The sequence below is a fragment of the Paenibacillus uliginis N3/975 genome (genome assembly GCF_900177425.1).
In the GTDB taxonomy this organism is placed as follows: Bacteria; Bacillota; Bacilli; order Paenibacillales; family Paenibacillaceae; genus Paenibacillus_AQ; species Paenibacillus_AQ uliginis.
Map to the genome: position 1 here is coordinate 5697458 of NZ_LT840184.1, position 57671 is coordinate 5755128.

Below are 57671 nucleotides of genomic sequence, written 5' to 3' on the forward strand. Positions count from 1 at the left end.
GCATACGATGCAACCAAACACCTCATTTCCCTCGGCCATGAACGAGTCGGTTTTGTCAGTGGTCCGCCCAATCTGGTCGTATCGCAAGACCGGATGAAGGGATATGCTCAGGCCTTGGCTGATTCGGGACTTGAAATGCGCAATGAATGGATTGTAGAAGGCGAGTTTTTACAGGACAGCGGGTACCGTGCCATGTCCTTCTTTATGAATCTACCGGAACGCCCAACTGCTCTTGTCATTGTGGACGATATCGTATCGTTCGGAGTGCTCCGCGGCTTACACGAATTGGGATACAAAGTACCTGAAGACGTGTCAATTATTAGCTTTAACAACATTTCAATTACTGAATTATCAACGCCACCGCTGAGCAGTGTGGATATTGGTATTTACAATCTGGGATATACCGCCTCACAGGCGCTGATTCAAAGTATCCGCCATGATGGCGAAACCGTGCTGCCGAACCGTTATATTATTCCGCACCGGTTAATGATTCGTGAATCTTCTATGTATTCCAGGCCTAAGTAGGAACAACACGGTAATTAAATAAAAGAAGCATGTCATGTGCTTCCTTTATTTTTTCAGTATAGTACAAACGTTTGCACTTAAATGGGAGGATCCCTTATGACTACGATTAATGCCTGTTTGTTTGATCTGGACGGTGTCCTTGTGGACACTGCCAAATACCACTTTATCGCTTGGAAACAGCTCGCTGAAGAGCTGGGCTTTACGTTCACGGAAGAGGATAATGAGCGTTTGAAAGGCGTCAGCCGCATGGCCTCTCTGGACATCCTGCTTGAAATCGGCGGGGTGAAGCTAGACGAAGAAACCAAGCTTGAGCTAGCCTCGAAGAAAAATGCTTGGTATGTCGATTATATTTCTAAAATGGACGACTCTGAAATTTTGCCAGGCGCCCTTGAATTCGTGAAGGAACTGAAGTCGCAGGGCATCAAGGTTGCGCTTGGGTCCGCCAGCAAAAATGCGATGCTCATTCTGAATAATACGGGTCTCACGCCGTATTTTGATGCCATTATCGATGGTACTAAAACGCAAAGCGCAAAGCCTGATCCGGAGGTATTCCTCCTCGGTGCTCAGGAGCTCGGGTTAACACCAGCCGAGTGCGTTGTATTCGAAGATGCGGAAGCCGGTGTTGAAGCCGCCATCCGTGCCGGAATGCGAAGCGTGGGCATCGGATCAACAACAACGCTGGGTCGTGCCAATCTGGTCGTACCCTCTCTGGCAGATTTCTCGTTTAACCGCCTGAAGGAACTGTAGCGCAGCGGCGATTTACGCGCATAGCCTCCCGTTTCAAAGGGCATAATCCATATTTTTGCAAGCTTTCATACCTAAACAAAAGGAGCCGGTGATTGTGAAGCAATATTTAAAACTTGATGAATGGTCAATTATTGAAGAAGGATTCGATCCGCATAACCATGAAATTTCTGAGAGTGTTTTTAGTATCGGTAATGGCTTTATGGGCCAGCGTGCTAACTTTGAAGAGCAGTACAGCGGAAGTTCCCTGCAAGGTAGCTACATGGCCGGTGTTTATTATCCAGATAAAACACGTGTAGGCTGGTGGAAGAACGGATATCCCGAATATTTTGCCAAGGTGCTTAACAGCACCAACTGGATCGGCATTGATGTTGACGTTAATGGCACATCGCTGGATTTGGCGAAATGTACCGTGAAAGATTTTGTACGCGTACTTAATATGAAAGAAGGCTATTTGTCCCGCAGCTTTACAGCGGTCATGGAAGATGGCAAGGAACTGAAGATTGAATCCGTTCGTTTCGTCAGCATCGTCCGTCATGAGATCGGAAGCATCCGCTACTCTGTAACACCTCTGAATTTCTCAGGTGAGCTTACCTTCACACCATACCTCGACGGCGATGTGAAGAATAAAGACTCTAACTATGACGAGAAGTTTTGGCTGGAAGTGTTCAAAGAAGCGGGTCAAGGTACAGGAGCATTGACGATTAAAACCAAAAAGCTCGACTTCCATGTCACCTCAGCTATGTTCTACGAGATTTTGAAAAACGGTGAGAAGCTGAATCTGGATGCCGAGATCATTGAACGGGAAAAATTCGTTGGAAACCGGGTATCCGTTCAAGCTAACGAAGGCGAAGAAGTATCACTTTATAAATATGTCGCAAACGTTACTTCCCGTAACCATGGCCTTGGTCAATTGGTCGAAGCTGCCCGAGAGGTGTTGAATACAGCCGTACAGGCAGGATTCAATGCACTTCTTAGTGAACAAGCGACTGCTTGGTGTGACAAATGGAAAGAAAGCGACATCGTCATCGAAGGTGACGTTGCCGCACAACAGGCGATCCGCTTTAATATTTTCCAGCTGAACCAAACGTACAGCGGTGAGGACGACCGCCTGAACATCGGGCCTAAAGGATTCACAGGTGAGAAATACGGCGGCAGCACCTACTGGGATACAGAAGCTTATTGCCTCCCATTCTACTTGAGCACAGCGGACTCCAGCATCTCCCGCAACCTGCTCATTTACCGTTACAAGCATCTGGAGAAGGCAAAGGAAAACGCGAAAAAGCTCGGGTTCACTAAAGGCGCACTGTATCCGATGGTGACGATGAATGGTGAGGAATGCCACAACGAGTGGGAAATCACGTTTGAAGAAATTCACCGTAACGGGGCCATTGCTTATGCCATCTATAACTATGTTAATTACACCGGTGACTTCGCTTACCTCGGTCAATACGGTCTTGAAGTGCTTGCAGAAATTTCCCGCTTCTGGGAACAGCGTGTCAACTACGTTCCTGCCAAGGACCAATATGTAATGCTTGGTGTGACTGGCCCGAACGAGTACGAGAACAACGTCAACAACAACTGGTACACGAACCGGATCGCTTGCTGGACGATGGAATATACACTGGATGTGCTGAACTATCTGGAGCAGAACGAGCCAGAGCGTTATACGGAGCTGGTTGGCAAATTGAATCTTCAGGAAGAAGAAACGACGAAATGGCAGGACATTATTAATAAAATGTACTATCCAGTAGACACTGAGCGCGACATCTTCCTGCAGCAGGACGGCTTCCTTGACAAAGAGCTTGTACAGGTTAAAGACTTGGATCCGAAGCATCTCCCACTGAACCAAAACTGGTCATGGGACCGCATCCTACGTTCGGTTTACATTAAACAAGCAGACGTGCTACAAGGATTGTTCTTCCTGGGTGACCGTTATGATCTGGACACCAAGAAACGCAACTTTGATTTCTACGAGCCGTTCACCGTGCACGAGTCCTCTCTCTCCCCTTGCGTGCATTCCATTCTCGCATGCGAGCTGGGATACCAGGAGAAAGCGTATGAAATGTACCTTCGGACCTCACGTCTCGATCTGGACAACTACAACAATGATACGGAAGACGGCTGCCATACGACCAGCATGGCGGGCACCTGGATGTCTGTTGTTCACGGTTTCGGCGGTCTGCGCGTCAAAGACGGTGTGCTACACCTGAATCCGTTTGTTCCTGGACACTGGACTTCTTTCTCCTTTAAGGTTATGTTCCGCGGCTCCCGCCTGAAGGTGAACGTTACAGACAAGGAAATTATCGTCTTGAACGAGACTGATATTCCAGCTGCTATCAGTCTGAACGGCAAAGAGCACACCATCAGCGGTATGGGTGACGTAAAAGTGGCCAGATAATTAGCTATACAGAATGAAGTCTGACGGGTATAAGAATAAGGGTACTGTCTCAAAGACGGTACCCTTTTTATTTTTGTAGAATATACGTGCCTCACGTCTTACGAGCATATCAAACTGCGTTCATAGTCACGCGGCGGGCGGCTGTCCGGCTTTCCGAACAAATAACCCTGGGCCAGCTCCATGCCGATTCCGCAGCAAAATTCAAATTCTTCTCGTCGTTCAATGCCTTCAGCCAGCACCTTCGCACCAAAATCATGGGCGATGTCCGTAATGGTCAACAGCTGTTTTTGCTGTGCCGGGTTCACATCACAATGGTCAATTAGACTCCGGTCGATCTTCACATAATCCGGCTTCAGCCTGATCATCTGTTCGAGCGTGGAATAGCCGGCTCCAACATCATCCATCGCTACGGAGATCCCATTTCGTCGGTACACCTCAAATATAGATTGAAGATGTTTCACATCATCCATACGCTCTGTCTCAACCACCTCAAAGACAAAATCCGTCGGTTCAAGCGACAGCCGTTCAATCGTATCAAAGGTATGAGTGAGACAAAATTCCGGATTATATATGGAAGAGGGCAAAAAGTTCACAAAGCGCTTAACACCCTTCGGTAGCCAAAGAGCACTCGTCTCAATTGCCGATATTCTGGCTGCACGATCTAAGAACGAATGCAGCCCTGTCTTGCGCGCAGTTTCAAACAGCTCGTAGGGCTGAAACGGCACGCCGTTCTCGCTTGAACGCAACAAAAACTCATAAGCTACAATCTGTTCAGAACCGTCCACAATCGGCTGCATAAAACTCGTAAACTGCTTTTCCAAAATCATGTTAACAACATCAAAATGCTTCATGCGTTCCTCAAATTCACGTAGTGGTATCCACTTATGCTGAACATCCGGTACAGCTCCTCCAGTCACGCAAAAGTTCAATTGCTGCCGGATGAACGGGGGAAGATCTTGCATAAGCTGCATTAAGAAGAGCATTTCCTCACGATCACTGTAATGGACGGCACAGCTTTCCGGTGTCTCTTCCACAGCACAGCCGTTCTCACGGAACATCAAAATCAGCTCGGCAAATACCGGACGTATATGAATGGTTCCCTGGTCCTCAATCGGTTCAATGGTGCTGCAGTTATTGCAAAACATGATTGTCCTCCTCGGCAAGCTCACTCACTATCTATACTTCTTATCGGCATATAGCTTACAAAATCTTTGCAATTTTTAACATTTTTATGATGAAACTGTAGGTGAAGATTGGGCATAAAATTGCCAGTTTCTCCCATTCTCCTTAGCTGCATACATCGCAGAATCAGCTCGTCCGATCAACTCCTGATCATTCGCGGCATGATCAGGATATACCGCGAGTCCAATGCTAGCCCCCGTCTGGATCTCGACTCCCTCCAGCTCATAGGGCTTACTCAAGTGCGCGCTAATCTGGTCAGCTAGTTCCGCCAGTTCTCTATCGTCCACGGCAGGATAGACCATAACGGTAAATTCGTCCCCGCCCAGACGGGAAACAATCATTCGTTCACTGTCCAAGGAACACAGTCTTCGTGCTACCATTTGGATAAGCAGATCACCGGTCCGGTGACCGTAGCTGTCATTCACGGATTTAAACTGGTTCAGGTCCATATACAGCAGACCCAGCCTACTCCCCTTTTGGTCAGCATCCTCAATGCCCTCCATCAGACGGGCATTGAAATAACGACGGTTGTACAAGCCTGTGAGATCGTCATGATGGGCGAGATACTCACTTTGCTTCAAGCTGACGTGCAGACGCTCCATCAGCCGGTCATTTTCCAATTGGATGAGCACCTGACGAACCAGAATAAACAATACGCTAAGCGACAAGCCTGTAAACAGTCCGCTCCATCCCTCGAATCGCTCCGTGATCAAATAAAAAAGCCACCCGAGAACACCGTACGGCAGCAGATACTTTACCAAAAACGTCCCAAATGCAGGCTGCTTGTCCTTCACGATGTCCTTTTCCCGCATTCCAGAAACCGAACGTACGCCCGCCATTCCGATAAGGAACACAGCCGTTGTCCAGAGCAGGTCCAAATAAGGGTTCGGAACAGCCCCCACCAAATCGACAGTAACTAAATAAAATAGGTTCCCGATTACAAAAGCCAAGCCACCAAAACAAAGATACACTGCAACCATTGCCTGAACTTGCTTGGCATTAGCATACAAGACAAGTGTGAAAAATATCAGTATAATGCCGCACACTGGATACATCAGGTTTACCCAGAGCGAGGTCCCTTCTCCTTCTAGGAGGTAACCCTGCAGTTGAGGCTTCAAGAGATATTCCCAACTTACCGTAATAAAGACGATAAATATAATAACGATATCAAACATAAACCGCAGACCTCTAAGCAGTCCTTGTTCGTATCCGAACAAATAGACTAGCCCTGTGGTAAACAACACCATCTCCATGGTCCAGAGCCAATCCGCGGTGCTCAGTTCAGCCAGATATTCTCCCTTGGTCCATATCGGATATGCCCATACGAACTGGGCTAATCCTTCGCAGATCAGTCCCAGCATGACCAACAGCCAAAAAATCCGCAGCGATCCCATATGCCGCAAGGCAGCTAAAGCGAGGTATCCTGAAGCGGCGAGCGGCGCGATAACTGTCAGGACCCTCTGAACAGCCTCGGCTTCCGGAACCCAAAGCACAACCATAAATTGAACAAACAAATATATAACCGCCAGCCTCAGCGGTGCCATTCGTGCTATATTCCAGTTCATAAGCGTTCCCCCTGTAAAAGGTTAGCTTGTGTAGACATGATGTATGTAGTAGGCCTAAAGAATTATGGCATTTATCTATTGTAATGATACTTTTTACCCACCAAGAAGTAAAGAATAGAACGCAAAAGTGTAAGATTTGAACCTACCTGTGGAAGATCTTCTCCCTTATAAAATTCGTCTATCCCTACTTGACAACTAGGAATTAAATGCTATGATTCTTTTAATTTCTTAAACTTTCATATATAAGGAGTGCTTGGAAAATGACACGAAGACGACTGGATCATGTGGGTATTGTGGTGCGGGACCTGGATAAGACGCTTGCATTTTATACGGAGGTTGTCGGACTTGAGCTGAAAGGACGACTGACACATACGAACGGAGTCATAGAGCTGGCATTCCTCGGCTTTCACGGTGAGGACGAGACCGAAGTCGAGCTTATTCAAGGATACAGTGACTCCCTTCCCGCAGAGGGGACTGTCCATCACTTTGCGGTGAGTACAGATAACATTGAAGAAGAATACGCCCGGGTAAAGTCTCTGAATGTACCGCATTTAGATGAAGAAATCGTTACTCTGCCGAACGGACACCGTTACTTCTTTATTCATGGGCCCGAAGGGGAGAACATTGAATTTTTCCAGCGCTGAGGATATCCATAGCTTCCAGTCCTTACTGGACAGATGTTGAACGCCGGACTATAATACACGTAGTTAATCATAAATTATGTGAACAACTTCATAAGAACCGGGGTGCTGGAATTGGCCGGCTGAGATTGTATACCTTAACATACTGACCCTTATACCTGATCTGGGTAATGCCAGCGTAGGAATGTGTATTTAGTGGTCTCTTTATACCGCTATCAACCTTTGCGCTCGTATGCGTCCCGAATATCGGGACGCTTTTTTTGTGATTAGGTAAGTAGAAGTAAGTGTTCAGAAGGAGAGAGAACATGGTACGGAATAAAAGATGGATGTCCTTGGTGATAATCTGCGCGGTGCTGCTTGTCGTTGCCGGATGCGGAAACAAAGAAAAGCCGAACAACGAAGGGGCCAGTGATTCGAACAAACCTGCTGCTGAGCTGCGGGACGTTCAGGTTATGCTGGACTGGTCGGCAAACACGAACCATACAGGGCTTTACGCTGCAAAAGATCTTGGATATTACGAGGAGGAAGGGCTCAACGTCAAGATTGTACAGCCGGGTGCTGGCGGCAGTGATGCTCTGGTCGCCTCAGGCAAGGCTGACTTCGGTGTCAGCTACCAGGAAAGTGTCACTCTCGCGAGAACTCAAGGCGTGCCACTCGTTTCGATCGCAGCTGTGATCCAGCATAATACGTCCGGGTTTGCCGCTCCGGTTGACCGGAATATTAAAAAAGCAGCCGATTTTGAAGGCAAATCTTACGGCGGTTGGGGTTCCCCTGTAGAAGAGGCTGTGATGAAATCGATCATGGAGAAGGATAACGCCGACGTAAGCAAGGTAAAAATGATTAATATGGGAGATGCGGATTATTTCACTGCCGTGAAGCGCGATATTGATTTTGCCTGGATCTTTTACGCTTGGACAGGTATTGAAGCCGAGCTGCGTGAAGAGAAACTGGACATGATTTATGTGAAAGACTATTCAGAAGCGCTGGACTATTATACCCCTGTACTGGTAACGAGCGAGAAAATGATCAATGAAGATCCGGAACTGGTCAAAGCGTTCATGCGCGCTACAGCTAAAGGCTATGACTACGCCATTAAACAGCCGGAAGAAGCAGCTGCTCTCCTCTCCAAGGCAGTACCCGAGCTGGACAAAGATCTGGTGCTGGCTAGCCAGAAATGGCTTAGCCCGCTCTATCAAGACGATGCTCCTCGCTGGGGAGAACAGAAAGAAAGCGTATGGAAGGGTTATGCTGATTGGATGTTTGAACGTAAACTGCTGGATAAGCCACTCGAGGCAGGCAGCGCGTTCACGAATGATTTTTTACCGGATAGCCCATAAATCGCAGAACAATAGATCCGATATAACGAAAGGATGGAATGGACCATGGCAAGTACACTGCTCAGCATTCAAGTGATTCCCAAGACGCCCGACGGTCGGGACAGCATACCTTATGTAGACGTAGCTATCAAAGTCATTCAGGAATCAGGTGTCAAATATCAGGTGAACGCGCTGGAAACGACACTGGAAGGAGAACTGCCAGAGCTGCTGAAGATTGTGAATGATATGCACGAGGCACTTTTCCAGGCGGGCTGCCCGAGCGTCATATCCCAAGTGAAAATCGCGCAAAATCCTGAAGGAATCAGCATGGACCGGCTGACTGAGAAATATCGTCCATGAGGATTTGGTGGAATCGTCTATGGCCGCCCTTTGTGGCGGTCCTCTTCTTTTTAACAGTGTGGCAGTTGGCTGTCTCCTTGTTCCATGTGGAAGACTGGATCCTACCACCGCCTTCGGACATCGTCAGGGAAGCCGCTGCTGGAGCCGAAGATCTGCTCGGACATACACTTGCCACCCTGCAGCTGACACTAGTTGGCTTCGCCATCGGAACGGCTGTCGGTCTGGTCATCGCGCTGCTTCTCCATCTGGTCCCTTGGATGAAAACCGCACTGTACCCGCTTCTCGTCGTAAGCCAAAATGTGCCGACAATTGCGCTGGCTCCACTGCTCATGATCTGGTTCGGGTTTGGAATCTTACCAAAGGTTATTGTCATTACACTCGTGTGCTTCTTTCCGGTCGCCGTCTCAGCCATGGATGGTCTTGCTCGTACTGACCGGACGATGATGAATTACATGGAGATGGCTGGTGCAAGCAAATGGCAGACGTTCAGCAAGCTGGAGCTGCCTCATGCTCTCCCCTCCATCTTCTCTGGCGTCCGGATTGCGGCTACATATTCGGTCATGGGTGCGGTGATTGGGGAGTGGATCGGCTCGGACAAAGGAATCGGATATTTCATGATGCTGCAGAAATCCGCGTACCGTACGGACCGCGTATTTGTCGCTATTTTTATCATTGTCTTGTTAAGCCTGCTCATGGTTGCGCTCATAACTCTGCTGGAGCGACGGCTCATCCGCTGGAATCCGAAGCAGGAAAAGTCATCATGATACCAATCTACAATAAGGGAGGTGTTTTCGGGTGAAGACAGATCTGAACCCTGCGTACCAACAACACGAGATGGATCATCCGGACAACTCGGAACAGATCTCCTCTCCTGCGTTGGAAGCACGTGGTATCTATAAGTCATTCCGGGATCGTAAAAAGGAAGTTCAGGTACTGGATGGTCTTTCACTAGCCGTACAACCTGGACAATTCGTCTCCATCATCGGACCGTCCGGCAGCGGGAAGAGCACGCTGTTTCACATTATAGGCGGGCTAACTGCACCGGACGCCGGTAACATCTGGATGAACGGCGTAGATGTAACTGGGCAAAAGGGCTTGATCGCCTATATGCCACAGCAACCTGCCCTCTTCCCATGGCGCACAGTCGAGGACAACGTGCTCCTTCCACGTGAACTCGCCGGCATGTCCAGGGTTCAAGCACTGGAGGAAACGCGCCTCTGGATTGAACGGGCGGGACTTACCGGATTTGAGAAAGCTTATCCGCACACGCTATCCGGCGGCATGCAGCAGCGGACCGCTTTTCTGCGAGCGATGATGAGCCCGCAGGAGGTGATGTGCCTGGATGAGCCGTTCAGCGCACTCGACGCGCTGACCCGCAGCGACATGCAGCGCTGGCTGCTCGATATATGGGAGGAGCACCGCCGCTCCGTTCTAATGATTACACACCATATTGAAGAAGCGCTGCTTCTGTCCGATACGGTGTACGTCATGTCAAGCCGTCCCTCCTCCATTCTGCAAAAAATCGAGGTGCCTTTCCCTCGTCCCCGTCGGGAAAATATCCTGTCAGATCCGGCTTTTCTGGCCTTGAAACACGACATCTCCACAATGATGCGTGAAGAGCTGCGAAAGCGCTGAGCTTTTGTACCGCGCGCAGCTCTCACCGTGCGTGTGGCGTTGCATGACAGAGGTCTACCACAGCGGGAATACGGCTGTATAAGATAAGGAGATGAAAAAATGGCATCTGTTCATACAAAACCGGATATGGATTCTTTGAATTATCCCCTGATCGATGCTCACATCCATCTGGATACATATCCAATAGATCAGCAGCTTTCCATTCTTGAAAGCCTGCCCGGATACGGCGTGGAATCCGTTATCTCCGTATCCATGCATCTGGAATCTTGCCAGCGCAATCTCGAACTGGCACGCCGATTTGTTGACCGCGTGAAACCCGCCTTTGGCTATCACCCTGAACAACAAATGCCGTCTCCAGCCGATATTGACTCCCTGTTCGCCTTTATGGAAAGCCATCTGGATGAGATGATCGCCGTGGGAGAAGTCGGGCTTCCTTACTATTCCCGGCTCGAAGCGCAATCCAGCGGTAAGGATTGGGACAACCGCCCTTACGAGGACTTGCTGGAGCGGTTCATTATATTTGCCAAAAAGCATGACAAGCCGGTCATCCTTCATGCCGTCTACGAGGACGCTGATATCGCCTGTGACCTGCTGGAGAAACATAGCGTAACATCAGCTCACTTTCACTGGTTCAAAGGGTCGCCGGGAACGATCCAGCGGATGGCTGATGCGGGCTACTGCATTTCGTTCACCCCGGACCTGCTCTACGAGCAGGAAATTCGTGAACTGGCGCGCCTGTACCCCGCCGGTCAGGTTATGTCCGAAACGGATGGGCCGTGGCCGTTTGAAGGACCGTTTCAAGGCCAGGTAACACACCCTCGCATGACTGCCGACGTCGCATCAGCCTGGGCCGATATTCAAGGTATCAGTCTGATGGAGGCACGCCGTATTTTGTATGACAATGCCCGGCGGTTTTATCGCATGAGGTAGATCTAAAGAGCTGGGGCTGAACCAAAAGTTACACTTGGCAGCCCCTTTATCATGGAGTGAATAAAACCTAAGCTATTTTGTTAGCTGGTTATTGACCATTCGTCCCTTTTTCACCGGATTTCCCCAATACGTAAACAGACGCCAAATATATTCAAAGGGTCCTAACGGAAGACGTTTTAGCCATATTTTACTGAATACAATCTGTAGTGCAAAGATGATAATGACCAGCAGCATCTGCCAAATTGGCTCGATCGTTCCATACCATCCGAGACCATAGCTGTAGAAGAGTAAGCCACAAAGAATCGATTGAAGAAGATAGTTAGTAAAGGCCATTTTTCCCGGGTAAGAAAAAATGTGCAGCACGTTCCGCCAAGCTCTCTTCTGATAAACCACAGCAAATATGCCGATATAAGCTAAAGTCAGCATAGGTGCACCAACAAACAATGCTACAGCTTCACCCCAAGATGGCAGTCCCTCTATTAATACCATGATGAGTTGTAGAGCAAGACCCACGCTACCTCCCAAAATGATCAGCATCATGGTGATCCTACGTACCTCGTGCAGTATTCGACGTTTACAGAAATAGGCCCCCATTAAAAACATCCCTAATATTTGCGGGTAGAAGACCAGCATATTAAAGAAAGACGATATATAATCATTTAGCCGTTGAACGATAATCTGCTGATAAGTGCCCTCTCCATAGATCGCGGCATCCCGTTCTTGAAAATAAACGCCCATCTGATGAGCATCCGCTTTACTTAAAGGCTCAAATTCGTTCGTATCTGTAGAAGAAATCAGGCTAGCTCCAGTAAGAAGAACCGGAACTATCAATAACAGAGACAGTGACCAGATCAAAAGCGTTTTCGGTTTACAGCGCTGAAAGATTAATAGCAGAAAGCCTAAAATTGCGTAATGTGTCAGAATATCTCCATACCAAATAAAGATTCCATGAATGATACCAAACACAAGTAAGGCAATCAGTCTCCGGACATAGATAGGGGTGAATTTCCTGCCTTTTGCCAGGCTGCTCTCCTGTAACAACACCATACCAAAACCAAATAAAAAGGAAAAAATCAACATGAATTTCCCATCAATAACAATGCCGCGAAACAGTAAAAAGATCTCATTGTACCACCCTGACCATAACTCGGCCCCAAAAGAAATCGTTTGTAACGACGTCGTGAAAAAACTGATATTCGCTAAAAATATACCGAATAAAGCAAAGCCTCTTAAACTATCAATGAGTGTAATTCTTTGATGCTGAACGGTTGCCATGTTCGTTCCTCCTTATCATTGTGCCTTCAGGTTAAGGTACAATAATAAAGAAAGTATAAAGTTAAATGCGGATTATTTCCGTTCAACTGTTGTCCCCGGATTTCTTTATCCTTTCTTTAGAATTTACGTGTATGCTAGTTGGATACTATTTATTGATCGCTATGTTTTGGAGGATTTATATGTCGAAGGAAACGATTCTGTTGGTTGATGATGAAGAAGAAATTATTAGTTTTATAAAAGATGCCCTTGAGCTTGAAGGCTATGAAGTATTAACCGCAGGAAGCGGACAAGAGGCTCTTATACAGAGCAGGCTTATGCCTACACTTATTATTCTTGATGTCATGATGCCTGAAATGAATGGCATTGAGGTTTGTGAGCGGCTGCGGGAATTCACCGATTGTCCCATTGTATTTTTAAGTGCCTGCCAAAGTGAAACGGATCGAATTCAGGGCCTGGCGGCTGGCGGTGATGACTATTTGTTAAAGCCCTTCAGTCTGGCCGAATTAAAAGCTAGAATTCATGCCCATCTGCGGCGGGAAAAGCGAGTGCACACGCAAAGGGAGCAAGGAATGTTGCGTCTTCAGTCCCTGTTGATCGATTGTAAAGGCCATTCTGTAAGCTATAACGGGCAGAACATTGCCCTTACGAACAAGGAATTTATGATTGTAGAGCTGCTGTCCTTGCATCAAGGACAGGTTTTTTCACGGGAACAAATTTACGAAAAAATCTGGGGTTTTGACGCAGAAGGAGACGACTCCACCGTAACAGAACATATCAAAAAAATACGGGCTAAGCTGGCTGCGTATGCTCAAGACAAGAACTATATTCAGACGGTTTGGGGTATTGGTTACAAATGGGACGTGAAATGATTAGACCGCGTTCGATCAAAAGCACGTTTGCCCGCCACTTCTCCTGGGTAATCGTGTGCAGCCTACTGACGACACTTGTCACTTGGGGACTACTCTTTCTGTTATTCAATTACTTCTTTAACCATGATATCATTCTTCCGGCCAATCATTATGAAGGGCAGATTCCCGTAATTTCAGAGTATGTGCGAACGGAGGGAGATTCCGTCATCAGCAAGCAGGGACAACCGGCATTGGAAAGGCTCATTCCTTCTGAAGGAATGTCCTATCGTGTAGTCTCTTTATCCGGTGATTTCCTGTATGGAGATCTGGAATTCCATGAGCCGTTGAACAAAAGCGATATCCTTGACCGCTTAAATCAAACATTCTCAGGAATAAATCAAGTCATTAAATATATTCCTGTTCAATCCGATCAGGGAGATCTGTTAGGGGCTCTTTTGCTAGGATATTCTCTTAAGGTAAAAACAGCAAATCCAGTGTTCTCTCCCTTGGTCACCTTCGGATTTCTAACCTTTTTTCTGTCGCCTTTTCTGTATGTCATCATCTTCACTTACATTTTCGGAAGGCGGTTTAGTCGAAAGATAAATAATCCTTTACAGCAATTATTACATGGGGCAGAGCGTATTAAGGAACGGGACTTACATTTTTCCATAACCGAGAATTGCTCCATAACTGAAGTTAATCAGCTTACGATTGCTTTTGAAGAAATGCGCCAGGAGCTTGAACAATCCATTGAAAGGGAATGGAAGCTGGAGCAAGAAAGAAGCACGATGTTTGCCGCACTAGCTCACGATTTACGCACACCGCTAACGATTATTCAGGGGCATGTGGAGGGCCTTATGCAGATGAACGGGGACATTCGTGAGGAACGACTCCCTCAATACCTTCAAGTGATCAAACGCAACACAAATCGGGCATCTAATCTTCTTCAGGATATGAATACGATTGCGGAAATCGAAAAAGTATCATTTCAACTAAATCCCATCCCTATGGATATAGATGAATTCATTGATGATAAAGAGGCTGAATATGTGGCCTTATGCAGAGAAAAAAATATTACCTTTCAAACGGAACTAACAGATAAGCGCGGTGTCAAACCCCTCATCTCCTTCGATCCCTATCGAATCATTCAGGTCTTGGACAACCTTGTTGCTAATAGCATCCGATATACCCCGCATTCAGGGAAAATCCTCTGGAGTGTAGAGTTAACCGAACAGCAGGTCTCCATGGCCATAACCGATAACGGAACCGGATTTCATAATCAAGATCTGGAGCAAGTGTTTGAGCAATTCTATCAGGGGCATGCCCGATCTGTAAGACAAAAAGGTCATTCCGGACTTGGATTGTATATCGCAAAATTGTTGGTTCAGCATCACAGCGGGCATATTATCGCAGAAAACAACCTTCATGTCGGGGCCACCGTACGATTTACATTTCCTATTAAAAAATAATCAAAAAAATCCATGGCATGATCGCCATGGATTTTGGTGTATTAACTTAGGCTCAGCGAAACCGGACAGTGATCACTTCCCATCACCTGGCAGTCGATTTCTGCATCCTTCACCTTCTCTTCCAAACGGGCGGACACCAGAAAATAATCGATACGCCAGCCGATATTCCGCTCTCTCACTTTCGGCATATAAGACCACCAGCTGTACACGTCGGTACGATCTGGGTATAGAAACCGGAAGGTGTCGATAAATCCGGCTGCCAACAGATCTGTCATCTTCCCCCGCTCTTCCAGCGTAAAGCCGGAGTTGCCCAGATTGGACTTCGCATTTTTCAGATCGATCTCCTGATGCGCGACATTTAAATCCCCGCATACGATAACCGGTTTGAGTTCATCCAGCTGCAGCAAATAGCAGCGGAACCGTTCCTCCCATTCGATTCTGTAATCCAATCGGCTAAGATCTCGTTTCGCGTTAGGTGTATATACATTCACGAGATAAAAGTTCTCAAATTCCAGTGTGATAATTCTTCCTTCCGATTCGCTATCCTCTTCAATGCCGTACCTAACAGACAAAGGCGGTATTTTGGTAAACACAGCGGTTCCAGAATAACCTTTCTTTAAAGCATAGTTCCAGTATTGATCATATTCAGGGCCCAGATCAAGCTCAATCTGCCCTTCCTGCAACTTCGTTTCTTGAACGCAAAAAATATCGGCATCAGCTTGTTTAAAATAATCAATAAAGCCTTTGGTTACACAGGCCCGCAAACCGTTGACATTCCAGGATACCAGCTTCAAAATCTTAACCTCCAATCGAATATATATATAGAAGAAATTCTATGATTCTATGAGTCTCACAAATTCTATTATCTTATCATGGGTGCTCAATGCTGACAATCTCACCTGTCTTGACCTAAAAATACATATTTATATGAATAGTCAGGCGTGAACAGTAACAACATAAAGGTTGGCGGTATTTCCGCTGTAAGCTTCAATATAAGCAAACAGCCCACCGAAGGAGGACCTTGATCATGACAGGAAGAAATAACAAACCGAAAAATGACGGACCATCCAGCAGCCCGGATAGATTGGATCAGTACGGAGACAAACTCGCATCCCATAACGAAGAGGAATTCACTTCTGCTACCGAGGAGCACTGCCGGGAGGAAAAGTAACCGGAACAGATGCCTACAACAAAACGGGGCTGTCCCAAAAGGTTCATGAACCTGGGACGCCCCTATGTTTGTTGTAAGACGCTACGAATACGAATCATTCCGCCAGTCGAGCGGACACAAGGAATAATCGATACACCAGAATCGGTCGCGGTTATCTCTACCGCTTCATGAATCCCTTGTCCTGCAAATATTCCTTCATATGAAGGCGCACCGGTTCCGACAGACGCTTCGCCATAAACTGCGACCAGGCCGCTGTGGATTTACCTCCGCTCCGGGCACGCATGTATTCGGCATACGTGTTGTCGTAGGTTTTAACTTCCTCCACGGTTTTCGTTGCATCGTATGTTCCATGGTGAAGTACTCCCTCTAGAGGCAGACGGGGGCGAATACCGGGATCCTGATCCGGATAGCCGACACACATGCCGAACACCGGATACACGAGCTCCGGCAATTTCAGTTGTTCTGCAAATTCCGCAATTTGGTTCCGTACCCCGCCGATATATACGATCCCGAGGCCCATGGATTCCGCAGCAACCGCAGCATTTTGTGCAGCCAGCGCGGCATCTACTGTCGCCACGATTAAATTTTCAGTCGAATCCACATAACTCGGTTGATCGCCCAAATGCGCCTCACTCACTTTTTGCAAACGATATAAATCTGCACACCATACGAGAAATACCGGACACTCTACAATATAAGCCTGATTACCGGCTAGAGCTGATAAAGCCCGCTTCTGCTCCGGATCTGTTACGGCAATGACGCTGTATGCCTGCACACTGCTAGAACTGGAAGCCATCTGCCCCGCCGCGATGATCATCTCCAGCTGTTCCTCGGTAACCATCCTGTCCGTATATTTACGGATGGATCGGTGATTCATCAACAGAGATAATGTTTCATTCACTTGGTATCCTCAACTCCCAGTCCTTTGAATATAAATTGTATCGCTTGCTGTGAAATAAGCTCCGGATCGGCATCTTTAAACCCTAGCAAAGGCTCGTTATTAATCATCAATTTATGAGATAAACACACCCCCATCACCATGAGCAATGCCTCTCCTGACGATTCAAAATGAAACTTACCCTGGGACTTTCCACGATCCAGCAGCTGCTTTACCGCACTCCATACGGGACGTAAAAAAGACAGTACGACCTCTTTGCGTGGCGTGCGCATCGTCAGCTCTTGCTGAACGATATCGCTTAGCTCTGTATCAATTAGCGTATACTTTACGATCTCATGGATAGCAAAAGCAAGACCGCTCACCGGCTCATCCATCCGTTCCTTATATTGATCCATATCATAGCCCGGAAATAACTGTTCAAAAATCGCTGTAAACATCTTGTCTTTGCCACCAAAATGATAGGATACAAGCGCGATATTGACGGAGGCATCATCGCATATTTGCCGAACGGAAGTCCCTTCAAACCCTTGCTTGGCAAACAGCTTTTTGGCAGACATTAATATACGCGTTTTCACATCCAGCTCAGGCTGTTCCTGTTCCATCCGACTGTCCCCTTTAAACGTTCTTCCATCTATTATGGAACTTCAGCCTGGACAGCGCAAGGTGCGGAAAACAGCAATAAGTGAAAGGTTACGTTCAAGCAGAGGTCAGCGTTGGGATATGCTGTGTGGATTCACCGCTTCGACTAGAGTGTCGGTTTTTTCTTAGAGCTGTAACTGCTGCTGAAATGACGAGAGAGATAATAGCTGTCACTGCAAGCCCAAGTAAGTCTTTCCCCAGATGGACGCCGCCGAATAAAATGTTCATCAGACCTTCAACAGCATAGGTGGCAGGAAGCAAATCTCCCGTAGTCTGAAAGCCTGCACCAAGCATCTGTCTTGGAATCATCGCCCCCGAGGTAACTAGCTGCAAGGATAAAAGCGTAATATTAAACAACATGCCCCCTATTCCAAAAACTATAAGGAACATCTGGGAAAACACAAGAAACACCCATACGATCAGACTCTGGAACAACCAAAGGGGCATAAATCCTTCAGCAGACTGTCCGCCCAATGCCATAACCAGCGATGAGCCCAGCAAGGAGATCACAAGAGCAGAGACGATATTGATCATCGTCCGTGCCGTAAAAGCCTGCCATTTGGTGATGCCGTTACCAAGTGTCAAAGATGCCTGCTGCATATTCATTCCCATAATCATGGCCCCGACAAAAGAAGCAAGGACCATCATCATCGGAACCATCTGATTATTCAATCCGTCCACAGAGTAGATGTAGCTGATTTCAGACTTTACCCGTTCCGCCAAGCTTGCTGCTGCAACCGAAGCCTGTTCTGAAGGAATCGATGAACGCTCTAGCACATTTTGGATACCTGCAGCCGATGCCTCACGGTCGACGGTTCCAGTGATCGCTACTGCCGCACTATCCATTACACTCTTCACAAGCGCAGGATTGGATTCATTGATCTCATACAGCAGATTAGCTTGCGCTGCTGGATTTTGCAGATCTGCCGTGAAATCGGCAGGAATGGTCATCACCATTTGCACCTCACGGTTTATGAGTTGCTGTCTTGCTGTATTCTGATTAGCATTACTGATTTGAAATGGAAGACTGTTCTGCAATTTCTGAAGAACCTGAACTCCCATAATCTTGTCTTCATTAACAATCGCAATGCGAAAACCCCCTATCCGTTCATTTGCCCCCTGATACCCCGTCATCCAAATGACACTAAATATAATCTGAAATGCTAGAGCTGTAGCGATGCCCAACATCATTTGCGGAGACTTTTCAATAAAATGAATACACCTTTGAACACATTCCATCTCTCCCCTACAATTAAATCTTTTTAAACAAACGTTTAATTAAACGATCGTTTAAATCATAGGTCGGTTTCCGGTAATTGTCAATAGATATTGAAAAAGCCGAATTAATACGACAAAAAACCGCCAGGCTGTATTATGCAGCCTGACGGTCTTTGATAAATATTTAATAGTTAAACGACATCATATCCTTGTTCTTCGATTGTTTCTTTAATTTGTTCCACAGTTGCCTTCGTTTCGTCATATTCCACGGTCACCGTGTTGGAAGCCAGATCCACTTTACCGGACAAACCCGCGTTTTTCAAAGCACCTTCAATTGAATTCACACAGTGGTTGCAAGACATGCCTTCGACGTTCATCGTAACTTGTTTCATTCGTAATTCCTCCTTGGCTGTTGTGCCGGCTGATATGCCGGTTATTTAATGGGTATATTTACAGTAAATATACCCGCATTGTACTATACCCCCCATAAGTATGTAAAGATTGTTTTCTTTTAGTAGCTATAATGGAATTTTCTCAAAAATATTTTGTTGCAGCTCCCCGAATTGTGATACAAAACCTCTAATTTTGCTGGTATAATAATCTATAATTGTTGAGATAGACCAATAAAATTCCTTGTTATACAACTTTTTCTTTTTTTCGAGAAGTAGAGAAGGAATTTCCAGTTTTACATCGAATATGTAATTTAAAGGAATTGACGAAACAGGAAAGTAGGAAACAGCTATGGTTTTTGACGGCATTATCATTGGTCTGATTGTCGGGCTGATTCGGGGAGGCATTCGTCACGGCTTGCTTCAGTTCAGTAAAATTCGGCTGAAGGGCGGCTGGATCTTTCCGGTGCTGCTGATCATCCAGCTGATCATCTTCAGATTCCAGGAGAACTCCGACATACTGGCAGCGGCAAGCAGTTATGTGTTTATGACCATCTATATAGTAGGCATGCTGTTCCTATGGATGAACCGAGATCAGAGAGGTTTTGGCAGTATCTTAGCAGGTGTGTTTCTTAACTTCCTTGTTATGGCCGTCAATGGTGGCAGAATGCCGGTATCGCTTCAGGCAGCTTCGGTGCTTGATCCTTATTATGTAGACATGCTTAAAGAAGGAGCTATCATAACCAAGCACTTCTTGCTTGATGACTTAACCGTGCTTCCATTCCTTGGTGATATTATCCCACTGTCTGCACCTTATCCGAGAACCCAAGCCATCAGCATCGGCGATATCGTGATGAACATAGGCATTTTTATGTATATTGTACATTTGATGAGTAATGGCCACAGGAAAGCCTCTAAATCTAGTGATGAACAATTAGAAACTTCTGACCATGTAGAACCACAAAAAGTTTAAATACATCAAATGCCTTGAAAGGGGGGGAAATACATGAAAAGAACAGAAAAAGTTAAATATTCCCGTATTGTTTTCAACGCTGTAATCGTAGCGTCCGTTCTCGTAGCACTGACCTCTGGTTTCAAATTCGTTTAATTGTGATATAAAAGAACTGGCTATTCATAGCCAGTTCTTTTATATATCCTCGTTGTTTTGTGCTGTATTATACCTTAAAATGTGGAGATACCATCATTGTTAGCCAAGGAGAAAATAATTTATGTCCATGTTGAAACGGGCTCGTACCATGAAGTTAAATGCACGCCATTGGTACTTCTTAATCGTATCTATCATTGGAATCACCGTCTTTATCTTTATCAATCAGGCGGACTTCCTAAACTATTCCCTAAATAATTGGATTTGGTTATATGCTCTCGTCGGCGCCACATTAATTTTAGATCACTTTACCTTTCGCCTTCCTCCACAAGGAAATGGACAATCTATGGACTCATCGGTCTATTTAGCTTGTGTCTTCATCTATGGTGCCCCGTTTGCTTTATCCGTCTGTCTGTTGACTTTAATCATCCTATCACTTTATAACCGTAAAACTCCATTTTGGAAAAACCTTGTCAACTTTTCTATATACGTCTTGATGATTACCGGCTCTTCAATCGTATTCTCTGCATCAGGAGGAGAAATCGGGCCTATCCAAAACGAAAACATCATTTCATATGTGATAGCTCTGTCTGTTTATTTTTCAATAAACGTGTTATTGATTGGTTTCTACTACGTTATTCTGATGAAAAGTACGCTATTTGAAGCTTTGAAAGAATTTTTCAAGGATATTATCGTTGTATATCTTAGTACCCTTATCCTTTCTCTTGCCTTGTCTATCCTCATTTCCAGCAATGGCGTATTTGGCTTAGCACTGTTCATTGCGCTTAGTACAATGCTCTCCTATTCGTTTAAGCAGCTGTTCACGATGTACAACGAAATTCAGGAAAAAGCGATCAAGGATCAGCGTACCGGGTTATTCAACCACAGTTATTTCGAGAACTTATTGGATACAGAAATTAAAAAATCGAAGGCAGCGGAAACCTCGCTGTCCCTAGCGATGATTGACATAGACGATTTCAAGAAATACAACGATCAGTTCGGTCACCTGAAAGGAGACATGCTGCTCGCATTTCTGGGCAATTTTCTGAAAACTGAATGTGATCCTGCAGAGGTTATCGCCTCTCGTTTTGGGGGTGAGGAATTTACAATCCTGATGCCGGGTTATGATGAGAATGAAGCTCGCCATTTTATAAACCGCCTCCGTAAAAAGCTGAATGATACTTATTTTGAAGGGGTCGAAATTTTTCCTGCCGGTTGTCTCTCCTTCTCAGCGGGAATTGCCAACTACCGGGATGACATCCATGATAAAGCACAGATGGTCGACCTCGCGGACCAGGCACTTTATTACGCCAAGAAGCAGGGAAAGAACAACGTACATGTATACGGCAGCGGCTCAGTCCAGGAATATGAAATTGATTTTGCAGAAGATGTACGCGATATTGAGCAGCAGTTGAAGTTGTTTCTTTATAAAGATGTGGACACCTTCAAGCATTCCAAGCGCGTCTTCCGGTACGCCGTTGATATGAGCGAAGTACTCGGTCTGGAATGCACAGAAAGACGTACTTTTGTGCTCGGTGCACTCATTCATGACATTGGAAAGCTGGAAATTCCTTGGGGAATATTAAATAAGAAGGATAAGCTCACTCCTGGCGAATGGGAAACGGTAAAACGCCACGTCAGCTGGGGAAAACGGATTGCCGAAACGAATGAAAGACTTAAAGAGCTGGTACCGTATATCGAGCTTCATCACGAACGGTATGACGGGGGTGGATATCCGCACGGATTCAAGGGCAGCCAAATTCCAAGATTGTGCCGTATGCTCACGATTATTGATTCTTTTGATGCGATGACAACGGAACGGCCTTACCAAAAAACCAAAACCTACGAAGAAGGCATTGCCGAGTTGAGAAGATGTGCCGGAAGCCAGTTCGATCCTGAGCTGGTTGAGCTGTTTATTGGCTACATGCAGCAGCGTATGCTGGAGCAACAACAGCCTGCCGCTGGATTCGAGACATGAATCTTTCTCCACTGATCTCCTCCCTACGTTTGATACGTACCAAAAACAGGTATAAAGAGAGTATCCGCTGTAAGGCTCCGGTTACAACGGAGTCTTTTTATTTGATTCGGTTTTATTTAAAATAGATAATGAGATATTAGATTAAAACACATAGAGTGGAGTGGACAATTTGTTTTCCATCTGGTCCTTGAGTCGTATGAATCGAAAACTGCTGCTCGCGATAATTGCCGGGGTATTCCTCATGTCGTGTCTGTTAATCATTGCCGGCGGCAAGAACGGGCCGCAGGGCGCCATTATCGAAATGGAGCAAAAATATATAACGAGTGCGGAAATGATCGGCCATCCTGATGATGTGGACGGTTCATCTGTCGTTATGCCGGGTGTACCGCTTATGATTGCCGGACTGACAAAGCTGTTTGGGAATGAAGGACATGCTTTCACGGCATACCGCCTCATCCAATCGCTTTTCCACGCCCTCTCCGTCTATCTGGTGTTCGTTCTGTCCAGATATATGTTTAATACATCAACAGCACTATTAGCATGTCTCATATATGCTCTTTATTGGCCAGCCTATGGCATTGTTCGCCTCATACTACCGGATACGACAATGCAGATGCTTATGTTGATGCTCGTGTGCGCCGTGATCGGAGCGCTCGAGTTCAAGCAGGCAGGCTGGTATACTGCCGCAGGTGTGCTTACAGCCCTCGTGGCCTACTTCAACCTGCAAGCTCTGCTATATCCGATTGTCTTTGTCATCCTCTGGTGGAAATACCACAGTCCGTGGCGAGTCATCATCAGCGGAACTCTGCTGATAACAATCGGATATCTTCTGGTCATGTCGCCTTGGTGGCTCAGCATACCGATCTTTGAGAAGCTAATGTACCTTCCAGGCCCATGGAATATCGCACCGCTCTGGCTGGATGCCCGCTTCATCGAAGGAAATCCATTGGTCCACTTGTACCGTAGTATATTCGGAGGACTCTCTACGAAATATGCCGGACGTTTTGGTAATGAAGAAGCCCGGAGGGTCGTTCAATCTGCTTTGGATTTTGTGCGTCTGATTTTGCTGTATGCTGGCGTCGTTGGCCTTGTCTGGTCCGTCTGGAAATACCGGTTAAAGAGACAGCTTCCTGCACTGCTAACTCTTCTGTATTTCATAGCGGCTGACTGGCTCGTCCCCAGCCTGGATGGAACGGGCTTTCCATACGGGGTTTTTCTTCTTCTATACACTGCATTTCTAACAAATAAGGCCGTTATATACGCCCATAAATCCAGTCTCCACAGAGGGGCGTCCCGCCAGCGGAAATATGTAAGGTAAAAATATATTTCACAAAGACAACGTGCTACAATGAAATCACATCATATTGCATTTATTACATATAGGAGGGATTTCATCCAATGTCAATTATGCCATTAAGCCGCCGGAACATACCGGCTAGCCGACTTGTGCTGGGATGTATGGGACTCGGCGGAGGTTGGGATGATAGTCCGATTACCGAAGAACATGTCCGCCAAGCTCACGATGCGGTAGATGCCGCCCTGGCGATTGGAATCAATATGTTTGATCACGCGGATATCTACACCCGGGGCAAGGCTGAGAGTGTCTTCGGACAAGTTCTAAAAGAACGTCCAGACCTTCGGGAGCAGATCATTATCCAATCCAAGTGTGGGATACGGTTTGCAGAGCCTAACGGAATACCCGGTCGATATGACTTTTCCAGAGAACATATTTTGTCCAGCGTAGACGGATCGCTTCAGCGGTTGGGTGTAGAATATCTGGATATTCTGTTGCTGCACCGTCCGGATCCATTGATGGACCCCGAAGAAGTGGCTGCTGCGCTAGAAACGCTGAAGGCATCAGGCAAAGTTCGGAATTTCGGAGTGTCCAACATGACAGCCGGACAGATTGCTCTGCTTCAGGCTTATACCAATGAGCCGTTTATCGTGAACCAGCTGCAGATGAGCCTGCAGCATATCGGATGGCTCGATGCTGGCGTTCATGTGAACCGCGATGACGCCAAAGAGAACATGTTCCCTGAGGGAACGCTTGAGTACTGCCAGATGAACCGGATTCAAATCCAGGCTTGGAGTCCGCTTGCCCAGGGCGTGTACACGGGCCGTCCGGTTCAGGACTTGCCGGAATCCATTCAGGAGACAGCTGCGTTGGTGAAGCGATTAGCCAATGAGAAAGAGACAACTGCTGAAGCCATCTTGCTTGCCTGGCTCATGAAACATCCAGCAGGAATTCAGCCGGTCATCGGTACCAAGAATCCGGATCGTATCCGTGCTTGCAGCGGTGCCGAGCTTGTGGAGCTCACCCGTGAAGAATGGTATTCGCTGTATGTCAGCTCCCGTGGAGTCGCACTACCTTAAATTCTCACCGCGCGAAGCTCTCAGTACACGAGTACGGCTCGTATGACATCGGTCGACCACATGCGTTTTCTGCACTTCAGTCCGGTCGAATATAGCACAGAAAAGAGAACTTCCATAAAGATGGAGGTTCTCTTGTTTTTTAATAATGGCGTTAATATCGATCCGATTTATCACGTAATATTTTTGACATTTAACATTCTAATCGCATTAAGTATAGCTAGGACGGATACACCAACGTCTGCGAATACGGCTGACCACATGCTTGCGATCCCAAATGCGCCTAGAATAAGAACAGCAAATTTTACGGTTAAAGCAAAAATGATATTTTGTTTGACGATTCTTAATGTTTTGCGTGATATTTTTACGACTGTGGCGATTTTTGAAGGCTCATCCGTCATGATGACAACATCTGCCGCTTCAATTGCGGCATCAGAACCTAGACCACCCATGGCAATACCGATATCAGCTCTTGCTAGCACAGGGGCATCGTTAATACCGTCACCGACAAAGGCAAGTGTGCCTTTTGCTGATTTTTCACTGAGCAATTGTTCCAATTTATCAACTTTGTCACCCGGAAGTAGTTCTGTATATGCTGCATCCAATCCAAGCTGATTCGCTACTTTAAGACCTACCGCTTTACTATCACCTGTCAGCATTACTGTTTTTCGAACTTTATTTGCTTTCAAATCTCTGATGGCTTGCTGTGAATCTTCTTTGATCTCATCGGAAATTGTAATATATCCTGCATAGGCTCCATTTACAGCGACATGAACTACAGTTCCTATAATATCACCTTTATAGTACTGTATGTTTTCTCGTTGCATCAGCTTAGCATTACCCGCCATAACGGGTCGACCATCAAAAAATGCCTTAACACCATGTCCTGAAATTTCCTCGGCATCGGCTAATCTTGAGTTATCAATCGGTCGTCCGTAAGCTTGCTTAAGCGACATTGAAATAGGGTGATTGGAGTAGCTTTCGGCATAAGCAGTAATTTCCAACAATTCGTCTTTTGACATTCCATTAGGTTGAATATCGGTTACGTTGAATGTTCCTTTAGTTAAGGTACCTGTTTTGTCAAATACAATAATTTCGGTATCAGCTAATGCTTGCAGATAATTCCCGCCCTTAACTAACACACCAACTTTTGAGGCACCACCGATACCTCCGAAGAAGCTTAATGGAACGGAAATAACTAATGCACATGGACAGGAAATAACTAAGAATACTAATGCTCTGTATACCCAGTCACTAAATGTAGCTCCGCTAATAACGAGTGGTGGAATAACGGCGAGCAGTGCTGCAACTATGACTACAATCGGAGTGTAGTATTTAGCAAATTTAGTAATAAAGTTTTCAGTGGTTGCTTTTTCGTTGCTGGCATTTTCCACCAAATCAAGAATTTTGGCAACCGTAGATTCTCCGTATTCTTTAGTCACTTCTATCGTTAATACACCGTTTAAATTAATAAAACCACTTAAAATATCATTGTCTATGGATACCTCACGTGGTACAGATTCGCCTGTTAAAGCAGATGTGTCTACCATCGAAACACCGTCAATGATTTTACCATCGAGTGGAACTTTCTCACCGGCTTTTACTACAATAATATCGCCTATGACCACTTCTTCTGGGTCGACTTTTACCAGTTTTCCGTTTCGTTGTACATTGGCATAATCAGGACGAATATCCATTAACCCAGCGATCGATTTACGTGATTTATCAACAGCGTATGATTGGAACAATTCACCTACTTGGTAGAACAACATGACTGCAACGCCTTCAGGATATTCTCCAATAATAAATGCACCAATTGTTGCAATACTCATTAAGAAGTTTTCATCAAATACTTTCCCGCGCAAAATATTCTTAAGAGCTTTCAGTACAACATCACCACCTGCGATCAGGTAGATGACGAGGTACACCCAAAGTTTCCACGAATCATTAATAGGAATTATCATTGTAGCAAAAAATAAAATTAAGGCTGTAATGGTACGGATTAACCGTTTTTTCTCTCTCATAATTTAACCTCCACTCCATCTACTTGCATAATATCAGTGGCCGTGGTTAAACCCACAGCCACTGATATTACTGCTTATGACTAAGCTTTTATTACAACACCTGGTTCGATTTTTCTGATCGTAGCTTTAGCTTGTTCCACAACACTATCAAATTTGTCGTCAGCTGCTTCAAGCACTAGCTTACTGCTCATGAAGTTTACGCTTGCTTTGCTAACATCATCGATTTTTGCGACCGCTCTTTCCAACTTAGCAGCACAGTTTGCGCAATCCAGCCCATCTAATTTAAAAGCTTTTTTCATAATAATTACCTCCAAATTACATTATATTTATATATGAGAAACTGTTCATATACTAATATATTGTAAAGTCTCGTTTTATGCAAGTGTAAAATTAACATAGTTAGAACTTGACGTCATATACCATAGATGGGTATAGTTTATTTTTCGTAAAAAAGAAGACTTCGGATTATTTCCGAAGCCCCTGTTAAAGGATTCTCTTACCACCTTTAGCCTCCCGCTCCTCTCTCGCTTTCCGGTCCCTTTCGAGCGCTTCTTCTACCCAATCCCTCGGGGATCGCGAAGGGATTTTGCTATTGATGTGCAACAGTAAAAATATAATAATAATCTGCAAAATAATAATAATCGCGACTATATCCTGTTCCTCCCTTCTCTCCTGAGTTTTTACTTTCTTATCTCTTAAATAAGAACACTTCTTTTCATACTGAGGTTTGGTTACAAAGGGAGGCAGCCCCGCGGGAGTGTATTTCCTTTGCCACGGCGCCAGTAATCCGGTAAACTGGGTAGGCACTATTATTTCAATTGCGATTGGTGAGTTATATGACATCCATACCTTTTTATAAACGCCCTTTCGGAAGTGACCGCAAGGATCTCCCGTTCGCCGAGCTCGCTTCTTCCAGAAGTAGCCGGGAGCTGGTGGGCGATCAAGCCGCAGATGCGGCTTTTTTCCGCAGTTTGGAGTCGCAGGGGTTATATCTGAACCGGGCTCAAATCGAGGCCGTTAGGCACACAGACGGCCCCCTTCTGACCTTGGCGGGGGCAGGGTCCGGTAAAACGTCCGTCCTCGTTAGCCGTGCAGGATACTTGATGGCCGTCGGCAAAGCCGATCCCGCCTCCATCCTGCTTGTTACGTTTTCTTCAAAGGCAGCAGCGGAGATGAAAGAGCGGATTATGAGTCTCCCAGACCTCCACCCTAAGGAAAGTGCGAAGGTGACTGCCAGGACGTTTCACTCCTTTTTCCTATACTTGCTACGGACGCGCGGATTCCGGCAGGAAATTCTGAGCAATTCAAGACATCAGCAGTTCATTATAAAGCGAATCCTGAGGGAGATGGGGCTTCAGGACGGCTACGAAGCGGAGACGCTGCTGTCGCTATGGTCCGCCTACCGCATGAATATGACCGGTCTGGATGAGCTTCCGGTTCGCACGCCGGCAGAAATTGAACAGAGACAGATTTTTGCCCGTTATGAAGCGTGGAAGGAAGAGAACGGCCAGATGGATTTTGACGATATTCTCGTGCTGTCCTACCGCCTGCTGACTTCGGACGACAGACTGCTCTCGTCTCTGCAGCGGCGCTACCGCTATGTCATGGTGGACGAGTTCCAGGATACCGGACTTCTTCCTTATGAGCTGCTGAAAATGATCGTGCGTCCTCACGCCAACCTGATGGTTGTCGGAGATGACGACCAGACAATCTACAGCTTTAATGGAGCGCGAAATGAGTTTATTTTGGAGTTCGATCAGACGTTTCCTGGCGCCAAAGTCGTGACGCTCGACGTCAATTATCGTTCCCTCTCCAGCATCGTCGGACTGGGCAACGAGATCATACGCGAGAACAAACGGCGGCGCATCAAAAAACTTCAGTCCACCCGCAAGAGCGGAAACGTTCCGCTGTATCTGCGGCCCGGTGATCCTGATGAGGAGGCCGAGCTGCTGCTGAAGCATATCTCCGGAGAAGTAAGCGAGGGCAAGAAGAGTTACAGCGATTATGCAATTCTTTACCGTACGTCCAACAATAGCAGGGCTGTGTTCGAGCAGCTTGTTATGAAGGAAATTCCGTTTATTCACTATGAGCAAGGAGACCTGTTCTACGAACAGTGGATGGTCAAACCGGTTATGGACCACCTTCGTCTTTCACTCGACCGCCGGGACTTCAAGGCGATGGAAGGCATGCTGAATACGCTGTACATTAACCGGGACAAAGGCATTGCCTTTATCCGTGAAAAAGACGCCCCGCGGCCCAAGAAAGGACCTCTTTCCCACCTGCTCTCCTATCCCGGACTTAAAGATTTTCAGATCGAGCAAATCCGGGAACGGTCTAAAATGATTAAATCACTGAAAGCCCTGGAACCGGAAGATGCCGTCCGCGAAATCCGGCTGCGTTTCTACGACAAATACTTAGAAGCTGATAACACACAAGATCTGACGATGCACAAGGAGTTCATTCAAGAAGGGCTCGACGAACTAGAGGCTTCGGCTAAACGGTTTAAGGATCTGGCGTCCTTTATTGGCTTCGTGGACCGTCTGATTGAAGTCCACCGGGAAATGGCTGCACGGAAAAAGGATGACTCCACCGATGCCGTGAAACTGATGACGATTCATAAAGCGAAAGGACTGGAATTCCCGTCGGTCTGCCTGATCGGAGCTTCCGAGGGCATTCTGCCGCATACGTCTTCTCTCGAGGCCGAGCATATGGACGATAACCATCCGCTTACCTCCAGGCAGGAAAAAGGGGCCGATGCGCTGGAAGAGGAACGGAGATTGGCATACGTCGCCGTCACCCGCGCCAGAGACGAGCTGATCATCAGCTCTCCGGCTTACTACCGTGGCCGGAAGGTGGAGGTGTCCCGCTTCCTTCAGAGCGTGTTCCAGTCCTCAAGCCAAGGCCCGAATGAGAAGAAACACAAAGATGGAACCCTTGACTCCCGTAAAGATTGGAGACGAACGAACAGAGAAAGCTCTGCTCGCAGTACTGGCTCGCGCAGTTCCACTGGAACAGCCGCTGGGCCTGGTTCATCCCGCAGATCTGGCGACCGTTCAGCCCGTTCAGCGAATGAGCGTCTTCGTGTAACGGTTCAATCCGGCCCCTCTGGCAATAAGGAAGCACAGGTATCAGCCGTCCGTACCGAGTCCGTGCGCGCATGGCTCTGCACCGGCACAGGCTGTAAGGGCTGGCAGCGCTTGGAATCCGGCAAATCCGGAACGAAGAATGGTAAGAAATGTCCGTTATGTGGATCTCCTATGAAAACGGGGATGAAAGAGGCCGCTGTTCCTGCAGGTAGGCGGTAAGATGTTAAGACGGTAAGTTGATTACGTCTCTTGTTATGATGAGCCTCAAGCGATTATATTCATTTCTGAAAATCCCAAAAAGAAGCGGTCCTCAAATCTGAGAACCGCTTCTTCTTATATATCCGGTTTTAATCCCAATCCGAAACTCTTCAGTCCGGAATCTTCGCTCTCTTCCATCATCCCCAGCCTAGGCTCCTGTCAGCTTCCAGCATTCTGCTAATATAGGCCTCTAACTCCCGAATACGCTGCTCTAGCTCACTGATTTTTGCGTTGGCTCCTTGTACGAAACGTTCCATCTTCATGCGGAGCTCTTCTGCAGATTTCCCTTTCCATTCCTGTAGGCGGGCAGAGATGCCTTTTACCGTTGCGACCTGCTGCAGCAATCGTTGCCGAAGCTGTTCACACTGCTGGATGGCCCTTCTTAAATCTTCAACCTGTACCGAAATTCGACTCATTAGCGCTCAACTCCCGCCTGCTCGTTTATGATCACGACTCATCGGCCAGTATGAAATCCTGTGCCTTCCGGTCGATATAGTCCGCAATTTCCAGCATGGCCGCTTCGTACCACTGCTGAATACCGTGTAGACTTACACTTGTATTCTCAGCAATAGGCGTCAAGGAACGACTCTCACTGGTACGGATGTTGTTTTCAATAAATTGAACCGCACTGCGGCTGTCACTGGAAAAACCTTCGGCACTCTGACGCATCTGTTTCGCAGCCTCAAGCAATTCGGCTGGTGTCAGCTGAATCAAACCGTGTGCCCCGCCGCTTCCAGGCAATCCGCTAGCCAACATCGCTTTCAGACTATTACCCCCGAAGTTTATCAGACTCGCCAAAGCGGCCATTGTTGCAGCATACGCCGCTCCACGCGGAGATCCATCCAATGTCTCTCCACTCAGCCGGTCGACGAGCGGCCCTCTCAGATTTCCATTCTCATCAAACTTATACTGGGAGGGGGAATGGTAATTGGTTTCACCGTTTAAGACGGAGTCGTAAAAACGCCGAAGATCGCCGATATAATATTTTCCGGTATCAATCTCCAGATTGTAATAAGGCATGACCACTCCCAAAAGACCCGTTCCGTGCAGCGGAATCGGAACGTTCAAAATCTGATCGTATTTTGCATTGGCCGTATCAAAGTCGCTTCCCAGATAATAAGTCGATCCGATGTGCCGGTCATATTCTTCCAGACCACCGGCACCAACAGAATCACTGGGATGAACATAGTTAATAATTTGATTGTCAAAATCTCCATTCTCCACCTTGGCCACAAGCTCATCCGACAGCGAATTCAGTGTACTCGGCGCACTGTAGGTTACCGCCGGCAGATCCTGCCGCGCCGCAACATACTGTGCCAGACCTCCGCCCAAGGAATGTCCGGTTAAAGAGATATCCGAATTGGGATAAGCTTTTTTGACCGCATCATACAGCTCTTCTGCTTGATGAAATTGGTTGTTCTCGTATTGAATTTTATCGCTGACCAACTTGACAGGCCCGTCATTCCACAGCGTTTTCCAAGGATGATCCAGACTATTCTCCAAGTCCTTCGGCCGGCCGCCAACAACATCCACGGCATCCGTATAAATATCCTTCACTTTCGCTACATTCATGCCGCCTGCTTCTGTTCCACGGTAAGCAATAATCACCTGATCTGTCGTATCATTGCGCAGCACCATAGCATCAAAGCCGGAAAAGCGGTGCAGATCGGCACCGTCAGGCTCTACCACACTCCATCCTTCCAGACCGTCTTCGGTAAGCTTTCCGGGAGGTACCTCATTGTAAGCGATCTGGGAGGCTTTGTTGTATATTTTATCCGAGATATAATTGTCGCCCATAATTCCACCCTTTTTACCATAGTAAGGAATCGTTATTATCAATTATAATATGAATGGTAATCATTAGGATATGATAAGGAGAAAAAATGAGAAAAAGGTCTTTGTTTACATATCTGCTGCTAATCGGAATGATCCTGCTCATTTTAGGAGGTTGTAATCGAATGACAGATGAGGAAAAAGAGACGCTGCGCTTAACGCAGGAAGCTGCCGAAGCGTATTTTCATGAGAAATACGGGGTTGAAGTGGAGTTTACGAAGCATAAAATATCACCGCCTGACCTTGCTCACACCGTTGGCTTTAACGGGCATATCAAAGATAATGAAGAAGAAAAGGTCTTTATCCTTGTTAATTATGACGACTACACGATTGAAGCAGCAAGTGTGCCGGAAGACTTACCCTCCAAAAAATAGGCCGGATTTCGCATCCTTTGTCTGAGTCCTGAGCCCCGCCTTCAAGCCAGCTATGCCTATGTCGTTTGACGCAGGCGGCTGGTTTTTTGGTATGAACGGCTAATATGGGGCCAAGGATCCCGACGGCAACCGGATCGAATTCATGCAGCTTCATCCCGATTCACCCCAGATGAATAGTTAATACGCTTTTCAATTCCATATCTCCCCTCATTTCTCTTGCTATTACCGGTCCGTTGAGGCTAAAATAGAACCACTGTTTATACAAAAATATACATAGAAAAGGAGCTCCTATTTCATGAATGCTCAAAAAAGCAACATCAAGCTCGTGGTAGCCGGACTGCTCCTCGGCATTCTCATGTCGGCAATGGATAACACCATTGTTGCTACGGCCATGTACACCATCGTAAAAGACCTCGGCGGTTTCGATCAGATTGTGTGGGTAACCTCGGCGTATATGGTTGCTGTCATGGCAGGCACACCGATCTTCGGCAAGCTTTCAGATATGTATGGCCGCAAACGGTTTTACATATTCGGTCTGGTCGTCTTTCTGGCAGGATCCGTGTTATGCGGTATGGCGGACAACATGCTGCAGCTCATTATTTTCCGGGCTATTCAGGGTATCGGTGGCGGCGCCCTTATGCCAATTGCGTTTACCATCGTATTCGATTTATTTCCACCGGAGAAACGGGGCAAAATGACCGGCCTTCTCGGGGCGGTATTCGGCACTTCCAGCATTATGGGTCCGCTGCTCGGCGCGTTTATTACGGACAATATCGGCTGGGAATGGGTTTTCTACGTCAATCTGCCGATTGGGATTGTTTCCTTTATATTCATCCTTACCGCTTATAAAGAGACGCTGTCTCATGTGAAACAAAAAATCGACTGGATCGGTGCGGCCACCCTTGTCGGTGCCGTCATTTGTCTCATGTTCGGCCTGGAGCTCGGCGGGCAAACTTATGCATGGGATTCGCCACAGATTATTACTCTCTTCGCTGGATTCCTGGTCCTGCTCTTCATTTTCCTCATTACCGAGTCCAAGGTGGAGGAGCCGATTATTTCATTTAAAATGTTCCAAAAACGACTCTTCGCATCCAGTAACGCCGTAGCGTTATGTTATGGTGCAGCTTTCATCGTCGCTACCGTATATATCCCGATTTTTGTGTCTGGTGTTTACGGGGGCACAGCGACGAACTCTGGCCTGATTCTCATGCCAATGATGGTCGGGAGTGTATTCGGGAGCCAGATTGGCGGGATACTGACAACCAAAACGTCCTTCCGCAATATTATGATTGTCTCTTCCGTCTGCTTCATTGCCGGTATTTTCAGCTTAAGCACACTTTCGCCGGAGACGTCCAGAACGATGCTTACCCTATTCATGATTCTCACGGGAGTCGGAGTCGGTTTCTCTTTCTCGGTACTCAGCATGGCTTCCATTCATAATTTCGATGTCCGCCAAAGAGGCGCGGCAACGTCGACGAATTCCTTCCTTCGCTCTCTTGGGATGACCGTCGGTATTACGATTTTCGGTATCATTCAGCGCAACGTGTTCACCGATAAGCTAGCAGCCGGAATGACAGGCGGAAATGCACCGGCAGGTGTTTCGTTCGATACAGACGCCGCTCTTTCATCCGATGTCTTGGACAAAATGCCTCCTGCTGTACGTGAGCATGCCATTTCGTCACTAGCTGACTCCATCTCCCAATCATTTATGTGGGCTCTCGTGCCGGCAGTACTGGCCTTTGTCTTTGTACTCATGATGGGCAATGAACGGGTTGTCGTGAAACCGAAGACTCTGGAGCAAGCCGGTGGACAGTAAGAAGTTACGTTATACAAAAAAAGGCAAGATCCTTCAGCAGAGTGCTGGGATCTTGCCTTTTTAAATAGAGTTAAAACGATCTAGAACAGGAACTCATCCGGGTTCGGGCCAAAGCGCTTGTTCTCGTTCAGACCGTCAATCGCTGACATCTCCTCAGCTGACAGCTCGAAATCGAAAATATCGGCATTTTCACGGATACGGTGCTCCTTCACGGACTTCGGAATTACGATGATACCATTCTGGAGATCCCAGCGGAGCACAACTTGCGCTGCCGATTTGCCGTATTTCTCAGCGATTTTAGCAATAACCGGTTGATCCAGATGGCCTTGCATCAACGGGCTCCATGCTTCCAGAACAATGTTGTTCTCACGCGCGTATTGAAGCAGTTCCTTCTGGTTGTTCAGAGGATGCAATTCCACCTGGTTAACGGTTGGTACCACACCGGAATCTTCAATAATGTCACGCAGGTGGTGAATGTGGAAGTTGCTGACACCGATGGAGCGCACGAGACCTTCTTTTTGTAGATGAATCAGTGCCTTCCACGTTTCTTTATATTTATCTTTACCAGGCCAGTGAACGAGGTACAGATCGAGCATGTCGAGTCCAAGCTTCTTGCGGCTTGTTTCAAACGCCTTAAGCGTTGATTCATAGCCTTGGTCTTCATTCCATACTTTCGTTGTAATAAACAACTCTTCACGGGGCACGCCGCACTCGCTGATGGCTTGTCCCACGCCTTCCTCATTGCCATATATCGCCGCTGTATCGATGCTGCGGTAGCCGGCTGCAATGGCCGATTTTACGGATTGAATGACTTCTTCGCCTTCTTGGGTCTTGTATACGCCGAGGCCCAGCCAAGGCATTCTGATGCCGTCATGCAGCGTAGGCCCATCGGTAAAAGCTTGATTTGCCGGATTTGTCATACGAATCCCTCCTGAACTTATGTAAACTGCTTACGGTTTTTTAGGCCGTAGTTATAGTATAGCAATTCCTTGGAAGAGGCTCAATGTTAGTCAGACCTTCAGATTGACGGCAATATAACAGCGTGTTATTATTATCTTAATTTAGAGATATTTAATATGGAAATAATAAATCCCAGTTGCCAAGCAAACACTTTATAAATAATGGATATGGAGGATTAGCCAATGAATGGATTAAAAGGAATACACCATGTAACAGCAATCACCAGCAGTGCGGAGAAAAACTATGAATTTTTCACCTATGTTCTCGGCATGAGGCTGGTCAAGAAGACCGTAAACCAGGATGATATACAGACGTATCATTTATTCTTCGCTGATGATAAGGGTAGTGCAGGTACAGATATGACGTTTTTTGACTTCCCGGGCATTCCGAAGGGGATGCATGGTACCGATGAGATATCCAAGACTTCGTTCCGTGTGCCAAGTGATGCCGCATTGGATTATTGGGTGAAGCGATTTGACCGACTGAATGTTAAGCACCATGGGATTAAAGAGCTATTTGGGAAAAAGACGCTGTCCTTCGTTGATTTCGATGACCAGCATTACCAGCTCATCTCGGATGAACACAATGAAGGTGTAGCGTCCGGTACGCCATGGCAGAATGGGCCGGTGCCTTTAGAGTATGCGATTACGGGATTAGGCCCAGTCTTCGTACGGGTGTCCAATTTTGAGAACTTCAAAGAAATCATGGAGAAAGTGCTGTTGTTTAACGAGATCGACAAAGCGGGCTCCCTCCATCTGTTCGAGGTAGGTGAAGGGGGCAACGGGGCGCAGGTCATCGTTGAATATAATGCTGTTCTTCCTAGGGCACGGCAGGGCTTTGGTACGGTTCACCATGCAGCCTTCCGCGTGGAAGACCGATCTGTACTGAAGGAGTGGATTAATCGTCTGGACAGCTTCCAGCTTCATAACTCAGGATATGTAGACCGCTATTTCTTCGAATCATTGTATGCAAGAGTTGCGCCGCAAATATTGTTTGAGTTCGCTACCGATGGACCAGGATTTATGGGGGATGAACCCTATGAAACGCTTGGCGAGAAATTATCCCTGCCGCCATTCCTGGAACCGCAGCGGGAGGAGATTGAGAGTATGGTGCGTCCGATTGATACGGTGCGCAGTAAGAAAACATTAGTGAAGGAATAAACAGCACATTCTGGACAAACCAAGCAGGCCAATCTGAAGTGCCCCCTGTCAAGTAGACAGTGTAAAAAACAAAAATGGTTAGATTATTCCCCTCAGTTCAAGTTAACAGAGCTGAGGGTTTATTTTCTTTTCTCATCGTTAAGCAGCTCGTCGATACTCGTTGGGAGACAAGCCATTTAATCGCTCTGTATAGCGGTAATTGTTGTAGTAGCGGATATAATTTCTCACGTCTTCGAGGACGTCATCATAGGTTTCGTGTTTCGTCAGATAAAAGCTTTCTGCCTTCAATGTACCCCAAAATCGTTCAATGGGTTGGTTATCCAGGCATCGGCTCACACGAGACATACTTTTAGTAAAACCGTACTTAACCTGAAGTCGACTGTACTCATGTGAGGTATATTGGAAGCCTCTATCGCTATGGAGAAGTGGAGTCACCCCCGGGTTCCTCCCGTAAGCTTTCTTCACCGTATCCATAACGAGTTTATTATTGTTGGAGTGGCTTAGAACCCATGAAACGATGGAGTTATCGTATACATCAACGATAGCGCTCAGATAGGCTTTACGACCATTCCCATACTTCAATTCTGTTACGTCTGTGCACCACTTCATATTAGGAGCATCTGCTTGAAATTCACGATTCATTACATTTTCAGCTACATGGATTTCAGAGGCTCTCACGTAGTTCGGTCGTTTCTTGCGAATCACCGATTTCAATCCAAGAGCACGCATAATTCGATAATAACGCTTTTTGTTGTAATTCCTTTTGAGTTTACGGTTTAATTGTGTGCGGATTTGACGATAGCCAAGAACCCCCTTTCGCTTGTCATAGCGAAGTTTCACTTCCTTAGCGAGCGAAAGAATTTCAAGTTCCCGGGTGGATGGCTTCCATTTCAGCCATTTATAATAGGCAGATCGAGCGATTCCGGCTATCTCACACAGCTTCGTGATGGCATAACCTTTCTCAGCGTGCAGTTCTTGGATAGCTTGGTACAAGTCCACATGCCGGACTAACGTTAGCGTGAATTTCGTCGCTTGATCTCTGCCAACTTTTTTGCGAGGGCGTTCTCCATTTCTAAATATTCGTTCCGTGCTTCCAGTTCTTTGATCCGAAGCTTGAGTCGTTCATGGTCATCTAGCTCTTCTACAGGCTTTTTGCGACCACGATTGTCCTTGAGAGACTCCTCGCCGCCAGATTTATATTTTTGCACCCATGAGTAGACCTGGGTATAAGAAACATTATATTTTTCCATGGATTTCTGATAATCCAAATCATTGGCGATCGTATACTGCGCGATTTCAATGCGTTCTTCGAAAGTGGTTTTACGTCCTTTATTCATATGAGATAGTCCTTTTCCTTTACGAGTAGGTTTTATTTCTTCCCTACAAGTATACTTGGAAATCCATCCCGTCAAAACACTTTTACTCGAAATATGATACTTCTTTGTCGCCTCTCGTATAGAATGATTTCCGGATAAAACATCCCTGATGGCAGCAAGCTTCAGTTCCTTTGAGTATGCTTTACATCCTCTGGATTTCTTTAATCCTTCATAACCATCTGCTCTATATTTCCTTATCCAATCTTTAACCGTGTTTTTATCTACCCCCAACTGCTTGGCTTCATAACTAGGGGTCGTCTCATGCTGAAGGCATCGCTTTACGATACGTAACTTTACATCAAAAGAAATTGGATTCCTTTTGGACATCATAAAAAACTCCCATCATTAGTAGAGTAGAATTTTGTTTTTTTCTACTGTCTACTATGATGGGAGCATATCAATCCCCTCGGATGGCCTGCTTTTGTTTTTTCTCGAGAAGCTAAGTAGAGGCTACTGTTTCAGATACGACGCGTGATTTCCGCTTCGCAGGAGGAACTTTGCCAAATATGACCCAAGACATCGGCAGCCAGCGCACGGTCAAAGATACGACAATCCAGGACGCTGCAAGGGCAAGCACGAATCCTCCCAAGTACCACAGATGAATGAGAGGTGAGAAGCCTGTCTCCGGCGGGAATCTCCGGTAGATAAACAAAAAATACGGATGAATGAGATAAATACCGAACGACACCTCTCCAAGCCTTGTCATAAATCTCGTTAGCCACGGCCATGCATGCCGGAGCAATATATGAGATAACTGAATGGCCACAAGTCCTGCCGTAATCGTCTGTATATTCCAGAGAAAGTGGTACAACAGAGAATCATACTTCGCACCATACAAGCGGGAAGTATGATAAATGTAAACATGTCCAAGAGATGCCGACAGCCATATCGCCCACAACACAATCCAACCAGTGAGGCGGGATGCCGTCACATTTTCCTTTTGGATCTGGAACCATACCTTCAACTTCGGATAATAGATTCCTAGAACTGCCCCAAGCATAAAGTAAGACATGTAGTGCAATGCCCAACTACTAGGTCTTCCAGTAAATAAGTAATATTTATTCAGAATGATAAAGGCATATTGCATCACAAATCCTGCAGGTATGGCCCATTTTGCAAGATTAGGCTTACGTTTGAATAGCCATAAAAATAACGGAAACATCATATAAAATTGAACACTAATGAATATAAAATACAAGTGCGTATAGGCTTTGCCTGTAAATAGCTGAACCACAAACTTCTCTATGGTCTCTTCCAGTGAACGATCTCGATAATGCGTAAAATGTAATATTAGAAAGTAAAACACCGAAAACAATGCATACGGAACTAAAATAAATTGTAATCTCTTTTTATAAAAGTTACCGATCAACTTCTTGTCGAACGGACGAGAATAATAACTATAGAACAACACGAAGCTGCTCAAGAACAAAAATACCGGTGTACCTATCTTCATGAAAATGTTAAAAAAATTGTACACTAAATAAAAATTCGATTCTTTCATCGCAATCGTTGCGAACGATGTAGCGTGCACAGACAGAACACCGATGATCGCCATTGCCCTAACCAGCTGAATTTCTGACAGATTGTCTCTAATGGTTCCTTTTCTCATTATTGCTTTAATGCTCCTCCTCACCTGTTTCCATCCATCTATATTTATCTATATATGAAGTATAAGAGAGTAATCTTACCAAAAACGCACAGAAATCCTTAACAATTCCTTATCATTTTGTGAAAAATTCACTAGGTATTCAAATAGATTACTATATCTCAAATTGGAAATATACTGTTAAAAATTGTGTTGTAGACATCTATAATACTAGTCTCGATGAAAGCACAAAAAAGCATAGGAACCGATCTCCCGTGAGCTTATCATCAATAAAGATCGCACGAAAAAAAGGCTCATTCCAACTTGTAAGTTGGAATGAGCCTTTTACGCAAAAAATTAAGGATATTTCAAACGGCCTTCAATAATTGTTATGCTGTACTTTCAAATATATTGCTGCTTCGGTCTACTTCAAAGTAATGCCGAATGTTGACCCTGCCGCACCGGCAAATACGATCGTTCCATTCTCAGGCAGCTTCACTTCGTTTTTGCCACTGACGACAGTGTAGTTCACACATACTCCCTGCTCATCATATACCGCAAAGGCACCTTTTGCCGGCATCTCAACGGTCATCGTCTTACCGACAGTCGCTGCAGGAACGGTATACCATTTGGCATGCCCATCACTATTCAGATTGACCGAGGACTGTTTCCCCTTATAAAGGGGCTTTACTTGCTCCTCGCTTACATACAAGCTTCCGGAAGCCTCAAGGTACTCGACTCCATCCTTTGTGTCGAAACGGAGTTCAAACAAATCCCGTCCTCCCATCGCCGGAATTTGAAGCTCGCTCGCTGCTGTAATAGGGCTTGTAATTTTCTTGTCGAGCAGATAACCCGGGAGATCGTCCGTGCGGTCAATCTGCATTGTAGGTTTCATAATGAGATACATGAGAGAAGTATATTTCTCGTTCACAGGATAATACGTTTTGCCTTCCCGCTTCGCCCAAGCTTCAGCAGTCTCTGGAGATAACGTATGTTCTTCCAGCTTCTCGGCCGTATAGTGTGACAAAGCCATTTGTCCGAGACCCGGAACGGTCAAATATTCTCTAGCCCATAAGTAGGTGCGTCCATTCTTCTCCTTCACGAAGCTGAGTTTTGATCCACCATCCTCGTTGACAAAGCTCCCGTCTGAAGTATATACAAACTTCTGTTCCGGAGTGTTTGGTACGAGCGGATTAGATAAGGACAGTTCTCCATTCTTATTGACCACAACCTGGAGCTGTTGATTCGAAGCACCATAATAGCCAGCGTGTTTCATGACGTCTTCAGGCATGGAAGCCTTGACTGGCTTACCGAACGACTTCTCTGCCTTGATCTCTTTTATTGTACCCTTCTCCTTCATTGCTTGAAGCAGCAGCTCGTTCGCAAGCAACTCATTCGTTGAGCTGGAACCGCCCGATGATAGCACGGCAGCAGCCATATCCTGCTCCGGAAGCACGACAAGAGAAGCATGATACAAAATAGTGTCCCCGCCTTTGACGAGACCCTTCATTCCATAGTCATTGAACGGAAACAGTCTCACACTGTCCCACCCAAGCCCGTAATCAAACGAATTATCCGCTTCTTTCGGCCACAAGCCCTTTTTATATTCTTCCTGCTCCATCGCACGTACTGACTTGTCGGAGAGGATACCGTCTACTTGTCCCGTAAATATTTGCGAGAATCGAACCAGATCCTCAGCAGTGGAATAGATTCCACCCGTTCCAATCACGTTGACAGTCTCGTTCGGAAGCTGTCCTTCATAAGTAGGATAATAAAGACCAGCCATCTTGTCTGCTTCCAATACATCCTGCGATGTCTTCGTATGGTTCATTTCTAATGCTTTGGTAAAATATTGATGAATGAATGCAGTAAAATCCTTACCACTTACTCTCTCTACAAGAATCTCAGCCAGCGTAAATCCATCGTTGCAATAGACGGAGAACGCCCCCGGGTCTGCCTTCAAGCTCTGGGTGGACAATTGTTGCAGCAGCGTATCATGCGCACTCTTGTCATTATCATCGAACAAAAAGGCACCTCGAAGGCTGGACCCTTGCAACCCTGAAGAATGGTTCAACAACATGCGTGGGGTAATTTTCTTGTATCGTTCATCTTTCATTTTGAAGTCAGCTATGTACTCGACTACGGGAGTATCCAGATTGATCTTCCCTTCGTCTACCAATTTCATTACGGCAGCGGTCGTAAACACTTTACTCGTCGATCCGATGCCATACATCGTATCTTTGGTAAGCGGCTTCTTCCCTTCCATATCGTTATGGCCAGCCTGACCTGACACCGTTATCTTGCCGTTGTCGATCAGCGCATACTGGACGCTTACCGTACCATATTTTTCGGTAAGCAGCGTCGCTTTCTCTGAAGCAATCTTCTCCAGTCCTTGATTCGAGACTGTAACATTACTGCCAGTGGATGCCATTGCTGCTGTAGGAATGAGTAGCATCAGCACCAGTGTGACAGATAACAACCATGATAACCTTTTCTTCATTGAATTTCCTCCTTATTTTGAATCTACCATATAGTACGATTTACCAACTGATATGGTTCAATATATTAATAGATAGTTTGAAGTATACAAATTCCCCCTGGATTTTGCATGCAAAAAAGCTTATCCCTCCTCAAATTGCAAGTTGGAATAAGCTTTCAACCATTTACTTCCGAAGCTAAACCCTCTCTATATCTCCTTCTACAAAATTTTGATTCAATGCATGAAATGGAAACCTCCTCGTTCCTTTCAGCTTCTTATCGTCAACGACGATCCGATTGTTCCTTCTTATTAGGATTGGAGTGTCTCCATTCGATTCCAATACACAATCCCCTTTAAATTGACTAAGCATATGGCCTGTAAACGACATTAACCGTTCTGCCCAATCCGCATTCTCAGACAGGATTTCAAACCAAAAGCTGTATCTAAGCTCCATTTCATAATCTTCACTCGTAAACCGAAGCCCTTGCCCCCCCTCTTTAATGCTAAGCGTAGCCCAATCCCAAGATATGACGAGTTCCTCTGATGAAGTTCTAAGTATTTCCCCATCCTCAACAGTATGAACAAGATGATCTTCTAGCATTTTTTTGAGTTCATCAAATGCATAATCTGTTCCTATATAAAGAATATAAAACATTGACACCACTCCCTCTTTATCATGGAAACCATCTCGTAATGCTGCCATCTTTTATGATGAACAATTCATCCAGCCCCTCAATGGGCCAGTCGTCAAATTGTTTCACCAGCTTATCCATTGAACCTGTATAATCCTCCAAGTTTAATACGATACCGCTTGCTTGATTCTCGGTTTTCCCCACAACAGTCGACCATATGTTCCTTACATTTAAAGTATCAGGGGAATAGCAATCGAAAACTTTCTCATTGATTAAAAAGTCTGGATTGGATTCTGGCTTGACCCCATATCCATTGCCGCCCTTAACTTCAGGTAACATTTCTATATCGTAACCTTTTTCAGCTAACAAGTCAGCGGTTTCATTTTGTCTGGTGATTGGCCTTGGATCGTTAGGATCTGGTTTCTCATAGTTGCCTTTAGGCTTGCCCCCAGACGTTGTTGGTTCTGTTAACTTGGATTCATTCGGCTCTTCCTCAGGCGGTTCCTTCTTCTGACCATTCGGATCAGGTTCATCCTTCCTGCCCGGCATATCATTCTGCTCTGCATCTGGCTTATGCTTCAAGCCTAGTTTGGATTTTATCGACTCCCAAACTTTCCTTGTTCGGGGACCAAGCCGATCGGACAGCCAATTTAGACCTTTACCTACTGGAATTCGGCTAAGAATAACAGCCGTGGCCACAGCGATTGCATTTTGTGGAGATAACAGCTTCTTCGGATCACGTATGTATCCGGCAATCTCATGTCCGCCTCCAGCAATACCCATTCCCGTCATAACAATACCGAAAGCTGGCCAAAATCCTACAAGCATGAAGGAGAGGGCGAAAGCACCAAGAACGATCCCTGCTTGCTCCCAACCGCTGAGCCCATCCCACCAATTTTGCAAAGAATCGAATAAGCAAGCAAAGCAAGCAGAGTCCGGTTCGAACAGGAGGGTTTGCAGCCCTGTTAATAGACCTGCAGCGAGCAGAAGGACGCCTATGGCTCCAAGCAACATAGCGTACTTATGAACTTTTTCCTGGATCAAGCTGATTCGGCTGTGTGCCTCTTCGTTCCCGTATAAAAGTGAGAACCCAAGTTCCCGGCGTTCCCTGTAAAAGTTAAGTAGATATCCAAGCCTCTTACGGTCCTGTAATAGGGCAACTGCCATATTACAGAGCTCAGAGAACGGGTTGATGATCCGCTCTGACTCCAATCTCGGCAGCCGCTGACTAATTTTATGAAGAGCGAAATAGTCCATAAATAATGCAGCGGCTAGCATAGTTAGGAAAAAGCCTTTAGTTGTGTAACCGTTACCTGTCCATTCATGGATATTCATCACCCAATCGGGAAACTGATTCTGTCCATTCCAAGCCGCGTGATTCAGTATGGACCATAACAATAGAACACCTGGGAACAGGTACACCCAACGGTTTAGCTTATTACGGAAACGGTAGGCTATTCCGATGCCAAGAGCAATCATGGCGGTATGTACGGGATGACTCACGTTCATCATCGTTGGAATAAAGCTCTCTTCAAAATGCCCGGGGAACAAAGTGAATACATCCCAATGAATCGTTTCACCTCCCAGGAATGTCATGCTGTAATTGTTGTTAACCCAGCGCCTGGAGAGCTCTTCGAATAATTGAAATCCTACACCCGGTGCCGCGCCTAACAAGACATAATCACTGAGACTGAGCGAAGTCGCCTTACGGGAGAAGAAAAGATACACACCTAGTGGGAGCAGCTTCCACATTTCCTCGATAATTGGCGTGACAACGGCAATAGACCAGGTATCCGAAGTGTTGCCACCGAAAATCCAATGTAGAAACTGCATGGTCAAATTCGTAAACGGCACAACAAATAACACACCTGCGAGTACAAATAGACTGACTTGCTTCCATGACAGCGTCTTGCTCCTGCACAGCAGCCAAAACTGCAGCAGAACATAAAAGGACCATAGATACTGGACAAGCATAGTACGGGAATCTCTCATAATTAGAAGACTGACGATAAAGAAGATCAAAGAGATCCAGGAAAACAAAAAATAAATTTTTGTAAGTAAAGGATATTTCGCTAACCAACCGCGCCAAAAGCTGTAAACAGACTCGACATAATCCCTGACTCTCGTCCGGATCATCATAATAGACATCGTATGAAGCTCACTCCTCCCAAGAATGACCACAGCATACCGCTATCATTGAAAAAGGTATTTCTATATATTTACTCATTCGGACTCTAAACTAAACCATAAAAAGGAAAATAAGACCGCTACGCAAGATAACCTCTACTTTATTAACAGGTCCATTACACACGAAGTTGGGACCACGCCTCAATTTAAAGATACGGCATTTGCCAGTTTCCGTTGGATGCCTCACGTTGTGTCAACCGGATACAGCCTAATCAACAAAGAAAACTGGAACGATAATGAAGCCGATAACCAAAAAGACTGACCCCGCAGATAATTCTCCACGTCTGGTCAGTCCTTTTTCGGCCTAGTCTATTCAGATGTCTTGTTCTTACAGTCTAGTTTCTGCGTTTGTGTACGCCCAATAACAACAACCCGCAGGCTGCCATAAACAAATATGGACCACTGGAAGCAGCATTGAAGGTTGAGCCGAGGATATCAACACTTTTGGACAGTATATAGATGTATGAAAGTATGATACCTACTATGGCCATGATATATCCAAGCATCTTACTCATCCGCTTCTCACGGATCACCATCAGGAATGGATAAAGAAACAAAAGAATGAAAAACACCGCTCCCTGGCCAAACCCGTTCTCTGAGACGAACCCGACATCCACCCATTTGAAGAAAAACGAAATGATTGCGGCGCATGTCGCAATAAAAATCATCTTACTGCCCATGTCCCATTTTTGAAAGTTCAAGCTAATCTAATCCCCCTATGTATATCCTGGTCGTCGTCCAGAACCGTCATTATTCGACAAACATAGGTCTATTATACTGAAAACTTCAAAAACGAGATAGATGTTCCAGGGAAATAATCGTTTTTACTAGGATTGGTTTGATCCATTCAAACGTTCAACCGGCTCGTTCACCCACACCGTCTTGCTTGCAGCGTCATCCCGTTTACCCGGTTTTGCATCCATATCAGGGAAGCCCAGATAGATAAATCCTAGCATTTTATCTTTCTCCCGAAGGCCGAACGCCTCATTCATCAACGGATGAAAACATGGATCGCCAGTTCTCCATACAGCACCAAGACCAAGGGCATGAGCCTGAAGCAGCATATTTTGAATTGCCGCAAATACAGCGCCATACTCCTCAAGCTCAATGACTTTAGGGTCGTCGGAAGGAACCACAGCTACACCGATGACAACCGGTGAACGCATCGCTTTACTCAGCGCCGATTCCCGCGCGGCAGCCACTTCCTCTTCCGTCTTCTCGCCTGCCTTACTCTGAGCAATATCAGCCAGAGCATTACCCAGCAGTTCACGGCCTCCCTCTCTCATCACGAAAAAACGCCACGGTTCCGTATGTTTGTGGTTGGGCGCCCATGTTCCGGCTTCTAGAATTTGTTCAATGCTTTCCTGCGGTACCGGGTCCTGTTTTACTTTACCCACACTACGACGTGTGCGGATTGCTTCAACTACATTCATCACAATTTCCCTCCTAAAATCTTAAAACTTTCCATCTTCTATGACCCATTGTAGCAAAAAAGCGGTCTGCAAGCACCCGAGAAGCTTTCCAAGTCCTTCGAACGCCTTATATGCCCGCAGGAACGGCAGCTTCGCTCGCATCCGTATGCGAATCGGAGCACTGTGCCATTTCAGCCTTCCGAAGCACTTTCTGACCACGCCAGCGGAAGACCGACAGCACCCCCCGCACATATTCATCTGCAATCATACAGAAGTAGATTCCTACCAAGCCCCAGCCGTAATGAATGCCGAGCACATAAGACATACCTGTGGCGATCAACCACATCGAACCGAGTGAAATGTACATCGTAAATCGGGTATCCCCCAGAGCATTTAGTGAGTTCCCAAGGGTCATGTTCAGCAGTTTGCCTGGCTGCAGAATCAGATTCAATCCAAGCAACGAGACACCGATCGTAATGATTTCGGAATCTTTAGTAAATAATCCGAGAATTTGGGCACCAAATACGTAGATGAGTAAAGCGTTCACCCCGACAAAAATACTTCCGATTCCAAGGGCGCGATATGCTGCTTTGTACGCTTCCCTCGTTCTCCCTGCTCCATACAGATGCGCAATTTGGATCTGAGCGCCCATCGCGATAGACATGCCGAGCAAGAAACACATGGACTCCAATGTGTTCATATATGTGCGTGCTGCCAGCTCCGTTGCCCCGATCGTTGCAATGAACGTATATATAATCAACTGTGAGAATACCCAGCAGGACATATTAATGCCGAGGGGCCAACCTATATTCAATACTTCCTTAAATAACGGTTTATCGAATATACGGAATTCGCTCAGGCGGATCCGGTATTCGAACGAGCGGATGAACATAAACATGAGCAGCAATACAGCGAGCAGTCGGCTTACTACCGTTGAAATCGCCACGCCGGTTAGTCCCCACTGCGGCAGACCGAAAGCACCAAATATAAAGCCATAGTTGAGAAACACGTGAATAATATTCATCCCGATAGCGATATACATTGGTCCCTTCGTGTTGCCTGTGTTCCGGATGACCGTACTCATCGTAGACATCATGGCGATTAGCACCATACCTCCACCAACGATGGAAATATAGGTGCCAGCCAGCGGCAGTAATCGCTCTGGAAGCTGAAGTACCGAAGCGATCTGCGTAGGAAGCATATATAACACGACACTAAGCACCACACCGATCAGCGTGCTGACGCTGAGAGCCATAATTGCGATTTTTCTAGCGTCGTGACTTTTACGAGACCCAAGCTTCTGAGCAATCAAAATGCCGGCACCGCTTGCTACCGTCATGAATAGAGTGGTCATCGCTTGAAACAGCTGATTAGAGAATCCGACCACGGCGACAGCATCATCCGAAATCCGGCTGACCATCAGCGTGTCTACCGCACCAAGAAGAAATTGAAGAAAAACCTCGATAAAAATCGGCCATACCAGAACCCATAATGCAAATTTACTTTTTTCTTTATCCAACATTCAAACCTCCAACTTTATTGACGAGCTGAACAGCCGCTCAGTTACAATCACTTATGACAGCTTCTAATTATAGATGATATACTGATTTTAGAATATCACTTTATGAACTTAAACTTATAAAATTCAAACTTCAAAATTGGAGAGGAAGTCCTCAGATGACTATTCTTCACTTTACCGTTCCTCCACTTCCTGAATACATTATCAGCGGGGTATATGAAGCTACCGAAGGTGATCGGCACCCCAACAGGCGAAACATCGGTGTATTTGATCTGCTTGTCGTGCGAAAAGGTTGCTTATACGTCACAGAGAATGGACGCCCGTTCGATATTGACGCTGGATCATTTCTTATTTTACGGCCGGATACCCACCATTTCCCGACACAAGGCTGTACTGAGAATACGATCCACTATTGGCTGCACTTTCAAACGTCCGGCGGATGGATCTCGGGTGAGGACGGCTCGGTTCCCAAGAAGGACGAGTCACTGGAACTACAGCCCTTTTCCCCTAACTATTTTACGGTCAAGGTCCCTCAGTTTGGCACTTTGCCGCAACCACAGAAAGCTTTTGAACTGCTGGATTCTCTTGCTTCTCTTGTCCAACACGGCCACCGCATTCAGTCACTATGGAGACAACAGCTGCTATTTCAGGAGTTATTTGAGCAGCTTGCCGCAGCTCTCGACACGCCGGTGTCCTCCCCCTCTTCATCATGCGCAGAACAGGCAGCAGCGTTTTTGCGGGAGCATTACCGGGAAGAATTTAAAGCTCAAACGCTCGGGGAAAACATTAACTTCCATCCCGTGTATATCGCACGCTGTATGCAAAAAGAGTTCGGATGCTCTCCTGTGGAGTATTTACTCCGCTACCGAATTGAACAAGCCAAGCTGCTGCTACTTCAGACCGACCAGACAGTGAGCCGGATTGCGGAAGATGTCGGCTTTAACCACGCAGCCTATTTCACCTCCTGTTTCGCCAAGCAGGAAGGACTCTCTCCACGAAAATATCGTCAGCGTTTTTCATAATGCATCTTGCAATCCAACCGAAAGCCATTATAATGAAGATAAGGTATGATAATGATTATCATTACCAATGAAATGAGAACCTGAATCGAAACACCACATATAAAGGAGAACCAGACCCCTATGAAACCTAACCTCCAACGCACCAACCTGCAGGTTGACGATTACCTGGACCTGTTGAATCTTGCCACCCAGCTTGGCGACGTGAGGTGGAAGAAGGAAATCACTCGCAAGCTGGAAATGACGCTGTCTTCAGCAAACAGTTCAATAGAGCCTCAGCATAGAAGAACAGACACTCAACCATTCTCGTCTATCGACGCACCTCAATGAAGACAGACCACACTTAGTGGTAGTTTTTCTTGCGAGATAAGGATGCACTTTATACGAAGTTATACGTTCTTATCTCATAAAATAAGACACCGTATCATTCATCCGGCCAAAGCAGTCTTGGCGGTCTGAATGATACGGTGTCTTTTTAAGGTTACTGAGAACTCACTGTCTTATTAATGCGCCTGCTTAAGCACTCGCTTTTCCTATTTCTTTCACTTGATCTCACCCGTTCCTTCCAAGGTAACATTCACCTTGATGTTAAATTCAACGAGGGGATAAAGCTCCTGCCACTCTTCCCAGTCCTTATCTCCCCCATGTCGTGTCGCGATATATCGAAGTCCGAATCCAAGCGGATCCAGTTGCATTTTTTTCATGCTATTCAATAGCTCAAGGTAAGATTTTTCTATCGAGCGTTCCGCAGCCTGCTCGATTTCTCCCCAGCTTTGATTGAAAAAAATCTCTTCGGACTCTTCTGCTGCCCCTTTGATGTTAACAACGAAATCTATAGAAGGCCGTCCTTGTTCGGAAGTATTGATCTTGTAGCGATAATCATATTTATGTACGGACAGGGAAAATCGCAGATTATCTCCCGTAACATTTACTTCGAATTGAGGATGTTTATACATCAATTGGTTGAAAATTCGGGTTTGATTCGGTTCAAGTATCAATTTGATTTTTTTCTTATCGAATAATGCGACCTGATTAATCTCATACGTATCCTCTCTGATTCTAATGATGGGCATAAAAGGATCTCTTCCTTTTTCCAAGAGTCGTTCAAAAAAATCATACAGATATTCCGTAACAATAAATGAGGATTCCGTTCCTTCACGACCAAAGCTTAGAATTAGGGAATTTCCAGCCAACCGTTCCGACTTCTGACTCAACGAGAGTATTTCTTTGGCAGAAGATTCCGCGACAGCTACATACTCTATCCGTTGAACACCACGACGACGAATAAACCAATCAATATGTTTCGTTATATCCTTTTCTGCAAGATTTTTACCGAAAATCGTGACTTTAGTATGGCCCAGATCTAAATGCTTGTCCACATCGGATCTCATCAGCTCCAATGCTTCTGAGATACTATCCGCCTCCTTGCTTATTAATTGGTATTTAGATTCCCCAGGTTCTGTCAATGTCGTTGGGATAATGAGCTTTATGGTTACGTTATATTTCTTCTCCACTCCTTGATCTACTCCGATCGCTACTACAAGGAATCGCTTATCAATATCTTTGAACCCGCATCCCTGAAGAAGGATTAATGCTGTCATGAGCAACATCATAAATGCTTTATTCACATCTAACCCTCCTTCTAACCCCAAGCATGACCGCTACCAGAAGAAGTTCTGCGATGAAGCGTATCGAGAACCAACTATTCGTAAGAGTCATTACTTGTTTCTCACTTGCATAATAACCGACAACGAACACGATAATGCCGACGATTCCTACCAAAATGCGTTTGACATGAGCCGAGTGATGTTTAATCGCACCGTTCATCCATTCCGCCGCCACATGCCAACTCGTTGAGATAAACAGCAATGACATAATGATATAACTGATCAAATGCAGGAACACTCCACGCTCAATCACCCCATGCTTTATCTGTATCGAATCGGCAGTATTTACCCAAATGTATACATATTTATCTACAGCTTGAGTACCGTGGATGCCAATCGGAATGAAAAATGTAGCGCTGAAAACGACAGTACCGATGAGTGGAATCAACCATAGCCAATGAAAGTTTCTTTTCGGATGATGATTAACCGGGCAAATCGATAATGAGATATATCCAGTAAATAAAAAACTGCTTACGGCAATTAGATCCCATGATGGAGCATTCAGCAAGTAATCGTTCATTGTGAGCACTGCGTCCCAAGAAAACGTTTCGTTACGTATTGTTTTTATCCATATAAACAGGATGAGTGGGATTATAATTATTAACCACAGCTCCAGATTGTACAGAATCGTCATTGTCGTTCTCAAAGCAGCCCAACAACCGGCGATTAGGAAGCATAGAAGCAGCACATAAATATCCATAGTAGGATTAATAAATCCCTTGATGACAAAGGAAATCGAAATTAAAACAGATGCACCTGCTGCAAACCAGGTCAAACCAAAGAGGCTGAAGAGGAAGAATCGAATAGAACTCGGTACGTATTGTTCCAAAATTTCCGTAAGGGATAACTCTTGAAATGGCTGCAAGCTCTTTTTGAACAGGTAGTTTATCAAAATTCCAATCAGAATGGCGATGCCAACCGCAGTCATCGCCCCGCTGTATCGGGCTTCAAGCAGCAATCTTGGTACGTAGAGAATTGGGCTTATTAACGTACACAGCAAAACGAGATAGTACTGATACCGGTGCATAAACATTTCCTTTACTTATATTTAGTGGGAGAATATTCATTTAAATAGAGACGGAAATAAGGTTGTCCAAAGCTCCTAATGCTTGCTAAATAAAGCGTAAAGCAAAACAAACCTACTAAGATTCCTGTAATGCCGGAGAGCATTGCGAGAATGATCAAAGGGTATTTGACAATGCGCATCGCGAAACTCATGGCATTCACTGGGATTACAAAGTTCACAATGGCTACAGTAGAAGTAATAATAATCATAATGCTGCTTACTAATCCGGCTTGGTGCGCAGCTTGGCCAAGAATGAGACCGCCAACAGTCGTGGCTGTTTGCCCTATGTTCTTGGGAAGCCGAATACTGGCCTCGATTAACGTTTCGATAATAAACAACATGATAAAGACCTCGAAAAAAGAAGGGTACGGTACGGTCGCTCGACTTCCCGCAATAGATACGGCTAACTGCACGCGGAAAATTTCCGGATTATAGGAGACAACAGCAATATAACTAGCAGGTAACATGATCGTGATGATAAGCGCCATGTACCGAAGTATTACCAGAGCACGAGTGATCCAGAAGGATTGATAAACATCATCAGCTGCAGACATAAAATCGTAGAATACAACGGGTGCAATTAGGGCAGAGGGTGTTCCTTGCATGAGTAAAATCACCTTGCCTTGAGCAAGATTCATTGCGATTCGATCCGGACGTTCCGTATTCAGCATCACGGGAAATAATCGATACTTTAATGGAGTGATGAGCGCTTCTAGTTGACCTAGATCTTGAACAATCTCAGCTTCAACAGCCTCAATCCTCTTCTGAATGTCTCGTAATATTTCGGTATTCACGCGTGTGGAGTCATACAGGATGGCTAATTTAGTTTGGGAAATACGCCCTGCATAACACTCATCAACAATGAGATGTGATGACGGGTAACGGTTTCGGATGAGATTGATGTTCGTTTGATTGTTCTCTGACAAACCATAAGTTGGACCTTGGATAGTGGCTTCAACGGTTGTTTCACCAGGTTGATTGGCCATGACATTCGCTGCGAATAAGGCCCATAGTCGGTCATTGAAGAAAACAATTACGTAACCTGTAAGCAGTTTACCAGACATTGTGCTTACTTCTCGAATTTCTTCGCATAATAGCTCAGATTGAAGAACCCCTGTGAATGCTCCCCTTAACGTGCATTTGGCAAAAGGCTCAGAAATCCGCTCTCTGATTAATGCCGCGTCACATAACGATTCGAGGTAGTAGATAAAGACTTGCTGTTGTCCATTGTCTAAACGTTGAACTTTGAAATCCTTGGAAAGTGCTACTTCCTTCACGCTGCGAGTAATTTCTTCGATCGTTATCAAGCCTCTACCTCCTCGACTTAAATATTTACAGTATTCAGTATTCAATTATTTCCTTATACCAGTCCGGATATTCAATACGATGTATCCCAGAATAACCTCGGCATAACCAAAAGACACCTCGTTTATCTCCATAACTGTAACAAGTCGGGAGACAACGAGGTGTCTTTTCAGTGATTTATGGTAAAATTTAATTATTCAAGACTACAGGGGGTGTTGATGAATGGTTATGGGCCCTGAAAATCCGGATCAAATCAAAGAAGATGTTTCTGAAAGAAAAGTTAAGGAGAAACAAAAGGGTCTGATGCAAAGAGGATTATTAAGTGATATGTTGACCACACTCGCTGCCGCAGGTGCTTTTATAATTATAGCCGTCATATTTGGATTCATAATACACAATATTAGGTATTAAATGAAGACACCTCGTTCATCTCTACTTACCCGGTCCATTTTTTTGGCGGGTTGAGAGACGACGAGGTGTTCTTTTTACGATTATGCAATTGTGTGGTTATGAGGTAGGCAATTAAGTCCCTTATTCTTGATACTCATCCATAAATGGTTTGTTGACATAATGGTACATAAACGCCATAAACACGCACCCACCGATCATGTTGCCGATGGTTACAGGTACAAGGTTATACCATACACCTGACATCGATATCGTATCGGGATGCTCTACCACCAACGCAATCGCAAATGTGCACATATTCGCGATACTATGCTCGTAGCCGGAAATAAAGAAGCAGAATACAAACAACATCATGGCAAACAGCTTAGCCCCGTCCCCTTTCAGCCCCATCGGAATGAAGAAGGCTAGACAGACTAACCAGTTACACAAAATCGCCCGGAAAAAGAGCTCCGTCACCGGGGCATTCATCTTCTTCTCCACAACACCAAGCAGGAATTCGTTAATGGACGGATCCGCAAACAGGCCCGTCAGATAAATCAACAGAGCGAACGCAGCGGCCCCGATAATGTTACCAATGTAACTTGTCCCCCATAGCTTAAGCACCTGCAGCCATTTCAGTTTTTTCCGAAGAGCCGCATACGAATAATAAAAGGTGTTGCCTGTAAACAGGTCACCGCCTCCGTAGGAAATCAGAATAATGGCTGCACCGAAGGTGAGAGCGGCCATCGGGTACGTCATCGGTGAATGATCATTATAAAAAAAACTTCCTGTCTTGAAGGCCACGATAACACCAAATCCGATGAACATACTAGCCAGCGCCGATCGTGCTAGGTAACGCAGCCTGCTTTGCTTGAATATTTTCATCTTCTTCAGAGCGAGTTGCTCCACCTGGAGCAGAGATTGAACTTCCATGAACACACTTCCTTTGCCAGCAGATCATAATATGATTTATATTGGGTTCATTTTCATAGATTACATGTTTTATCCTCTCATGGGAAGAGCAATATTATATTTGACACAAAAATCGAATCCCCCACCAAAATGAATATCAAAAAAAGGCGCGAACCGCGAATGATCATCCGCTTGTTCACGCCTTTTATATGAAACAGTCATTGGTTACCGGATTTAGTGAAATCCTTACTTGTTATCGTTATCGCCTTCACTGTTCTCTAGCTTGCTCTCATGCTCCAGTTGATATTTCTCCCTCATCAGCTTCTGCATGATGAACTTCTCCTGGTCATTCAAGCCTTCCTGATTCTCTTGAATAATCATGTTGTCAATGTTGCGTTTCAGTACCTCGTTTTGCGTATTCAATACGGTTCACTCCTTTGGAATTTATGCGCTTTCCGCAAATTCTATATGCCCTGAGTCAAAAATGGGAACATATATAACTAACCAAAATTTAACGAATAACGGTTAGGTATTGCGGAAGTTCGTACATTTTCGAAAAGATACCGACCGTACCAATCGCTTTCTCTGGTTCTTAGCCGCTACTTCCGATCGATCAGGATCCCCTTGCTAAGGGATTTTTGCTTCTTATTCGTATTGACGAGCAAGGGCAGCATTTTCGTTTCCTTGACCATAGGAGATTGACACAGCAGACAAACTGGCTCTGTCTCAAATGCGAAATCATCCCGAATCCAACCCTTACAATCATCCTTCGTACATGACCATACTTCGGTCATTTCCTCCGGTATGCTTTCCATAGCGTTTTTACGCGAATACATGAACACTCCTCCTTGTCCTCGTCGCAGAATATAAAACAAAACTGCCCTTAATGTCGCACATTAAGGGCAGCCAGCCTTTTGGTCTTACAGTTTTACAACGTTTTCAGCTTGTGGTCCACGGTTTCCTTCAACGATGTTGAATTCTACGCGTTGTCCTTCGTCCAACGTTTTGAAGCCATCGCCTTGGATCGCGCTGAAGTGAACGAATACATCGTTTCCGCCTTCAACTTCGATAAAACCGAAGCCCTTTTCTGCATTAAACCATTTAACAGTTCCTGTTTGCATGGGGTGTACCTCCTTGAAGATTATTTACATGACCTTTTTTTACTTCGTAGACGAATAAAAAAATTCACATATTGTACAGGGTTACCCTGAAAATACAACCCTCTACAATATGTGAATTCAGGTCGATTTCGATATTCCTATATTATCACATTTAGAGTACGTTGGCAAATGTTGAAATTATGTTTTTTAAGAAATGTTTTTGGAAGAAATCTTTATTATTATACTATGCAAAAAGTGACTAAAATATAACAGACCTCCGAAATTATCCGAAGGCCTGTCATACACCGTAAGGTATCCGTCTGTTATTCCTGCAGTTCGAGAATCGTCTCTCTCCAGCGGTTAAGCACATCAACGGGATCTTTCAATGTAATGGTCACACCAGAGTTAATATCGGCATATTTAGCAGTATCCTCCCGCACCGCGACGACCTTCGCAGTAAAACGTTCACGCGGATGACGGGCAAGGGGAAGCTCTGGTAAACGGGACAGCCTGAGCCGTACGTAATGGGCAACACCGTCATGAATGGCAACAAGCGTGGCCTGTCCACTACGGACGATGTTCCCGGCCGTAATCGTACCTGGCCACAACGCCAGCCGCAGCCTTTTGGTGTCCAGAGCAACAACTTCTCCCACACTAACCATGGCTGTATGAGGCCATTGATCTTCCGTTACTGTTAGGAGCATCATAGCCTCATGCTGCTTGTCTTCTAGATTCAGCCCATTTAAGAGCTCGTACAGTGAAGTTGATATCTCGTTCTGCTTAGTCACCCACCCATCTTCCTTCCCTCATGTTATTATTCGTTCGTCAATCGAATCATTCTCTGACAAAGCATAAACCAAAAAGAATGAGATCAAATAAGTATTGGTGATGCAATAAGAGTTCAGTATACTGAACGTATAGTTAAGGAATAATTCTTTTGTTCTTCCATACTAATGTATACTTTGAGCGCTGCTGGATCGGTAGCGCTCTTATTCTTGTTTAGAATTCGTTTGAAACTGTGAAAGGGATTTAGAGATGCCAAACTCAAGAAAAAATAAATTAAACTATATTTTGATTCTTTTACTTATTATGATCTTTTTGACAACTTTTCGTTTGTTATGGCTTATGTACCATGATCCACTGGCCCATCCGATCGCCCAAAACGGAGTTTTAGATCTTCGGGCACATGAAGTGGATGATCAAGTTATTAACCTTGATGGAGAATGGGAGTTTTATCCCGAAAGACTAGTGAGCCCTCTAGAAATAAATTCTAATATAGAAGAGATCGTTAGAACAATACCTAAGGCAGCTAATGAAGCCTCTACTCGTCGATTTGGAACATATCATTTAAAAATTCTGGTTAATGAAAATTCAGATGATGTATTTTCAATACGTATACCGCCTACGAATACAGCATCCGCACTATATATAAATGGTCATTTGAAGGGTGGATCTGGTGTAGTATCAACCGATATAGATCACCATATAGGTAAAGGAAATCCTTACGTTGTTTCATTTTCGGTAAAAAATAATGAAATCGATATTATTTTACATATTTCCAATTTCGACACTTCATACGGCATTGCAGTGAAGAATCCAATTAAATTTGGTTCATCTGAAGCGATGGTTAAAAAACAAAGATTTGAAGGCGTATTGTTAATCGGTATGGTAGTCATCCTCTTTCTCCATAGCCTCTACTGTATCTTAATATACGTTTTCATTCATCGTGAGAGAATAATCCTTATATTTGCGGTAGGGTTTCTCCTTCCGGCTACGGATGAGTTGATTACTTATAATAGTTCCACCATGGAATGGCTTCATCTTAACTATGAATGGTCATTTAAATTAAAAGAGTTAGTTTACCTTGGGGCTGCCTTATTTCTGGTACTGATCATGAGTGTTTTATTGACGAATTTTAAAGCGTACAAACGTTTTCGTTGGTTCTTTATTTGTTATGGAATAAGTGCACTATTCATTATTCTTCTGCCATTGAATTATTTGTTGGAAGTAAACATCATTTTTTTCATTTTATATACGATTTCCTTTCTTTCCGTTGCTTTTCTAGCTTTAAGAGAATATTTCCAACATAAAGATGAGTCTTTTTTTATTGCTCTAGTCGTTATAAGTTCGACTTCAGGCATTCTATGGGGGCTGATTAAGGAACTTTTTGAATTAGAAATACCTTTCTATCCATTTGACTACTTATGCGCTATTTTAGGATTAGCCGTTTTTTGGTTTAAGCGCTATTATCGGCAAGGCAGGCAAGTTGTAAAGCTCGTTGATGAGCTGAAACAAGCAGATAAATTAAAGGATGAGTTTTTAACTAGTAGTACGAATAAACTTTGGAACCCCTTGAATAAGATGACAACCATCGCACAATCTCTACATGATCAAAACCATAGTTCACTCACGAAGAAAGACAAAAGTGATTTGAAGTGTATAGTTAATATTGGAAAAAGCATGTCTTTCGTACTGAATGATTTGCTTGATTTTACGCGTTTAAAAGAGCAAATGATACAAATTCACCCGAAAAGCACAAATTTACATGCGGCTATCACTAGTGTATTTGATATGTTGAAATATTCAGCTGAGGGGAAACAAATAGAATTAATATCTACTGTTCCAACTAATTTACCTAACGTATTAGCGGATGAAAGTCGACTTATTCAGATTTTTTTCAATATTCTAGGGAACGCTGTTAAGTATACATATACTGGTGAAGTCGTCGTGAATGCAGAAGTTTATAATGACATGGCTATCATTTATGTTCAAGATACGGGTATTGGGATGGATAAAGAAACACAAGAACAGGTGAAGTCTGCTTATAAACAAGGAGTTCCTAATGATGAAGGTTT

General features: G+C 45.3%; 53 protein-coding genes, 1 pseudogene and 1 riboswitch (2 of these 55 running past the window's edge). Of the genes and pseudogenes, 24 read left to right on the top strand and 30 right to left on the bottom strand.

Annotation, left to right across the window (positions count from 1 at the left end; translation table 11 throughout):
* The 3 genes from B9N86_RS26595 to B9N86_RS26605 form a co-directional block, all read left to right on the top strand.
* A protein-coding gene (locus tag B9N86_RS26595; RefSeq protein WP_208916067.1) for a LacI family DNA-binding transcriptional regulator crosses the window boundary here: on the top strand, nt 1–525 show its 3' portion. The gene continues 507 nt to the left of window position 1, outside the view; the window shows 525 of its 1032 coding nt (coding positions 508–1032); its start codon lies beyond the left edge, outside the window; its stop codon occupies nt 523–525.
* Between the two features lie 96 nt (nt 526–621).
* Nucleotides 622–1272 (top strand): beta-phosphoglucomutase, encoded by a 651-nt coding sequence (gene pgmB / locus B9N86_RS26600; protein WP_208916068.1) that lies wholly within the window; start codon nt 622–624, stop codon nt 1270–1272.
* Nucleotides 1273–1366: 94 nt separating this feature from the next.
* Nucleotides 1367–3670 carry a glycoside hydrolase family 65 protein gene (locus B9N86_RS26605; protein ID WP_208916069.1) on the top strand — a complete coding sequence of 768 codons (2304 nt, stop codon included), beginning with the start codon at nt 1367–1369 and terminating at the stop codon, nt 3668–3670.
* A 98-nt stretch (nt 3671–3768) separates the two neighbouring features.
* Here the strand turns inward: B9N86_RS26605 and B9N86_RS26610 are convergent, their stop codons facing one another.
* On the bottom strand, nt 3769–4815 hold the full coding sequence (locus B9N86_RS26610; RefSeq protein WP_208916070.1) for an EAL domain-containing protein: 1047 nt from the start codon (nt 4813–4815) through the stop codon (nt 3769–3771).
* Nucleotides 4816–4899: 84 nt separating this feature from the next.
* Entirely contained in the window at nt 4900–6417 is a 1518-nt protein-coding gene (locus B9N86_RS26615; protein ID WP_208916071.1) for a GGDEF domain-containing protein, read from the bottom strand.
* Nucleotides 6418–6677: 260 nt separating this feature from the next.
* Here B9N86_RS26615 and B9N86_RS26620 point away from each other — a divergent pair, with 260 nt between their 5' ends.
* The 6 genes from B9N86_RS26620 to B9N86_RS26645 all read left to right on the top strand — a co-directional run bounded on the left by B9N86_RS26620 (nt 6678) and on the right by B9N86_RS26645 (nt 11299).
* The gene (locus B9N86_RS26620) at nt 6678–7061 is read left to right on the top strand and encodes a VOC family protein (RefSeq protein ID WP_208916072.1); all 384 of its coding nucleotides are present in this window, start codon (nt 6678–6680) and stop codon (nt 7059–7061) included.
* Nucleotides 7062–7149: 88 nt separating this feature from the next.
* Nucleotides 7150–7260: riboswitch (TPP riboswitch) on the top strand.
* A 103-nt stretch (nt 7261–7363) separates the two neighbouring features.
* The gene (locus tag B9N86_RS26625) at nt 7364–8395 is read left to right on the top strand and encodes an ABC transporter substrate-binding protein (RefSeq protein WP_208916073.1); all 1032 of its coding nucleotides are present in this window, start codon (nt 7364–7366) and stop codon (nt 8393–8395) included.
* A 45-nt stretch (nt 8396–8440) separates the two neighbouring features.
* On the top strand, nt 8441–8734 hold the full coding sequence (locus B9N86_RS26630; RefSeq protein ID WP_208920815.1) for an MTH1187 family thiamine-binding protein: 294 nt from the start codon (nt 8441–8443) through the stop codon (nt 8732–8734).
* Nucleotides 8731–9498, top strand: coding sequence for an ABC transporter permease (locus B9N86_RS26635; RefSeq protein ID WP_208916074.1), 768 nt, complete (start codon nt 8731–8733; stop codon nt 9496–9498). Before B9N86_RS26630 ends, B9N86_RS26635 begins: the two co-directional genes overlap by 4 nt.
* A 70-nt stretch (nt 9499–9568) precedes the next feature.
* Nucleotides 9569–10369, top strand: a complete 801-nt coding sequence (locus B9N86_RS26640) for an ABC transporter ATP-binding protein (protein WP_208920817.1) — start codon at nt 9569–9571, stop codon at nt 10367–10369.
* 99 nt (nt 10370–10468) lie between these two features.
* Nucleotides 10469–11299 carry a TatD family hydrolase gene (locus tag B9N86_RS26645; RefSeq protein ID WP_244562856.1) on the top strand — a complete coding sequence of 277 codons (831 nt, stop codon included), beginning with the start codon at nt 10469–10471 and terminating at the stop codon, nt 11297–11299.
* 72 nt (nt 11300–11371) lie between these two features.
* On the opposite strand, the gene B9N86_RS26650 is transcribed toward B9N86_RS26645, so the two are convergent.
* Complete coding sequence (locus tag B9N86_RS26650; protein WP_208916075.1) at nt 11372–12574, bottom strand: DUF418 domain-containing protein; 1203 nt, start codon at nt 12572–12574, stop codon at nt 11372–11374.
* A 179-nt stretch (nt 12575–12753) separates the two neighbouring features.
* On the opposite strand from B9N86_RS26650, the gene B9N86_RS26655 reads away from it, so the two are divergent.
* Nucleotides 12754–13443: a response regulator transcription factor gene (locus B9N86_RS26655; RefSeq protein WP_208916076.1), complete on the top strand. Its 690-nt coding sequence runs from the start codon at nt 12754–12756 to the stop codon at nt 13441–13443.
* The gene (locus B9N86_RS26660) at nt 13440–14891 is read left to right on the top strand and encodes a sensor histidine kinase (protein WP_208916077.1); all 1452 of its coding nucleotides are present in this window, start codon (nt 13440–13442) and stop codon (nt 14889–14891) included. Before B9N86_RS26655 ends, B9N86_RS26660 begins: the two co-directional genes overlap by 4 nt.
* A gap of 41 nt (nt 14892–14932) precedes the next feature.
* Here the strand turns inward: B9N86_RS26660 and B9N86_RS26665 are convergent, their stop codons facing one another.
* Nucleotides 14933–15685 (bottom strand): exodeoxyribonuclease III, encoded by a 753-nt coding sequence (locus B9N86_RS26665; protein ID WP_208916078.1) that lies wholly within the window; start codon nt 15683–15685, stop codon nt 14933–14935.
* Between the two features lie 233 nt (nt 15686–15918).
* Here B9N86_RS26665 and B9N86_RS26670 point away from each other — a divergent pair, with 233 nt between their 5' ends.
* Entirely contained in the window at nt 15919–16062 is a 144-nt protein-coding gene (locus B9N86_RS26670; RefSeq protein WP_208916079.1) for a hypothetical protein, read from the top strand.
* A gap of 157 nt (nt 16063–16219) precedes the next feature.
* Here B9N86_RS26670 and nfsA read toward each other — a convergent pair whose 3' ends face one another.
* The 4 genes from nfsA to B9N86_RS26690 form a co-directional block, all read right to left on the bottom strand.
* Complete coding sequence (gene nfsA, locus B9N86_RS26675; RefSeq protein ID WP_208916080.1) at nt 16220–16963, bottom strand: oxygen-insensitive NADPH nitroreductase; 744 nt, start codon at nt 16961–16963, stop codon at nt 16220–16222.
* Nucleotides 16960–17562 (bottom strand): TetR family transcriptional regulator, encoded by a 603-nt coding sequence (locus B9N86_RS26680; protein WP_208916081.1) that lies wholly within the window; start codon nt 17560–17562, stop codon nt 16960–16962. The genes nfsA and B9N86_RS26680 overlap by 4 nt, the downstream gene beginning before the upstream one ends.
* A 94-nt stretch (nt 17563–17656) precedes the next feature.
* Nucleotides 17657–18790 (bottom strand): YhgE/Pip domain-containing protein, encoded by a 1134-nt coding sequence (locus tag B9N86_RS26685; RefSeq protein ID WP_208916082.1) that lies wholly within the window; start codon nt 18788–18790, stop codon nt 17657–17659.
* Nucleotides 18791–19008: 218 nt separating this feature from the next.
* Nucleotides 19009–19209, bottom strand: coding sequence for a copper ion binding protein (locus B9N86_RS26690; RefSeq protein WP_208916083.1), 201 nt, complete (start codon nt 19207–19209; stop codon nt 19009–19011).
* A 349-nt stretch (nt 19210–19558) separates the two neighbouring features.
* Between B9N86_RS26690 and B9N86_RS26695 the strand changes: the two genes are divergently transcribed.
* The 4 genes from B9N86_RS26695 to B9N86_RS26710 all read left to right on the top strand — a co-directional run bounded on the left by B9N86_RS26695 (nt 19559) and on the right by B9N86_RS26710 (nt 24662).
* On the top strand, nt 19559–20179 hold the full coding sequence (locus B9N86_RS26695) for a DUF5317 domain-containing protein (RefSeq protein WP_208916084.1): 621 nt from the start codon (nt 19559–19561) through the stop codon (nt 20177–20179).
* Between the two features lie 256 nt (nt 20180–20435).
* A complete protein-coding gene (locus tag B9N86_RS26700) occupies nt 20436–22289 on the top strand; it encodes a bifunctional diguanylate cyclase/phosphohydrolase (RefSeq protein ID WP_208916085.1) in 1854 nt (617 codons plus the stop codon).
* 196 nt (nt 22290–22485) lie between these two features.
* Nucleotides 22486–23607, top strand: a complete 1122-nt coding sequence (locus B9N86_RS26705; protein ID WP_244562857.1) for an ArnT family glycosyltransferase — start codon at nt 22486–22488, stop codon at nt 23605–23607.
* Nucleotides 23608–23687: 80 nt separating this feature from the next.
* A complete protein-coding gene (locus B9N86_RS26710) occupies nt 23688–24662 on the top strand; it encodes an aldo/keto reductase (RefSeq protein ID WP_208916086.1) in 975 nt (324 codons plus the stop codon).
* 170 nt (nt 24663–24832) lie between these two features.
* Here B9N86_RS26710 and B9N86_RS26715 read toward each other — a convergent pair.
* Both B9N86_RS26715 and B9N86_RS26725 read right to left on the bottom strand, forming a co-directional pair.
* A pseudogene (locus B9N86_RS26715) lies at nt 24833–26982 on the bottom strand (heavy metal translocating P-type ATPase).
* Nucleotides 26983–27166: 184 nt separating this feature from the next.
* Nucleotides 27167–27526 carry a hypothetical protein gene (locus B9N86_RS26725; protein WP_208921003.1) on the bottom strand — a complete coding sequence of 120 codons (360 nt, stop codon included), beginning with the start codon at nt 27524–27526 and terminating at the stop codon, nt 27167–27169.
* On the opposite strand from B9N86_RS26725, the gene B9N86_RS26730 reads away from it, so the two are divergent.
* Complete coding sequence (locus B9N86_RS26730) at nt 27520–29988, top strand: UvrD-helicase domain-containing protein (RefSeq protein ID WP_208916089.1); 2469 nt, start codon at nt 27520–27522, stop codon at nt 29986–29988. The genes B9N86_RS26725 and B9N86_RS26730 overlap by 7 nt on opposite strands.
* Before the next feature lie 176 nt (nt 29989–30164).
* On the opposite strand, the gene B9N86_RS26735 is transcribed toward B9N86_RS26730, so the two are convergent.
* Together B9N86_RS26735 and B9N86_RS26740 are read right to left on the bottom strand one after the other, a co-directional pair.
* The gene (locus B9N86_RS26735) at nt 30165–30443 is read right to left on the bottom strand and encodes a WXG100 family type VII secretion target (protein WP_208916090.1); all 279 of its coding nucleotides are present in this window, start codon (nt 30441–30443) and stop codon (nt 30165–30167) included.
* 31 nt (nt 30444–30474) lie between these two features.
* Complete coding sequence (locus B9N86_RS26740) at nt 30475–31824, bottom strand: Tle-like phospholipase domain-containing protein (protein ID WP_208916091.1); 1350 nt, start codon at nt 31822–31824, stop codon at nt 30475–30477.
* Between the two features lie 161 nt (nt 31825–31985).
* Here B9N86_RS26740 and B9N86_RS26745 point away from each other — a divergent pair, with 161 nt between their 5' ends.
* Nucleotides 31986–32234: a hypothetical protein gene (locus tag B9N86_RS26745; RefSeq protein WP_208916092.1), complete on the top strand. Its 249-nt coding sequence runs from the start codon at nt 31986–31988 to the stop codon at nt 32232–32234.
* Between the two features lie 295 nt (nt 32235–32529).
* A complete protein-coding gene (locus B9N86_RS26750; protein ID WP_208916093.1) occupies nt 32530–34050 on the top strand; it encodes an MDR family MFS transporter in 1521 nt (506 codons plus the stop codon).
* An 80-nt stretch (nt 34051–34130) separates the two neighbouring features.
* On the opposite strand, the gene B9N86_RS26755 is transcribed toward B9N86_RS26750, so the two are convergent.
* Nucleotides 34131–34970, bottom strand: a complete 840-nt coding sequence (locus B9N86_RS26755) for an aldo/keto reductase (RefSeq protein ID WP_208916094.1) — start codon at nt 34968–34970, stop codon at nt 34131–34133.
* Nucleotides 34971–35192: 222 nt separating this feature from the next.
* Between B9N86_RS26755 and B9N86_RS26760 the strand changes: the two genes are divergently transcribed.
* Nucleotides 35193–36170: a ring-cleaving dioxygenase gene (locus B9N86_RS26760; RefSeq protein WP_208916095.1), complete on the top strand. Its 978-nt coding sequence runs from the start codon at nt 35193–35195 to the stop codon at nt 36168–36170.
* A 138-nt stretch (nt 36171–36308) separates the two neighbouring features.
* Here B9N86_RS26760 and B9N86_RS26765 read toward each other — a convergent pair whose 3' ends face one another.
* The 9 genes from B9N86_RS26765 to B9N86_RS26805 all read right to left on the bottom strand — a co-directional run bounded on the left by B9N86_RS26765 (nt 36309) and on the right by B9N86_RS26805 (nt 47363).
* Entirely contained in the window at nt 36309–37169 is an 861-nt protein-coding gene (locus tag B9N86_RS26765; RefSeq protein ID WP_210190619.1) for an IS3 family transposase, read from the bottom strand.
* 14 nt (nt 37170–37183) lie between these two features.
* Nucleotides 37184–37876, bottom strand: a complete 693-nt coding sequence (locus tag B9N86_RS26770) for a helix-turn-helix domain-containing protein (protein WP_208914247.1) — start codon at nt 37874–37876, stop codon at nt 37184–37186.
* A gap of 109 nt (nt 37877–37985) precedes the next feature.
* Nucleotides 37986–39155: an acyltransferase gene (locus B9N86_RS26775; protein ID WP_208916097.1), complete on the bottom strand. Its 1170-nt coding sequence runs from the start codon at nt 39153–39155 to the stop codon at nt 37986–37988.
* Between the two features lie 400 nt (nt 39156–39555).
* Complete coding sequence (locus tag B9N86_RS26780) at nt 39556–41631, bottom strand: serine hydrolase domain-containing protein (RefSeq protein WP_208916098.1); 2076 nt, start codon at nt 41629–41631, stop codon at nt 39556–39558.
* A 175-nt stretch (nt 41632–41806) separates the two neighbouring features.
* Nucleotides 41807–42265, bottom strand: coding sequence for a SitI3 family protein (locus B9N86_RS26785; RefSeq protein WP_208916099.1), 459 nt, complete (start codon nt 42263–42265; stop codon nt 41807–41809).
* A 19-nt stretch (nt 42266–42284) separates the two neighbouring features.
* Nucleotides 42285–44390: a CdiA C-terminal domain-containing protein gene (locus tag B9N86_RS26790; protein WP_244562858.1), complete on the bottom strand. Its 2106-nt coding sequence runs from the start codon at nt 44388–44390 to the stop codon at nt 42285–42287.
* A 374-nt stretch (nt 44391–44764) separates the two neighbouring features.
* Nucleotides 44765–45130, bottom strand: a complete 366-nt coding sequence (locus B9N86_RS26795) for a hypothetical protein (protein WP_244562859.1) — start codon at nt 45128–45130, stop codon at nt 44765–44767.
* A 126-nt stretch (nt 45131–45256) separates the two neighbouring features.
* Nucleotides 45257–45862, bottom strand: coding sequence for a nitroreductase family protein (locus B9N86_RS26800; RefSeq protein ID WP_208916100.1), 606 nt, complete (start codon nt 45860–45862; stop codon nt 45257–45259).
* Between the two features lie 106 nt (nt 45863–45968).
* Nucleotides 45969–47363, bottom strand: coding sequence for an MATE family efflux transporter (locus B9N86_RS26805; RefSeq protein ID WP_208916101.1), 1395 nt, complete (start codon nt 47361–47363; stop codon nt 45969–45971).
* Nucleotides 47364–47518: 155 nt separating this feature from the next.
* Between B9N86_RS26805 and B9N86_RS26810 the strand changes: the two genes are divergently transcribed.
* Together B9N86_RS26810 and B9N86_RS26815 are read left to right on the top strand one after the other, a co-directional pair.
* A complete protein-coding gene (locus tag B9N86_RS26810) occupies nt 47519–48382 on the top strand; it encodes a helix-turn-helix transcriptional regulator (protein WP_208916102.1) in 864 nt (287 codons plus the stop codon).
* 120 nt (nt 48383–48502) lie between these two features.
* Nucleotides 48503–48709, top strand: a complete 207-nt coding sequence (locus B9N86_RS26815; RefSeq protein ID WP_208916103.1) for a hypothetical protein — start codon at nt 48503–48505, stop codon at nt 48707–48709.
* Nucleotides 48710–48921: 212 nt separating this feature from the next.
* Here B9N86_RS26815 and B9N86_RS26820 read toward each other — a convergent pair whose 3' ends face one another.
* Genes B9N86_RS26820 through B9N86_RS26830 form a run of 3 tightly spaced genes read right to left on the bottom strand, consistent with a single transcriptional unit; the run spans nt 48922 to nt 52419 of the window.
* Nucleotides 48922–50007: a Ger(x)C family spore germination protein gene (locus tag B9N86_RS26820; RefSeq protein ID WP_208916104.1), complete on the bottom strand. Its 1086-nt coding sequence runs from the start codon at nt 50005–50007 to the stop codon at nt 48922–48924.
* Nucleotides 50000–51073 (bottom strand): GerAB/ArcD/ProY family transporter, encoded by a 1074-nt coding sequence (locus B9N86_RS26825; RefSeq protein WP_208916105.1) that lies wholly within the window; start codon nt 51071–51073, stop codon nt 50000–50002. Before B9N86_RS26825 ends, B9N86_RS26820 begins: the two co-directional genes overlap by 8 nt.
* Before the next feature lie 11 nt (nt 51074–51084).
* Nucleotides 51085–52419, bottom strand: coding sequence for a spore germination protein (locus tag B9N86_RS26830; protein ID WP_208916106.1), 1335 nt, complete (start codon nt 52417–52419; stop codon nt 51085–51087).
* 220 nt (nt 52420–52639) lie between these two features.
* On the opposite strand from B9N86_RS26830, the gene B9N86_RS26835 reads away from it, so the two are divergent.
* Nucleotides 52640–52828 carry a hypothetical protein gene (locus tag B9N86_RS26835; protein ID WP_208916107.1) on the top strand — a complete coding sequence of 63 codons (189 nt, stop codon included), beginning with the start codon at nt 52640–52642 and terminating at the stop codon, nt 52826–52828.
* A gap of 120 nt (nt 52829–52948) precedes the next feature.
* On the opposite strand, the gene B9N86_RS26840 is transcribed toward B9N86_RS26835, so the two are convergent.
* From B9N86_RS26840 to B9N86_RS26860, 5 genes are all read right to left on the bottom strand, one after another.
* Entirely contained in the window at nt 52949–53737 is a 789-nt protein-coding gene (locus tag B9N86_RS26840) for a formate/nitrite transporter family protein (RefSeq protein ID WP_208916108.1), read from the bottom strand.
* 225 nt (nt 53738–53962) lie between these two features.
* Nucleotides 53963–54139, bottom strand: coding sequence for a hypothetical protein (locus B9N86_RS26845; protein ID WP_208916109.1), 177 nt, complete (start codon nt 54137–54139; stop codon nt 53963–53965).
* A 176-nt stretch (nt 54140–54315) separates the two neighbouring features.
* Nucleotides 54316–54552 (bottom strand): cold-shock protein, encoded by a 237-nt coding sequence (locus B9N86_RS26850; protein WP_208916110.1) that lies wholly within the window; start codon nt 54550–54552, stop codon nt 54316–54318.
* Nucleotides 54553–54636: 84 nt separating this feature from the next.
* Entirely contained in the window at nt 54637–54837 is a 201-nt protein-coding gene (cspD, locus tag B9N86_RS26855) for a cold-shock protein CspD (RefSeq protein ID WP_006207896.1), read from the bottom strand.
* Nucleotides 54838–55139: 302 nt separating this feature from the next.
* Entirely contained in the window at nt 55140–55604 is a 465-nt protein-coding gene (locus tag B9N86_RS26860; RefSeq protein WP_208916111.1) for a pyridoxamine 5'-phosphate oxidase family protein, read from the bottom strand.
* A 247-nt stretch (nt 55605–55851) separates the two neighbouring features.
* Between B9N86_RS26860 and B9N86_RS26865 the strand changes: the two genes are divergently transcribed.
* Nucleotides 55852–57671: the 5' portion of a hybrid sensor histidine kinase/response regulator gene (locus tag B9N86_RS26865; RefSeq protein WP_208916112.1), read on the top strand. 1210 nt of this gene lie beyond the right edge of the window; only the first 1820 of its 3030 coding nucleotides appear in the window; its start codon is at nt 55852–55854; the stop codon falls past the right edge of the window.

What these genes read in the sequence shown, in the direction of transcription:
- pgmB (WP_208916068.1), top strand. Translation starts at nt 622, where the DNA reads ATGACTACGATTAATGCCTGTTTGTTTGATCTGGACGGTGTCCTTGTG.
- B9N86_RS26610 (WP_208916070.1), bottom strand. Translation starts at nt 4,815, where the DNA reads ATGTTTTGCAATAACTGCAGCACCATTGAACCGATTGAGGACCAGGGA.
- B9N86_RS26615 (WP_208916071.1), bottom strand. Translation starts at nt 6,417, where the DNA reads ATGAACTGGAATATAGCACGAATGGCACCGCTGAGGCTGGCGGTTATA.
- B9N86_RS26620 (WP_208916072.1), top strand. Translation starts at nt 6,678, where the DNA reads ATGACACGAAGACGACTGGATCATGTGGGTATTGTGGTGCGGGACCTG.
- B9N86_RS26625 (WP_208916073.1), top strand. Translation starts at nt 7,364, where the DNA reads ATGGTACGGAATAAAAGATGGATGTCCTTGGTGATAATCTGCGCGGTG.
- B9N86_RS26630 (WP_208920815.1), top strand. Translation starts at nt 8,441, where the DNA reads ATGGCAAGTACACTGCTCAGCATTCAAGTGATTCCCAAGACGCCCGAC.
- B9N86_RS26635 (WP_208916074.1), top strand. Translation starts at nt 8,731, where the DNA reads ATGAGGATTTGGTGGAATCGTCTATGGCCGCCCTTTGTGGCGGTCCTC.
- B9N86_RS26640 (WP_208920817.1), top strand. Translation starts at nt 9,569, where the DNA reads ATGGATCATCCGGACAACTCGGAACAGATCTCCTCTCCTGCGTTGGAA.
- B9N86_RS26645 (WP_244562856.1), top strand. Translation starts at nt 10,469, where the DNA reads ATGGCATCTGTTCATACAAAACCGGATATGGATTCTTTGAATTATCCC.
- B9N86_RS26650 (WP_208916075.1), bottom strand. Translation starts at nt 12,574, where the DNA reads ATGGCAACCGTTCAGCATCAAAGAATTACACTCATTGATAGTTTAAGA.
- B9N86_RS26655 (WP_208916076.1), top strand. Translation starts at nt 12,754, where the DNA reads ATGTCGAAGGAAACGATTCTGTTGGTTGATGATGAAGAAGAAATTATT.
- B9N86_RS26660 (WP_208916077.1), top strand. Translation starts at nt 13,440, where the DNA reads ATGATTAGACCGCGTTCGATCAAAAGCACGTTTGCCCGCCACTTCTCC.
- B9N86_RS26670 (WP_208916079.1), top strand. Translation starts at nt 15,919, where the DNA reads ATGACAGGAAGAAATAACAAACCGAAAAATGACGGACCATCCAGCAGC.
- B9N86_RS26680 (WP_208916081.1), bottom strand. Translation starts at nt 17,562, where the DNA reads ATGGAACAGGAACAGCCTGAGCTGGATGTGAAAACGCGTATATTAATG.
- B9N86_RS26685 (WP_208916082.1), bottom strand. Translation starts at nt 18,790, where the DNA reads ATGATGTTGGGCATCGCTACAGCTCTAGCATTTCAGATTATATTTAGT.
- B9N86_RS26690 (WP_208916083.1), bottom strand. Translation starts at nt 19,209, where the DNA reads ATGAAACAAGTTACGATGAACGTCGAAGGCATGTCTTGCAACCACTGT.
- B9N86_RS26695 (WP_208916084.1), top strand. Translation starts at nt 19,559, where the DNA reads ATGGTTTTTGACGGCATTATCATTGGTCTGATTGTCGGGCTGATTCGG.
- B9N86_RS26700 (WP_208916085.1), top strand. Translation starts at nt 20,436, where the DNA reads ATGTCCATGTTGAAACGGGCTCGTACCATGAAGTTAAATGCACGCCAT.
- B9N86_RS26705 (WP_244562857.1), top strand. Translation starts at nt 22,486, where the DNA reads ATGAATCGAAAACTGCTGCTCGCGATAATTGCCGGGGTATTCCTCATG.
- B9N86_RS26710 (WP_208916086.1), top strand. Translation starts at nt 23,688, where the DNA reads ATGTCAATTATGCCATTAAGCCGCCGGAACATACCGGCTAGCCGACTT.
- B9N86_RS26730 (WP_208916089.1), top strand. Translation starts at nt 27,520, where the DNA reads ATGACATCCATACCTTTTTATAAACGCCCTTTCGGAAGTGACCGCAAG.
- B9N86_RS26725 (WP_208921003.1), bottom strand. Translation starts at nt 27,526, where the DNA reads ATGTCATATAACTCACCAATCGCAATTGAAATAATAGTGCCTACCCAG.
- B9N86_RS26735 (WP_208916090.1), bottom strand. Translation starts at nt 30,443, where the DNA reads ATGAGTCGAATTTCGGTACAGGTTGAAGATTTAAGAAGGGCCATCCAG.
- B9N86_RS26740 (WP_208916091.1), bottom strand. Translation starts at nt 31,824, where the DNA reads ATGGGCGACAATTATATCTCGGATAAAATATACAACAAAGCCTCCCAG.
- B9N86_RS26745 (WP_208916092.1), top strand. Translation starts at nt 31,986, where the DNA reads ATGACAGATGAGGAAAAAGAGACGCTGCGCTTAACGCAGGAAGCTGCC.
- B9N86_RS26750 (WP_208916093.1), top strand. Translation starts at nt 32,530, where the DNA reads ATGAATGCTCAAAAAAGCAACATCAAGCTCGTGGTAGCCGGACTGCTC.
- B9N86_RS26755 (WP_208916094.1), bottom strand. Translation starts at nt 34,970, where the DNA reads ATGACAAATCCGGCAAATCAAGCTTTTACCGATGGGCCTACGCTGCAT.
- B9N86_RS26760 (WP_208916095.1), top strand. Translation starts at nt 35,193, where the DNA reads ATGAATGGATTAAAAGGAATACACCATGTAACAGCAATCACCAGCAGT.
- B9N86_RS26770 (WP_208914247.1), bottom strand. Translation starts at nt 37,876, where the DNA reads ATGATGTCCAAAAGGAATCCAATTTCTTTTGATGTAAAGTTACGTATC.
- B9N86_RS26775 (WP_208916097.1), bottom strand. Translation starts at nt 39,155, where the DNA reads ATGAGAAAAGGAACCATTAGAGACAATCTGTCAGAAATTCAGCTGGTT.
- B9N86_RS26780 (WP_208916098.1), bottom strand. Translation starts at nt 41,631, where the DNA reads ATGAAGAAAAGGTTATCATGGTTGTTATCTGTCACACTGGTGCTGATG.
- B9N86_RS26785 (WP_208916099.1), bottom strand. Translation starts at nt 42,265, where the DNA reads ATGTTTTATATTCTTTATATAGGAACAGATTATGCATTTGATGAACTC.
- B9N86_RS26790 (WP_244562858.1), bottom strand. Translation starts at nt 44,390, where the DNA reads ATGTCTATTATGATGATCCGGACGAGAGTCAGGGATTATGTCGAGTCT.
- B9N86_RS26800 (WP_208916100.1), bottom strand. Translation starts at nt 45,862, where the DNA reads ATGAATGTAGTTGAAGCAATCCGCACACGTCGTAGTGTGGGTAAAGTA.
- B9N86_RS26805 (WP_208916101.1), bottom strand. Translation starts at nt 47,363, where the DNA reads ATGTTGGATAAAGAAAAAAGTAAATTTGCATTATGGGTTCTGGTATGG.
- B9N86_RS26810 (WP_208916102.1), top strand. Translation starts at nt 47,519, where the DNA reads ATGACTATTCTTCACTTTACCGTTCCTCCACTTCCTGAATACATTATC.
- B9N86_RS26815 (WP_208916103.1), top strand. Translation starts at nt 48,503, where the DNA reads ATGAAACCTAACCTCCAACGCACCAACCTGCAGGTTGACGATTACCTG.
- B9N86_RS26825 (WP_208916105.1), bottom strand. Translation starts at nt 51,073, where the DNA reads ATGCACCGGTATCAGTACTATCTCGTTTTGCTGTGTACGTTAATAAGC.
- B9N86_RS26835 (WP_208916107.1), top strand. Translation starts at nt 52,640, where the DNA reads ATGGTTATGGGCCCTGAAAATCCGGATCAAATCAAAGAAGATGTTTCT.
- B9N86_RS26840 (WP_208916108.1), bottom strand. Translation starts at nt 53,737, where the DNA reads ATGGAAGTTCAATCTCTGCTCCAGGTGGAGCAACTCGCTCTGAAGAAG.
- B9N86_RS26850 (WP_208916110.1), bottom strand. Translation starts at nt 54,552, where the DNA reads ATGTATTCGCGTAAAAACGCTATGGAAAGCATACCGGAGGAAATGACC.
- cspD (WP_006207896.1), bottom strand. Translation starts at nt 54,837, where the DNA reads ATGCAAACAGGAACTGTTAAATGGTTTAATGCAGAAAAGGGCTTCGGT.